Annotated in this window: 60 protein-coding genes and 1 other RNA gene (2 of these 61 running past the window's edge); 22 read left to right on the top strand and 39 right to left on the bottom strand. The window is 53.1% G+C overall.

Annotated elements, in window-relative coordinates; translation table 11 throughout:
• From ACQKE4_RS05090 to rsmI, 7 genes are all read right to left on the bottom strand, one after another.
• Window positions 1–188, bottom strand: the 5' portion of a protein-coding gene (locus ACQKE4_RS05090; RefSeq protein ID WP_427387197.1) for a UDP-N-acetylmuramoyl-tripeptide--D-alanyl-D-alanine ligase. 1,171 nt of this gene lie to the left of the window's left edge; the window shows 188 of its 1,359 coding nt (coding positions 1–188); the start codon lies at window positions 186–188; the stop codon falls past the left edge of the window.
• A complete protein-coding gene (locus ACQKE4_RS05095; RefSeq protein WP_427387198.1) occupies window positions 188–1,681 on the bottom strand; it encodes a UDP-N-acetylmuramoyl-L-alanyl-D-glutamate--2,6-diaminopimelate ligase in 1,494 nt (497 codons plus the stop codon). The genes ACQKE4_RS05090 and ACQKE4_RS05095 overlap by 1 nt, the downstream gene beginning before the upstream one ends.
• An 18-nt stretch (window positions 1,682–1,699) precedes the next feature.
• Window positions 1,700–3,406, bottom strand: a complete 1,707-nt coding sequence (locus ACQKE4_RS05100; protein WP_427387199.1) for a peptidoglycan D,D-transpeptidase FtsI family protein — start codon at window positions 3,404–3,406, stop codon at window positions 1,700–1,702.
• A complete protein-coding gene (ftsL, locus tag ACQKE4_RS05105) occupies window positions 3,403–3,738 on the bottom strand; it encodes a cell division protein FtsL (RefSeq protein ID WP_427387200.1) in 336 nt (111 codons plus the stop codon). The genes ACQKE4_RS05100 and ftsL overlap by 4 nt, the downstream gene beginning before the upstream one ends.
• A gap of 14 nt (window positions 3,739–3,752) precedes the next feature.
• Window positions 3,753–4,709 carry a 16S rRNA (cytosine(1402)-N(4))-methyltransferase RsmH gene (gene rsmH, locus ACQKE4_RS05110; protein WP_427387201.1) on the bottom strand — a complete coding sequence of 319 codons (957 nt, stop codon included), beginning with the start codon at window positions 4,707–4,709 and terminating at the stop codon, window positions 3,753–3,755.
• Window positions 4,710–4,779: 70 nt separating this feature from the next.
• Window positions 4,780–5,150: RNase P RNA component class A (gene rnpB, locus ACQKE4_RS05115), an RNA gene on the bottom strand.
• Between the two features lie 32 nt (window positions 5,151–5,182).
• Window positions 5,183–6,040, bottom strand: a complete 858-nt coding sequence (gene rsmI, locus ACQKE4_RS05120; protein ID WP_427387202.1) for a 16S rRNA (cytidine(1402)-2'-O)-methyltransferase — start codon at window positions 6,038–6,040, stop codon at window positions 5,183–5,185.
• A gap of 115 nt (window positions 6,041–6,155) precedes the next feature.
• Between rsmI and ACQKE4_RS05125 the strand changes: the two genes are divergently transcribed.
• The 4 genes from ACQKE4_RS05125 to ACQKE4_RS05140 are packed head-to-tail and all read left to right on the top strand — an operon-like array spanning window position 6,156 to window position 9,263.
• Complete coding sequence (locus ACQKE4_RS05125; RefSeq protein ID WP_427387203.1) at window positions 6,156–7,661, top strand: penicillin-binding protein activator; 1,506 nt, start codon at window positions 6,156–6,158, stop codon at window positions 7,659–7,661.
• On the top strand, window positions 7,651–8,022 hold the full coding sequence (locus ACQKE4_RS05130; protein ID WP_427387204.1) for a YraN family protein: 372 nt from the start codon (window positions 7,651–7,653) through the stop codon (window positions 8,020–8,022). Before ACQKE4_RS05125 ends, ACQKE4_RS05130 begins: the two co-directional genes overlap by 11 nt.
• A 23-nt stretch (window positions 8,023–8,045) precedes the next feature.
• Entirely contained in the window at window positions 8,046–8,636 is a 591-nt protein-coding gene (locus ACQKE4_RS05135) for a phosphoheptose isomerase (RefSeq protein WP_290837370.1), read from the top strand.
• Between the two features lie 54 nt (window positions 8,637–8,690).
• Window positions 8,691–9,263: a BON domain-containing protein gene (locus ACQKE4_RS05140; protein ID WP_427387205.1), complete on the top strand. Its 573-nt coding sequence runs from the start codon at window positions 8,691–8,693 to the stop codon at window positions 9,261–9,263.
• Window positions 9,264–9,352: 89 nt separating this feature from the next.
• Here the strand turns inward: ACQKE4_RS05140 and ACQKE4_RS05145 are convergent, their stop codons facing one another.
• The 8 genes from ACQKE4_RS05145 to zapE form a co-directional block, all read right to left on the bottom strand.
• Window positions 9,353–9,898, bottom strand: a complete 546-nt coding sequence (locus ACQKE4_RS05145; RefSeq protein ID WP_427387206.1) for a ClpXP protease specificity-enhancing factor — start codon at window positions 9,896–9,898, stop codon at window positions 9,353–9,355.
• 64 nt (window positions 9,899–9,962) lie between these two features.
• The gene (sspA, locus tag ACQKE4_RS05150) at window positions 9,963–10,589 is read right to left on the bottom strand and encodes a stringent starvation protein SspA (RefSeq protein ID WP_096280716.1); all 627 of its coding nucleotides are present in this window, start codon (window positions 10,587–10,589) and stop codon (window positions 9,963–9,965) included.
• 149 nt (window positions 10,590–10,738) lie between these two features.
• Window positions 10,739–11,506 (bottom strand): cytochrome c1, encoded by a 768-nt coding sequence (locus ACQKE4_RS05155; protein ID WP_427387207.1) that lies wholly within the window; start codon window positions 11,504–11,506, stop codon window positions 10,739–10,741.
• Entirely contained in the window at window positions 11,506–12,765 is a 1,260-nt protein-coding gene (locus tag ACQKE4_RS05160; protein ID WP_427387208.1) for a cytochrome b, read from the bottom strand. The genes ACQKE4_RS05155 and ACQKE4_RS05160 overlap by 1 nt, the downstream gene beginning before the upstream one ends.
• Window positions 12,765–13,364 (bottom strand): ubiquinol-cytochrome c reductase iron-sulfur subunit, encoded by a 600-nt coding sequence (petA, locus tag ACQKE4_RS05165; protein WP_427387209.1) that lies wholly within the window; start codon window positions 13,362–13,364, stop codon window positions 12,765–12,767. Before petA ends, ACQKE4_RS05160 begins: the two co-directional genes overlap by 1 nt.
• Before the next feature lie 209 nt (window positions 13,365–13,573).
• The gene (rpsI, locus tag ACQKE4_RS05170; RefSeq protein WP_290837382.1) at window positions 13,574–13,963 is read right to left on the bottom strand and encodes a 30S ribosomal protein S9; all 390 of its coding nucleotides are present in this window, start codon (window positions 13,961–13,963) and stop codon (window positions 13,574–13,576) included.
• A gap of 13 nt (window positions 13,964–13,976) precedes the next feature.
• Window positions 13,977–14,405, bottom strand: a complete 429-nt coding sequence (gene rplM / locus ACQKE4_RS05175) for a 50S ribosomal protein L13 (RefSeq protein WP_008958668.1) — start codon at window positions 14,403–14,405, stop codon at window positions 13,977–13,979.
• 188 nt (window positions 14,406–14,593) lie between these two features.
• Window positions 14,594–15,778 carry a cell division protein ZapE gene (gene zapE, locus ACQKE4_RS05180; protein ID WP_427387210.1) on the bottom strand — a complete coding sequence of 395 codons (1,185 nt, stop codon included), beginning with the start codon at window positions 15,776–15,778 and terminating at the stop codon, window positions 14,594–14,596.
• 204 nt (window positions 15,779–15,982) lie between these two features.
• On the opposite strand from zapE, the gene ACQKE4_RS05185 reads away from it, so the two are divergent.
• The gene (locus ACQKE4_RS05185; RefSeq protein ID WP_427387211.1) at window positions 15,983–16,441 is read left to right on the top strand and encodes a YhcB family protein; all 459 of its coding nucleotides are present in this window, start codon (window positions 15,983–15,985) and stop codon (window positions 16,439–16,441) included.
• Window positions 16,442–16,585: 144 nt separating this feature from the next.
• Here ACQKE4_RS05185 and ACQKE4_RS05190 read toward each other — a convergent pair whose 3' ends face one another.
• Window positions 16,586–17,347, bottom strand: coding sequence for a Nif3-like dinuclear metal center hexameric protein (locus ACQKE4_RS05190; protein WP_427387212.1), 762 nt, complete (start codon window positions 17,345–17,347; stop codon window positions 16,586–16,588).
• A gap of 131 nt (window positions 17,348–17,478) precedes the next feature.
• On the opposite strand from ACQKE4_RS05190, the gene ACQKE4_RS05195 reads away from it, so the two are divergent.
• The gene (locus ACQKE4_RS05195; RefSeq protein WP_427387213.1) at window positions 17,479–18,735 is read left to right on the top strand and encodes a Do family serine endopeptidase; all 1,257 of its coding nucleotides are present in this window, start codon (window positions 17,479–17,481) and stop codon (window positions 18,733–18,735) included.
• Window positions 18,736–18,790: 55 nt separating this feature from the next.
• Here the strand turns inward: ACQKE4_RS05195 and hisD are convergent, their stop codons facing one another.
• The 9 genes from hisD to ACQKE4_RS05240 form a co-directional block, all read right to left on the bottom strand.
• On the bottom strand, window positions 18,791–20,134 hold the full coding sequence (gene hisD, locus ACQKE4_RS05200) for a histidinol dehydrogenase (protein ID WP_427387214.1): 1,344 nt from the start codon (window positions 20,132–20,134) through the stop codon (window positions 18,791–18,793).
• A 13-nt stretch (window positions 20,135–20,147) separates the two neighbouring features.
• Window positions 20,148–20,801 carry an ATP phosphoribosyltransferase gene (hisG, locus tag ACQKE4_RS05205; RefSeq protein ID WP_427387215.1) on the bottom strand — a complete coding sequence of 218 codons (654 nt, stop codon included), beginning with the start codon at window positions 20,799–20,801 and terminating at the stop codon, window positions 20,148–20,150.
• Between the two features lie 45 nt (window positions 20,802–20,846).
• The gene (murA, locus tag ACQKE4_RS05210) at window positions 20,847–22,109 is read right to left on the bottom strand and encodes a UDP-N-acetylglucosamine 1-carboxyvinyltransferase (protein ID WP_427387216.1); all 1,263 of its coding nucleotides are present in this window, start codon (window positions 22,107–22,109) and stop codon (window positions 20,847–20,849) included.
• A gap of 10 nt (window positions 22,110–22,119) precedes the next feature.
• The gene (locus ACQKE4_RS05215) at window positions 22,120–22,371 is read right to left on the bottom strand and encodes a BolA family protein (protein WP_427387217.1); all 252 of its coding nucleotides are present in this window, start codon (window positions 22,369–22,371) and stop codon (window positions 22,120–22,122) included.
• Window positions 22,372–22,479: 108 nt separating this feature from the next.
• Complete coding sequence (locus ACQKE4_RS05220; RefSeq protein ID WP_427387218.1) at window positions 22,480–22,818, bottom strand: STAS domain-containing protein; 339 nt, start codon at window positions 22,816–22,818, stop codon at window positions 22,480–22,482.
• The gene (locus ACQKE4_RS05225) at window positions 22,815–23,417 is read right to left on the bottom strand and encodes an MlaC/ttg2D family ABC transporter substrate-binding protein (protein ID WP_427387290.1); all 603 of its coding nucleotides are present in this window, start codon (window positions 23,415–23,417) and stop codon (window positions 22,815–22,817) included. Before ACQKE4_RS05225 ends, ACQKE4_RS05220 begins: the two co-directional genes overlap by 4 nt.
• A 95-nt stretch (window positions 23,418–23,512) precedes the next feature.
• Complete coding sequence (mlaD, locus tag ACQKE4_RS05230; protein ID WP_427387219.1) at window positions 23,513–23,977, bottom strand: outer membrane lipid asymmetry maintenance protein MlaD; 465 nt, start codon at window positions 23,975–23,977, stop codon at window positions 23,513–23,515.
• Between the two features lie 16 nt (window positions 23,978–23,993).
• Window positions 23,994–24,794, bottom strand: a complete 801-nt coding sequence (gene mlaE, locus ACQKE4_RS05235) for a lipid asymmetry maintenance ABC transporter permease subunit MlaE (protein ID WP_427387220.1) — start codon at window positions 24,792–24,794, stop codon at window positions 23,994–23,996.
• A gap of 35 nt (window positions 24,795–24,829) precedes the next feature.
• Window positions 24,830–25,651, bottom strand: a complete 822-nt coding sequence (locus tag ACQKE4_RS05240; protein ID WP_427387221.1) for an ATP-binding cassette domain-containing protein — start codon at window positions 25,649–25,651, stop codon at window positions 24,830–24,832.
• Between the two features lie 275 nt (window positions 25,652–25,926).
• Here ACQKE4_RS05240 and ACQKE4_RS05245 point away from each other — a divergent pair, with 275 nt between their 5' ends.
• From ACQKE4_RS05245 to ACQKE4_RS05290, 10 genes are all read left to right on the top strand, one after another.
• Entirely contained in the window at window positions 25,927–26,913 is a 987-nt protein-coding gene (locus ACQKE4_RS05245; protein ID WP_427387222.1) for a KpsF/GutQ family sugar-phosphate isomerase, read from the top strand.
• A gap of 42 nt (window positions 26,914–26,955) precedes the next feature.
• Window positions 26,956–27,498, top strand: coding sequence for a KdsC family phosphatase (locus ACQKE4_RS05250; RefSeq protein WP_427387223.1), 543 nt, complete (start codon window positions 26,956–26,958; stop codon window positions 27,496–27,498).
• Window positions 27,499–28,068 (top strand): LPS export ABC transporter periplasmic protein LptC, encoded by a 570-nt coding sequence (gene lptC, locus ACQKE4_RS05255; RefSeq protein ID WP_427387224.1) that lies wholly within the window; start codon window positions 27,499–27,501, stop codon window positions 28,066–28,068. It abuts the gene before it with no gap.
• Between the two features lie 11 nt (window positions 28,069–28,079).
• Entirely contained in the window at window positions 28,080–28,583 is a 504-nt protein-coding gene (gene lptA / locus ACQKE4_RS05260) for a lipopolysaccharide transport periplasmic protein LptA (protein ID WP_427387225.1), read from the top strand.
• Between the two features lie 11 nt (window positions 28,584–28,594).
• Window positions 28,595–29,344, top strand: a complete 750-nt coding sequence (lptB, locus tag ACQKE4_RS05265) for an LPS export ABC transporter ATP-binding protein (RefSeq protein WP_427387226.1) — start codon at window positions 28,595–28,597, stop codon at window positions 29,342–29,344.
• A 123-nt stretch (window positions 29,345–29,467) separates the two neighbouring features.
• The gene (locus tag ACQKE4_RS05270; RefSeq protein ID WP_427387227.1) at window positions 29,468–30,883 is read left to right on the top strand and encodes an RNA polymerase factor sigma-54; all 1,416 of its coding nucleotides are present in this window, start codon (window positions 29,468–29,470) and stop codon (window positions 30,881–30,883) included.
• A 97-nt stretch (window positions 30,884–30,980) separates the two neighbouring features.
• Entirely contained in the window at window positions 30,981–31,289 is a 309-nt protein-coding gene (gene hpf, locus ACQKE4_RS05275; RefSeq protein ID WP_071692811.1) for a ribosome hibernation-promoting factor, HPF/YfiA family, read from the top strand.
• Between the two features lie 4 nt (window positions 31,290–31,293).
• Entirely contained in the window at window positions 31,294–31,764 is a 471-nt protein-coding gene (ptsN, locus tag ACQKE4_RS05280) for a PTS IIA-like nitrogen regulatory protein PtsN (protein ID WP_427387228.1), read from the top strand.
• A gap of 86 nt (window positions 31,765–31,850) precedes the next feature.
• Window positions 31,851–32,783, top strand: coding sequence for an RNase adapter RapZ (gene rapZ / locus ACQKE4_RS05285; protein WP_427387229.1), 933 nt, complete (start codon window positions 31,851–31,853; stop codon window positions 32,781–32,783).
• 45 nt (window positions 32,784–32,828) lie between these two features.
• A complete protein-coding gene (locus ACQKE4_RS05290; RefSeq protein WP_290834232.1) occupies window positions 32,829–33,098 on the top strand; it encodes an HPr family phosphocarrier protein in 270 nt (89 codons plus the stop codon).
• Window positions 33,099–33,114: 16 nt separating this feature from the next.
• Here ACQKE4_RS05290 and pmbA read toward each other — a convergent pair whose 3' ends face one another.
• Entirely contained in the window at window positions 33,115–34,455 is a 1,341-nt protein-coding gene (gene pmbA / locus ACQKE4_RS05295) for a metalloprotease PmbA (protein ID WP_427387230.1), read from the bottom strand.
• 123 nt (window positions 34,456–34,578) lie between these two features.
• Here pmbA and yjgA point away from each other — a divergent pair, with 123 nt between their 5' ends.
• Entirely contained in the window at window positions 34,579–35,100 is a 522-nt protein-coding gene (yjgA, locus tag ACQKE4_RS05300) for a ribosome biogenesis factor YjgA (RefSeq protein WP_290834228.1), read from the top strand.
• A gap of 24 nt (window positions 35,101–35,124) precedes the next feature.
• Here the strand turns inward: yjgA and tldD are convergent, their stop codons facing one another.
• The 7 genes from tldD to ACQKE4_RS05335 form a co-directional block, all read right to left on the bottom strand.
• The gene (tldD, locus tag ACQKE4_RS05305; RefSeq protein ID WP_427387231.1) at window positions 35,125–36,576 is read right to left on the bottom strand and encodes a metalloprotease TldD; all 1,452 of its coding nucleotides are present in this window, start codon (window positions 36,574–36,576) and stop codon (window positions 35,125–35,127) included.
• Window positions 36,573–40,427, bottom strand: coding sequence for a YhdP family protein (locus tag ACQKE4_RS05310; RefSeq protein ID WP_427387232.1), 3,855 nt, complete (start codon window positions 40,425–40,427; stop codon window positions 36,573–36,575). Before ACQKE4_RS05310 ends, tldD begins: the two co-directional genes overlap by 4 nt.
• 3 nt (window positions 40,428–40,430) lie before the next feature.
• The gene (rng, locus tag ACQKE4_RS05315; RefSeq protein ID WP_427387233.1) at window positions 40,431–41,894 is read right to left on the bottom strand and encodes a ribonuclease G; all 1,464 of its coding nucleotides are present in this window, start codon (window positions 41,892–41,894) and stop codon (window positions 40,431–40,433) included.
• A 71-nt stretch (window positions 41,895–41,965) separates the two neighbouring features.
• Window positions 41,966–42,553 carry a Maf family protein gene (locus tag ACQKE4_RS05320; RefSeq protein ID WP_427387234.1) on the bottom strand — a complete coding sequence of 196 codons (588 nt, stop codon included), beginning with the start codon at window positions 42,551–42,553 and terminating at the stop codon, window positions 41,966–41,968.
• Window positions 42,550–43,038 (bottom strand): rod shape-determining protein MreD, encoded by a 489-nt coding sequence (gene mreD / locus ACQKE4_RS05325; RefSeq protein ID WP_427387235.1) that lies wholly within the window; start codon window positions 43,036–43,038, stop codon window positions 42,550–42,552. The genes ACQKE4_RS05320 and mreD overlap by 4 nt, the downstream gene beginning before the upstream one ends.
• Window positions 43,038–44,006: a rod shape-determining protein MreC gene (gene mreC / locus ACQKE4_RS05330; protein WP_427387236.1), complete on the bottom strand. Its 969-nt coding sequence runs from the start codon at window positions 44,004–44,006 to the stop codon at window positions 43,038–43,040. The genes mreD and mreC overlap by 1 nt, the downstream gene beginning before the upstream one ends.
• A 24-nt stretch (window positions 44,007–44,030) precedes the next feature.
• Window positions 44,031–45,068, bottom strand: coding sequence for a rod shape-determining protein (locus ACQKE4_RS05335; protein WP_146874007.1), 1,038 nt, complete (start codon window positions 45,066–45,068; stop codon window positions 44,031–44,033).
• 228 nt (window positions 45,069–45,296) lie between these two features.
• On the opposite strand from ACQKE4_RS05335, the gene gatC reads away from it, so the two are divergent.
• The 3 genes from gatC to gatB all read left to right on the top strand — a co-directional run bounded on the left by gatC (window position 45,297) and on the right by gatB (window position 48,596).
• Entirely contained in the window at window positions 45,297–45,584 is a 288-nt protein-coding gene (gene gatC / locus ACQKE4_RS05340) for an Asp-tRNA(Asn)/Glu-tRNA(Gln) amidotransferase subunit GatC (protein ID WP_427387237.1), read from the top strand.
• A gap of 97 nt (window positions 45,585–45,681) precedes the next feature.
• Window positions 45,682–47,142 carry an Asp-tRNA(Asn)/Glu-tRNA(Gln) amidotransferase subunit GatA gene (gene gatA, locus ACQKE4_RS05345; protein WP_427387238.1) on the top strand — a complete coding sequence of 487 codons (1,461 nt, stop codon included), beginning with the start codon at window positions 45,682–45,684 and terminating at the stop codon, window positions 47,140–47,142.
• Entirely contained in the window at window positions 47,142–48,596 is a 1,455-nt protein-coding gene (gatB, locus tag ACQKE4_RS05350; protein WP_427387239.1) for an Asp-tRNA(Asn)/Glu-tRNA(Gln) amidotransferase subunit GatB, read from the top strand. The genes gatA and gatB overlap by 1 nt, the downstream gene beginning before the upstream one ends.
• A 47-nt stretch (window positions 48,597–48,643) precedes the next feature.
• Here gatB and sixA read toward each other — a convergent pair whose 3' ends face one another.
• From sixA to ACQKE4_RS05370, 4 genes are all read right to left on the bottom strand, one after another.
• Entirely contained in the window at window positions 48,644–49,126 is a 483-nt protein-coding gene (gene sixA, locus ACQKE4_RS05355) for a phosphohistidine phosphatase SixA (RefSeq protein ID WP_427387240.1), read from the bottom strand.
• Complete coding sequence (locus ACQKE4_RS05360) at window positions 49,119–50,210, bottom strand: NAD(P)H-dependent glycerol-3-phosphate dehydrogenase (protein WP_427387241.1); 1,092 nt, start codon at window positions 50,208–50,210, stop codon at window positions 49,119–49,121. Before ACQKE4_RS05360 ends, sixA begins: the two co-directional genes overlap by 8 nt.
• Before the next feature lie 103 nt (window positions 50,211–50,313).
• On the bottom strand, window positions 50,314–52,248 hold the full coding sequence (htpG, locus tag ACQKE4_RS05365) for a molecular chaperone HtpG (RefSeq protein WP_427387242.1): 1,935 nt from the start codon (window positions 52,246–52,248) through the stop codon (window positions 50,314–50,316).
• Window positions 52,249–52,367: 119 nt separating this feature from the next.
• Window positions 52,368–52,700, bottom strand: a complete 333-nt coding sequence (locus ACQKE4_RS05370) for a YkvA family protein (RefSeq protein ID WP_427387243.1) — start codon at window positions 52,698–52,700, stop codon at window positions 52,368–52,370.
• A 162-nt stretch (window positions 52,701–52,862) separates the two neighbouring features.
• Between ACQKE4_RS05370 and ACQKE4_RS05375 the strand changes: the two genes are divergently transcribed.
• Complete coding sequence (locus tag ACQKE4_RS05375) at window positions 52,863–54,857, top strand: transglycosylase SLT domain-containing protein (protein WP_427387244.1); 1,995 nt, start codon at window positions 52,863–52,865, stop codon at window positions 54,855–54,857.
• 38 nt (window positions 54,858–54,895) lie between these two features.
• Here the strand turns inward: ACQKE4_RS05375 and ACQKE4_RS05380 are convergent, their stop codons facing one another.
• A complete protein-coding gene (locus ACQKE4_RS05380; RefSeq protein WP_427387245.1) occupies window positions 54,896–55,552 on the bottom strand; it encodes a LysE family translocator in 657 nt (218 codons plus the stop codon).
• Between the two features lie 135 nt (window positions 55,553–55,687).
• On the opposite strand from ACQKE4_RS05380, the gene ACQKE4_RS05385 reads away from it, so the two are divergent.
• Complete coding sequence (locus ACQKE4_RS05385; RefSeq protein ID WP_007114660.1) at window positions 55,688–55,891, top strand: cold-shock protein; 204 nt, start codon at window positions 55,688–55,690, stop codon at window positions 55,889–55,891.
• Window positions 55,892–55,988: 97 nt separating this feature from the next.
• Here ACQKE4_RS05385 and ACQKE4_RS05390 read toward each other — a convergent pair whose 3' ends face one another.
• Window positions 55,989–56,469, bottom strand: partial view of a hypothetical protein gene (locus ACQKE4_RS05390; RefSeq protein WP_427387246.1) — the 3' portion only. It continues 227 nt past the right edge of the window; the window shows 481 of its 708 coding nt (coding positions 228–708); its start codon lies off the right edge, out of view; the stop codon is at window positions 55,989–55,991.

The raw sequence follows: 56,469 nt of genomic DNA on the forward strand, positions 1-56,469 counted from the left end.
GCACCCTGAGCTAGGGCGCTTTCAATAAAATCGTGGCCGTCAAAGCGCGGCCCTTTTAAGGCGATGAATAAGCATCCTGGCACTATTTTTCGAGTATCGGTCACTACTTCGGTTATCGGTAACTCGGCACTTTCGAGCGGCACTTCAATACCCAGGGCGGTTGCCACCTGACTTAATGTCCACTCCATCAATGGGCGCTCCGAATAGCAAACGCGCGCTGAATCTCATCACTATCGGCGTAGGGGTGGCGCACGCCGTTGATTTCCTGATAAGCCTCATGGCCTTTCCCGGCAACCAAAACCACATCCTGATCGGAGGCTTGGCTAATAGCAGATGCTATGGCCTCGCGGCGACTGCCTATTTCGATGGGCTGTGCTGCATTCGAAAAGCCAGCCAATATCTGCTGACGTATCTGCCCAGCAGGCTCATGGCGCGGGTTATCATCCGTTACCACGATATAATCGGCTAACCGTTCAGCCGCTTTAGCCATCTCGGCTCGCTTACCCGTGTCGCGCTCACCTCCACAGCCAAACACGCACCATAGCTTGCCAGCATCGCCTAGATGCGCTCGTAACGCCTGCAAAGCACTGTGTAACGCATCCGGCGTGTGGGCATAATCCACCACTACGCTTGGAGTATCCACATCGCGGTAGAGCTCCATACGCCCCGATACGGGCGTTAACGAAGAAGCCGCTTCAAACAGAGCATCAAGCGGTTCGCCTAACCCATAGAGCACGGCCATCGCCAACAGCACATTGTCTAAGTTAAAGCGCCCCATGAGGCTCAAAGAGAGCATTTTCTCACCGTCTGGGGTGGCAATCATCGCTTGCTGCCCATGCTCAAATGCCTGCCAATCCATTACCCGCAATGTCACTGCTTCATCCTGACCAGTAGCTAGGACACGCACGGTAGAACCGCAGCCTGCCAGCATTAGCCGTGCCAGTGGATCGTCGCCGTTGACCACTGCCAAACTAAGCGCCGATCGACGAAACAGCTTTGCTTTTGCAGCAGCATAAGCGGCCATACTGCCGTGGTAGTCCAGGTGGTCGCGGGTAAGGTTGGTAAATACCCCCACCGTAACGTTAACGGCTTCCAGCCGGTGCTGGTCTAACGCATGGGATGACGCCTCTAACGCGACGCGCTTAATGCCCTGCTGCGCAAGCTTCCCTAAGGTTGCTTGCAGGGCCAGCGGACCTGGCGTCGTTAAACCAGTATCTACAAGCCTACCAGGGCGCCCCACACCCAAGGTTCCGATCACGCCCGCCGGGGTTCCCAGAGCCTCACTTAGGGCGGCAAGATAATGTGTTACCGAGCTTTTTCCGTTAGTACCTGTAACAGCGATAACCTCAAGATCACGCGGCACCTTAAACAAAGCGTGCCCCAACTCACCCAAGCGCATCGAAAGATGCGGTAGTTGAAGCACCCGCCCCTCCAACTGAACCTCGCCGTGCCCACCCTGAGCCAATACAAGTGCAACACCCGCCTCAAGCGCTTGCGCAATATAGTCACGACCATCACGCTGAGTACCAGGCACGGCCACGAAGACGTCGCCTGCTGCTAACTCACGGGAATCTGTTTTAATACGAACATGTTCCGGCAGTTTGGGCAGGTCATCGGGTAGTGGTGTTTTTGGCCATACTTGCGCGAGCGCCGCTAACACATCGCTTGGACTCAGCGTCATGAAGTCTCCTTAAAAAAGCTACTCCGCCTCGTGATCTGGCGGTACATCTAATAAGCGCAAGGCATTCCCTGTCACACTGGAAAAAACCGGTGCGGCAACAGCACCGCCGTAGAACTCCCCCGCCTTGGGGTGATCAATCATTACGACGGTAACAATACGCGGATCAGAAATAGGCGCAATACCGGCAAACACGCTGCGGTACGCATCGGTGGTATAGCCTTGCAGCCCGGTTTTGCGCACCGTGCCCGTTTTACCGCCCACGCGATAACCCTCAACCCGCGCACGACGCCCACCGGTGTAGGCCGCCACCGACGTTTCTAAGACATTCAGCAAATCATTAGCCACGGTAGGAGAGATGGCGGGTATCCCTATGGGCGGTTCAGAAAGGCGCAGCAGTGATGGCTGCAAGCGCTCGCCGTTGTTGGCTATCGCAGTATAAGCACTCGCTATCTGAACCGCCGACGCTGACAAACCGTAGCCATAAGAGAGGGCTGCTCGTTCACTACGCGACCAGCGCACAGGCGCAGGCAAGCTGCCCGTCGACTCACCCGGAAAACCGGTGCCTGGCGCCTGACCAAGCCCCAGTTGATTATATTTTTCCCAAATCGCGGTATCGGTCAGTTGTAGCGCCAAGCGTGACATACCGATATTTGAAGATTTCTCCAAAATACCGGCTAAATCCAACTGGCCATAGTCACGGAAGTCGCGAATGGTAAACTGGTCTAATCGCATCCAGCCTGGTGAGGTATTGACCACCACATTGCGATCAACAACGCCACTTTCCAGAATGGCGGCCATCGCCAGCGGTTTCATAACCGACCCAGGCTCAAACACATCAACCAGCGCCTGGTTACGCAACCCGCGTGGGTCAAGCCCCGCGCGATTATTAGGGTTATAGGAAGGCAAGTTGGCCATCGCCAACACTTCTCCAGTGCGTGCGCCCATCATTACCAGCACGCCACCATCTGCTTCATGCTCCGCCACTGCAGCCCGCAACTCACGGTACGCCATATATTGAATGCGCTGGTCGATAGCCAGGGTTAACTCGCCCCCAGGCTGGGCATCTCTGATCACACCGAGCTCACGCACCAAACGACCACGACGGTCATTTATAACGCGACGCTGACCCGGGTGCCCCGCTAAATAAGGCTGATAGGAGAGCTCTAACCCCTCCTGACCAATATCGTCCACATTGGTTACCCCCAACAGTTGGGCGGCAACTTCTCCGGCGGGATAATAACGTTTATATTCACGCTGAGGATAAACCCCCGGCGTTCGTAAATTAAGAATCTGCTGCGCTGCGGCGGGCGTCATTTGGCGCCGCAGATACATAAATTCACGCTCACTAAAGCGTGCTACTCGTGACTCGAAATCATCCAGGGTCATCCCCAGCGCCTGGGCAAGAACAATGCGCTGAATGGCATCGTCTGGTAACTCTTGAGGATTTGCCCACAGAGTGACGACGGGCGTTGAAATCGCCAAAGGCTCGCCATTTCGGTCGGTGATCATGCCTCGGTGGGCTGGAATCGCCTCATGGCGCAGGGTGCGGGCATCACCCTGGCTTTGTAGAAAGGGGCGGTCAATGACCTGTAAAAGCGTGATGCGGCCTATTAAAATAGCCGACGCCAAACCAATGGCGAGCAAAATAAAGAAAAACCGACCACCGCCTAAAGGTGGTGCAATCGGCTGCTGACGAGAGGTACCTCCTCGACGCTCACTCCTCATGGCCGAATCACCTCAACGTCATTAACATCGGGGATACGCATCCCCAGTCGCTCTGTGGCAATTTGTTCAATACGGGCCGGTGTCGCCCAGGCTCCCTCTTCCAGCAGTAGCTGCCCCCACTCGGTTTGAAGCTGGTTCTCCTCTTGCTCCAATTGCTGTAGCTGAGCAAACTGAACCCGCGTCATATGAGTAGTGACAACCACTCCCAATCCAGAGGCCATACACAGCAAAAAGATTAAGCTAATCACAATCGGCCAGGGGCGAAGGCGGAGCTTAAACGGCCATTCGGTGCGTAGCGTGGTTGCCCACTGCTCAATCCGATCCATGCTCATGATGTCATCCGTGATCACATACGTTTGCGGGCAGCTCGCATAACGGCGCTACGCGCACGAGGGTTAGCATCAACTTCCTCATCGCTTGGCCGCACCCCTTTACTTATCGCTTCTAAGCGCCGATTCAGTTGATCATCACGAATGGGCACGCCGCGGGGCAGATCGGTATCACCACGCACATGGTGACGAATAAAGCGCTTCACGCGCCGATCCTCTAGCGAATGAAAGCTGATGACCACTAAGTGGCCACCAGGGGCTAACGCCTCAAGCGCCGCTTCAAGCGCGTTATCAAGCTGATCAAGCTCGCCGTTGATAAAAATACGCAGGCCCTGAAACGCCTTCGTTGCCGGGTGACGGCCCTTTTCCCAGGCGGGATGGGCAACTTTCAGCGCTTCAGCCAAATCCACCGTATGGGTGAATGGTTTTTCAACCCGACGGGACACCACGGCACGGGCTAGACGCTTGGCGTAGCGCTCTTCGCCGTAAGTTTTAAACACATAAGCGATATCTGTTTCACTCGCTCGGGCTAAAAACTCAGCAGCGCTCTGGCCCTGGGTAGGATCCATACGCATATCCAGAGGCCCGTTACGCATAAAGCTGAAGCCCCGCTCAGGATCATCCAATTGAGGCGATGACACACCGATATCCAACAGCACGCCCGAAAGCTTTCCATAAAGCCCTTGTTCTTGGGCAAATTCTGCCAGATGGGCAAACTCACGCTGAGTAATATGAAAACGAGAATCAACTATTTCAGCGGCGGCGGCAATCGCCTGGGGATCGCGATCCATAGCGAGCAGTCGGCCTGACGCATCAAGACGATCTAATATCAAGCGTGAGTGACCGCCTCTCCCGAATGTGCCATCCAGATAGACACCTTCAGCGTCATGGATCAAAGCATCAACTGCACCTTCCAGGAGTACGCTGGTATGGCGAAAGCGGTTAGCAACCTGTTCAGCGTCAGCAGAAGACATTTTTTTCTCACACAAGAGTATAAAAAGACAACGTTATGAAGGGCGTACATGCTCGCCCTAAATGTGGAAATGGGGGAGTCGGCCGATAAGCCGGGTTCTGTCGTGGACAGCCATTCCTCTAGGCGCTGCGTTACCACAGCGCTCAAGCAACCTACCCGGACCCAGCGCGGGCCACGCCATTGGGTCCCTATTTGGTCTTGCTCCGAGTGGGGTTTACCATGCCACGCACTGTTACCAGGCGCGCGGTGCGCTCTTACCGCACCCTTTCACCCTTACCGGCCCCAGAGGTTTATTTCAGGGGCTTAGGCGGTCTACTCTCTGCTGCACTTTCCGTCGGCTCGCGCCGCCCAGGCGTTACCTGGCACTCTGCCCTATGGAGCCCGGACTTTCCTCCCCCAACACCTTTTAAAGGGTATTAGCGGCGACTGTCTGGCCAACTCCGGCGGCAAGCATACCAGTGCCCTCGATTTGCCTCAATGGTCGCCTTTCATTGCTTGCAAACGAGCGTACCAAGCCTGCTTACGCCCACCGAGCATTCGCGAGGCAATAGCGGCTCCCTGCTTCACGCCAACCCCTTCTGCCAATAGGGCCTCTAGCAATGCATCCGCTGAAATATCCTGATGCTCGCTCTGTGTAACAGGCGCGGCTCCAGCAACGATAACCACGAATTCACCGCGGGCTTGATTAGGATCAGCGGCTAACTGTTCAAGTAAGGATGCTGGTGTGCCGTGTAAAAAAGTTTCGAACGTTTTGGTTAGCTCACGGGCCAAAACGACATCCCGCCCAAGCATTTGCTCTTGTAACGCTTCAAGAGTATGCAGAATACGGTGTGGGGACTCATAAAACACCAGCGTCTCTTCGCGGGTTTTCCATGCCTCTAATGCCTGGCGGCGAGCACCAGGTTTAGCGGGTAAAAATCCACAAAATACAAATCGATCTGTTGGCAATCCTGCTCCTGACAGCGCGGTAATCAACGCGCAAGGGCCAGGAATGGGTATTATATTGCGGTTTCGTGCCCGCAGCTCACGCACCAAAACAAATCCAGGATCGCTAATTAACGGTGTTCCTGCATCGCTGATCAAGGCAATATCTTCTCCTGCAGCGAGATAACCATCCAGCGTATCCACTCGGCGAGCTTCATTGTGGTCATGCAGCGAAATCATGGGCTTATTAAGCCCTAAATGTGCCAACAGGCGTCCGCTATGACGCGTATCTTCAGCCGCGATGCGGGTTACTTGCCCTAATACCCGAGCGGCACGCGAGGATAAGTCGTCCAAATTCCCAATTGGCGTGGCAACCACGTACAATGTGCCCGGATTATCGTCTGTCATTTATGACTCTCAATTCGTTGAAGGCTTGCCCTGCCAGTACGCTATGCTTGTGCAGAGACCTATTTCAATCGCTGGCAAGCAGCGACAGCGCAAATGGAAACTTAAGGAAGGATACATGAAACAGTCATTACGTGGCTTTCTCGCCGCCGCTCTAGTGGCACTTCTGGTTGCAGGCTGTGCGATGCAACCACCAGGGGTTGTCGACCGAGCGCCCGATGAAGACCCAGGCCGGCTATTAAGCCAGGCTGAACAACAGGCGCCCGAGCAAGCCGCCAAAACACGTCTGGAAGCGGCCAACATTATGGCCCGCCAGGGTGAGCGCGATAACGCCTTTGAAACAGCTGATGCCATTGACGAAAGTCTATTATCAGAAGCGGATCGCGTGCGTTGGGCACTACTTTTCTCCGAACTTGCCCGCGCCTTAAATGAGCCTCGCGCTGTATTACGTGCCACCCAAGTACTGGATGACGAGCTACCGATGCAGGCCAACCAGCAAGAAACGCTGGAGGAGCGGCAACGTTGGGCGCGTGAAGCGCTTGACCAAACCGGTGGCGTAAGCGTTGCGCTGCCTGAGCTTGAAGGGCAAGACATTCGTCGCATTGTTGTTGCGCTACCTGAGTCAGGTCCGCTTAGCAGCGTTGCCAATGCCATTGCTACTGCCATGCGCCAACATCACGATACTAAAGGTGACAACGTCGAGTTAAGCTTCCTGGACGCATCACGCTACACGCTAGACGAGCTCTATGACCGCGCTCAGCAAATGAACGCTCAGCTAATTATTGGACCCCTCGATAAAGATCATGTTACCCAACTAGAAGAACGCGACAGCGTGCCATTGCCTACGCTTGCGCTTAACTACGGCAACAATGACAGCAACCAAGCCCAGCGCCTGTTCCAGTACGGCCTGTCAGCGGAAGATGAAGCACGCCAAGCCGCACGACGCGCATGGCAGGACGGCCACCGCCAAATGTCAATGATGGTACCGGACAATGGCTGGGGTCGTAGGGCTGGGGAAGCGTTCTGGAATGAGTGGCAGAGCCAGGGCGGCGAAATCACCAATGCCGTGCGTTACAATCCAGAAAGCTCAGTTTCTAATGCCGTTCAAACGGCGCTTAACGTTAGCGGCGAGCGCGCTCGCTTAGGCAATATCGACGCCCTCTTCCTGCTTGCTTTGCCAGAGTACGCGCGCCAAGTACCGCCAACGATGGACTACTACTACGCGCCTAATTTGCCGATCTATGCCACATCGCATCTTCATGAAGGTCGCCTGCAGGCACGCCTAGACCAAGACCTGAACGATGTTATGTTTATGGATATTCCATGGCAGATCCCGGATGCTGCGGTAGGTGGTGAAGAAGCGCTGCCTTTTGCGTCTAGTTACCGTAGCTTACGGGATGAGTCCGATGCCTCCATGTTCCGCCTAATGGCCATGGGCGTAGACGCTTATGAGTTGGCCATTCGCCTTTCCAACCTTGCCGACCTTGAAGGCCTCAGTGGCAGCACAGGAATGCTATACCTAAGAGAGGATGGACGCATCTATCGTGAGCTTCCGTGGGCAAGATTCCAGAACGGCACGCCATCACCCATTTTAAGCCCCGGCTTGGGCAATAGTGGCGAATAACGCCCAAACTGCCCGCGCCCGCGGTGCCGCCATTGAGCAAATTGCTGCTCAATGGCTGTGCCAGCAGGGGCTCACCCTCGTGACACAGAATCATCATGTAAAAGGGGGTGAGCTTGACTTGGTGATGCGAGATGGCGATATTCTCGTCTTTGTCGAAGTCAAGCACCGCACCACGACGCGCTATGGGCATCCACTGGAAACCATTACCTACCAGAAGCAACAGCGCTTGGTACGCGCAGCACGGCTTTATCTTGCCCGCTGCAACACATCATCACCCTGTCGCTTTGACGTTCTGGCGATTATTGGCAAGACGCCTGATCTCGATTTCCACTGGGCGAAAGCGGCTTTTGACGCCTTTTGACTCAATTTTATCAGGAAGCCCTTATGGACTTTCAAGCTCGTATACTTGGTCATTTTAACGACAGTATTGATACTAAAACTTATGCTAGCGAAGTACTGCCGCCGTTTATCGAAGTGGCTAGCCAAATGATGGTGCAATGCCTTGTTAGCGAAGGAAAAATCCTTGCTTGCGGCAATGGCGGCAGTGCAGGCGATAGTCAGCACTTCTCTTCTGAATTGCTTAATCGCTTCGAACGCGAACGGCCAAGCCTCCCCGCATTGGCATTAACTACCGATACATCAACCCTCACTTCCATTGCGAACGACTACAGTTATAACGAGGTTTTTTCCAAGCAAATTCGCGCTTTGGGTCAACCGGGCGATGTGCTGCTAGCTATTTCTACTAGCGGCAATTCCGGCAATATTGTTCAGGCTATCCAAGCGGCTCATGATCGTGATATGACAGTGGTTGCTCTTACCGGCCGCGACGGCGGGGATATGGCGTCTCTACTGGGCCAGGATGACTGTGAAATTCGCGTCCCGGCCACATCGACGGCACGCATTCAGGAAGTCCACTTACTGGTTATTCATTGCTTGTGCGATCTTATTGATGAACAGTTGTTTGGCAGCACTTAAGCTTTGCCGCCTAACTCACACCCTTCCAATGATTAACACCATGGAGTTATAACGATGACCCAGCGCTTCTCTTCTTATGGCTTAATAGTCGCAACCCTTTGCGCGGCGCTACTGCTAGGCGGGTGTGCGAATAATTCGGCATCTAACCAGTCTAACTACGCTCAACGCAGTGACGACGTGCAAGCCGTCGATACGACCATTGAGCGCGAAGTTGAACGTGCACTGGATCGTGCCGATGCCCGTCTTGGCGACGCACGCATTCGAGCAAACAGCTTCAATGGCGTTGTATTGTTGGTAGGACAAGTACCCAGCGAAGAGCTTCGCGAACGGGCGGGAGAAGTGGCCAGCAACTTACGTGGCGTGAATGAAGTACATAACGAGCTGACCGTTGCTGCCCGACTCCCAGCTAGCCAGCGACTCACCGACACTTGGCTAACGACCAATGTTGTCAGTCACTTGGCAACAAATGACTCCATTGACTCCTCAAAAATAAAAGTCACCACTGAAAATGCCAGCGTTTACCTAATGGGCATTGTCACTCGTGCAGAGTCTGATCGCATCGTAAATGCAGCCTCTGCTGTTGGTGGTGTTCAGCGCATCGTTAAGGTGTTTGAGTACCTAGATTAAGTAGGCGAATTAAACACTGTATAACACTCAATAAAAAACCTCGCCCAAAAATGAGCGAGGTTTTTTATTTAACAGCAGCGTGATAGCCGTTACTTAACTACTCGCAATGTCGGCTTTTTCTTTGGCTTAGTGTCTTTTTTCGAGGAAGACGATGCGTCATCTGAATCATCGCTCTTCGCAGGAACGGGTTCCGTGATGGAAAGCTCCGGCTTAGCCGAGGACTTATTTTTAGCTAAAGACTTATGTTTAGCTAAAGACTCTGTCTGATCAGAGCCATGCTCTTCATCCTCAATATCACCAAACGATTCCGAGGCATCACTCAGATCAGGCTCATGACCAAACACCATTCCAGCGCCGTTCTCCTTGGCATAGATAGCAATCAATGCCGGCGTGGGAATCATTACCTGCATAGGCTGGCCGCCAAAGCGCGCATTGAAACTTATCGCCTGGTTCTCCATGAAAAGATCGCGCACGGCAGTAGGCGCCGCGTTCAGTACAATCTGGCCATTTTGAACAAACTGGCGAGGCACCTCTACACCTGGCAGAGTTGCATCGACCACAAAATAAGGGGTTAGCTCATTGTCTAGTAGCCACTCATAGAGGGCTCGGGCGAGATAGGGGCGACTCGATTTCATCTAGACTCCCTCCTCCTAACAAGTAAGGCCCCCTGCCTTAATAAGGCAAAGGGGCCGAATGAATTCAAGCGCGCATCTCTTTTTCACGCTCACTCAAAGATGCCTTAAATGCTTCACGCTCAAATACACGTGACATATAACTTAATAACGGCTTAACCTGCTTTTCAGGCAGCTCAATATTAAGGTCAGGCAAACGCCACAGCACGGGCGCTAAGCAGCAGTCCACCAGCGTAAACTCTTCGCTCATGAAGTAAGGCATATCTTCAAAAATTGGCGATATACCAATCAGACTTTCACGCAACTCTTTCCGCGCTTTATCTGCCTCTTTCTTTCCACCGCTGCGAATCTGATCAACCATCGGGCACCACTCACGCTCAATGCGGTGCATCCATAAGCGGCTTTGCGCACGCGCCACTGGATAAACAGGCAACAGCGGAGGATGCGGGAAACGCTCATCCAAGTACTCCATCATGACCTTGGATTCGTACAGCACCAAGTCACGATCTAACAGTGTTGGCACACTGTTGTACGGGTTGAGGTCTGCCAGCTCTTCAGGTGGTTTCTCGTCGAGAACATCAACGATATCGACAGCAACCCCCTTTTCGGCCAGCACAATGCGCACACGATGACTGAAATGATCATCACTACCTGAGTAAAAGATCATCGACGACCGCTTGGCCACAACACCCATGAAAGCATCCTCGCATCAAAACAATCTAGAATAATAACACGCCAGCCCTATCTTAGGGGAAGCCAGCTAGCGTTGCTTTATTGTCATACCGACAAACAAAAGGCGCACGGCTTACACCGTGCGCCCCACTGATCATCAGTTATTGCTAATTAGTGGATATCTCGCCAGTACTCACGCTTGAGCAGGTAAGCAATCACACCGAAAATAAAGATAAAGATCAGCACTTTAGGCGCCAATGCTTGAGCCTGAAGCTTAGAGGGTTCACCAACATAGACCAAGAAATTGGTTAAATCATAAACCGCTTCCTCAAACTCAGCTGGTTCCAGCTCTCCAGGCTGTGTTACTTGCAGGACGTCACAAGACTGATACATGCCTGAAAGAGAGTCAGGCTCTTGGCCTTCGACCGGACGATCGGTCTCAGAGCACACAAGCTCTTGGACGCCTTGCAATGGCTCAAGCACGTTAGGCATGGCCACCAAATCGAACACCGTGTTGTTCACACCGGTAGGCCGAGTGGGGTCTCGGTAGAAACCGAGCAGATAGGAGTAGATCCAATCTCCGCCACGCAAACGTGAATGCAGCGTTAGGTCCGGCGGCGGCGCGCCGAACCATGCCTCTGCATCACCACTGTCCATGGAAATATGCATTTGGTCGTTGAAGGCCAAATCTGAAGAGAAAATCAGATTCTCTTCCATCAGATCCTGAGGGATACCCAGGTCCTCCGCGGCACGCGCGAAACGCTGATGCTCCAAAGAATGGCAGCCCATACAGTAGTTGACATATAACTTCATGCCATTCTGCAACGAAGCCTGGTCATGCAAGTCAGGATCCATCGAGTGAGGCACGCTTGCTGCCGGTGCCGCCATCGCCGTTACGGGCACTATCGCGAAAAGTAGTGCTAATAGATGCTTTTTCATTAGCCAGTCACCCTTTCCGGAACAGGTTTAGTCTTCTCCAGCTTGGTGTAGAACGGCATCAAGACGAAGAAGGCGAAATAAATGACAGTGCACACCTGCGCCAGAATGGTTCGTCCTGCCGTTGATGGCAGTACACCTAAAATACCGAGAATGACGAAGCTGATAGCAAACAGTGCGAGCATGACTCTCGACATCCAGCCTTTGTAACGCATTGAGCGCACAGGGCTGCGGTCAAGCCAGGGCAAGACGAACAACACTCCAATGGCAGCACCCATAAACACAACGCCCAAGAACTTAGCGTCTAAGCCAAAGATCGAGAAGGTAATCGCGCGCAGAATGGCGTAGAAAGGCGTCATGTACCAAACAGGCGCAATATGATCAGGCGTTTGCAGCGGGTTAGCAGGCTCAAAGTTAGGCCGCTCGATGAAGTAACCACCACCTTCAGGGAAGTAGAATACTACAACGCAGAAAACGAATAGGAACACTGCCACACCAACAAGGTCTTTAACCGTGTAATAGGGATGGAAAGGAATACCGTCTAGCGGCTTACCTGTCTCATCTTTCTTCTCTTTAATATCAATGCCGTCAGGGTTGTTGGAACCTACTTCATGGAGAGCAATGATATGCAGCACGACAAGCGCCAAGATAACGATTGGCAAGGCGACGACATGCAATGCGAAGAAACGGTTAAGGGTAATACCGGAAATCAGGTAGTCACCGCGCACCCATTGCGCCAGATCTGGACCGATACCGGGAATAGCCGAGAACAATGAGATAATAACCTGCGCGCCCCAGTAGGACATTTGTCCCCATGGCAGCAAGTAGCCCATAAAGGCTTCCGCCATCAGTACCAAATAAATGGTCATGCCAAAAACCCACACTAATTCGCGAGGGGCTTTGTAAGAACCATATAAAAGGCCACGGAACATATGCAGATAAACAACAAGGAAAAAGGCAGAGGCACCGGTGGTGTGCATGTAGCGAATCAGCCAGCCCCACTCCACGTCGCGCATAATATACTCGACGGAATTAAAAGCACCTTCAGCAGAAGGATTGAAACTCATGGTTAACCAAACCCCGGTCAAGATTTGGTTGACGAGTGCCAGGAGCGCTAATGAGCCAAAAAAGTACCAAAAGTTAAAGTTCTTCGGTGCATAGTATTTGGAGAGATGCTCTTGCCACATTTGCGTTGCGGGAAAACGGTCGTCCACCCAGCGCATGACGCCCTTTTCCGCCTTGGCTTTATTCGGATTACCCATTAGGCAGACTCCTCATCTTCGCCGATGATAATGATGTCATCATTTTCAAAGCGGTAGGGTGGCACCTCAAGATTAGTCGGCGCGGGTACGTTACTAAATACGCGGCCAGCCAAATCAAAGCGCGAACCATGGCAAGGACAGAAGAAACCACCCGGCCAGTTATCAACGCCTACGCCCTCTGCGTCAGGCTCAGGCCGGAAAAGCGGCGAACAACCTAAGTGCGTACAGATACCAATTAATACACCGATTTCTGGTCTAATCGACCGCAAACCACCGGTAATATATCCCGGCTGCTGCGGAACCTCAGAATCTGGGTCGGCCAGCATTCCATCATCCAGCGACTCAGTGCGCTCGATCATTTCGGGTGTGCGATTGATAATCCATATAGGACGACCACGCCATTCGACGGTCATACGCTGTCCTGGTTCAAGCCTTGATATATCTGCTTGAACGGGAGCACCCGCCGCTCTTGCCCTGGCACTAGGCTGCCAAGAAGCCACAAAGGGAACCGCAACCCCGACAGCACCTACCGCACCCACAACGGAGGTAGCGCCTACGAGGAAACGGCGTCGGCCTTTGTTTACGCCGTTATCTGCCATTTCAGGTTTCTCCCATCAGCTTACCCGTTCCGCCGCAAAGGCGTCTTGCGGCGACGAATATTAAATACGCTCTATGGTAAAAAAACAAAGCGCTATACACAAGAACAACTACCCGTGACCATAGTGGTACGAGCAATATAATTTTTTGATATTCCAATAAAAAACGCCCAGGTCGGTGACCTGGGCGCCTTGCCACATAGCGTAAGTACTTAACGCTTAGAGAATTGCGGGCGACGACGTGCTTTACGCAGGCCGACTTTCTTACGCTCGACTTGACGGGCGTCACGCGTTACGTAGCCAGCGGCACGCAGCGTAGGACGCAGATCTTCATTGTAGTTCATCAGGGCACGTGTAATGCCGTGACGAATCGCGCCTGCCTGTGAAGAGTTACCACCACCGGCAACAGTGACAAAAATGTCGAACTGGCTCAGCGTTTCAGTCAACTCAAGCGGCTGACGAACAACCATACGACCCGTTACACGACCGAAATAAAGGTCTAGGTCTTGGCTGTTGACAGTGATTTTGCCAGAGCCCGGCTTCATAAACACGCGAGCGGTGGAAGTCTTGCGGCGCCCGGTACCGTAATACTGCTGTGTCATGGCGAAGATTTCCTCAGATGTCTAGTTCAAGCGGCTGTTGGGCAGCGTGCGGATGCTCGGCACCAGCGTACACTTTTAACTTAGTGTACATGGCGCGACCCAAAGGACCTTTCGGCAACATGCCTTTTACGGCTGACTCAATGATGCGCTCGGGCGCATGATCAAGCATCTTGTCGAATGTCATAGAGCGCAGACCGCCCGGGTAACCAGTGTGGCGGTAATAGGTTTTAGCCTTCGCCTTGTTGCCGGTCACATGGACTTTCTCTGCGTTGATCACGACGATATAGTCGCCGGTATCAACGTGAGGGGTAAATTCGGGCTTATGCTTGCCGCGCAGGCGACGAGCAATCTCGGTGGCCAGGCGACCGAGCGTTTTGTCCTTAGCGTCGACAACATACCAGTCGCGCTGGACGGACTGCGGCTTAGCACTGAACGTCTTCATGGATAAAATCACCAGATTAAATGTATTGGGTGACTCACACCGTTACACGGCGAAGCACCATCCCTATTCTTTTTGGTTGCCTGCATTCACAGGCAACATGTGTAGCGAGGCGGCATTCTACAGCAAGGATAGCGGCAAGTTAAGCGACATCGTGACTTTTTTACTAAACAGTTAGGCACAGGTTATGTTTAAGGCTTGTGAGGTAAGCCGAGATACTCACGTGACTGCATCTCTTGCAAGCGCGAAAGCGTTCGCTGGAACTCAAACGTTAGCTTTCCATCCCGGTAAAGCTCCTCAATCGGCCCCTCGGCCGACATCAGTAACTTCACGCCTCGATCATAAAACTCATCGACCATATTAATAAAGCGCCGCGCTTGATCATCTTTTTTGGCATCCATATAGGTGACATTGGACACCACCACCGTATGAAACTCCCGAGCCAACTCAATATAGTCATTTTGGCTGCGCGGCCCATCGCAAAGTTCTAGAAACTCAAACCACGCAACATCTTCATGCAAGCGGCGTGTTTTAAGCACACGATGATTAACCTCAAGCGGTGCATCCACCTCCCCTTCATGACCTGCAATTTCTCGAAAACTACGCGCAAGCTCCTGCTCGGCCTCTTCATCCAAAGGGGAGTGAAAAATAGCGGCGCGCTCTAAAGCACGTAATCGATAATCCACCCCCGAATCAACATTAACCACCTCGCAGTGACGGTTAACGAGCTCTATGGCTGGCAAAAAGCGCGCTCGCTGCAGCCCATCTTTATACAAGTCATCAGGCACGATGTTTGACGTTGCCACCAACACTACCCCGCGCTCAAACAACGCTTCCAACAGGTTGGCGAGAATCATCGCATCGGTAATATCTTTAACAAAAAACTCATCGAAGCAGATCACTCTGGCCTCAGTGGCAAACTTCCCAGCGATCAACGTCAGCGGATTTTTCTCTCCTTTATAATGCGTCAGCTCATTATGAACCCGCTGCATAAAACGGTGAAAGTGGGTGCGCACTTTATCAGGAAACGGCAATGCTTCATAAAAGGTATCCACTAGATAGGTTTTGCCGCGCCCCACGCCACCCCAAAAGTAGAGCCCTTTAACCCGAGGCAGAACAGGCTTACTAGCGGATGAGGCTTTTTTACCCATCAAGCCTGCCACCTTTGCCTTAAACCCCTTATGGGCCACCAACGCTTTAGGCATGGTTGTCGGCGCAGCCACAAGTTCATCGTATAGGCGCTGAAGATGGCACACAGCCTCTTCCTGGGCCGGATCATATTGAAAATCATCGCGCTCTAAATCAGCACGGTAGCGCTCCATAGGCGTTGCAGGGCGCGTGATAGATTGCGCCTCACCCGCAGATTTTGATGACATGCACTTGCCTCCTACAGCAGGTAATGCAGGACCCAGCATGAGCACTGGCAACCCTAAGAAGGGTGTGATTATACCTATAGAGGCATGTTAACGCATGAGTGGATTGACCCAACCGGCAGACTGACGCCTATAATGGCAGCCTGTTTCATTCATAAGCTGCTGACGAATGCAGCCGCTGTTATATAAGGCGCCAGGGAGAACACTGTGGACCCAAGCTCATCATTAACCTTTGCTATTATTGGTCTTGTCGTCGGCTTTATTGCTGGCATGGGCTGTTACCGTCTATTCAGCAAAAGCCAACGGCAAGCAGCAGCCATGCGGCAAAAACTACTCGAACGCGAACACCAAATTGCTGAAATGAAGAGCAGCGTAGGCAGCCATTTAAGTGGCATTTACCAACGACTCGGCAACATACGCGATGAAGCCAACCAGTTAGAGCAACAGCTCAAAGAAGACGCGGCGGAATGGAATATTCGTGATGCTGCCATTCAGCCCAGCCTTGACTTTAGCGGCTCTCACTCTGCCAAAACGTCGCCTTCCACTGATCAGACGTCCGCCCCCGCCATCCCGCGTGATTACGCAGACGGCAAAGGTGGCACACTATCTGAAGACTTTGGCTTGAAGGGCAGTCAGGCAGCCACGCCCCAACCACCGCGCTACTGATCAAACCATTCCGATCAAAAAGCTATAGTGGTCATAAAGCATGCTGCGAGCGCTTTTCAAACGTCGCAGCATTATTGCCCCTTAAAACTCCCTACTAACATATGAGCCATACAGGCATATGAGCCATACAGGGCTTTTAAGTGATTAAGCGGGATTATCGATATCAACAAAACGGTGTTCCACGCCGTACTCATCTGCCAACCACTCCCCCATCGCCTGAATGCCATAGCGTTCAGTAGCATGATGACCGGCGGCAATATAATGAATGCCCATTTCTCGAGCTAGATGGGTAGTCCGCTCCGAAATCTCCCCCGACACAAACACTTGTGCACCCGCTTCAAAAGCGTCCGTTATCATGTCTTGCGCGCCTCCTGTGCACCAGGCGATACGCTCGATTTCTCCCACGCCAGGTGCCTCAATCACCAATGGCTCTCGCCGCAGCGTTTGAGCAATTTGCTCTGCTAGCACCTGAAGCGTTTGCGGCTGAGTTAAACGCCCTGCCCATAGCAACCCTTCGCCTAGCTCACCATCGATACAGCCCTCCACCTTCCAACCCAAAAGCCTAGCCAGCTCTGCGTTATTACCCATTTCTGCGTGCGCATCCAGCGGCAAGTGATAGGCCAGTAAGTTAATATCATGGTCAAGCAACGTTTTAATTCGTTTTTGTTTCATACCGGTGATTGCAACCGGCTCGTTTTTCCAAAAATAACCATGATGAACTAACACCATGTCCGCCTGCCATGTAACCGCTTCGTCGAGCAGTGCCTGGCATGCCGTCACACCAGTCATCACACGCTGAACCTGGTCACACCCGGCTACCTGTAAGCCATTAATGGTGAAATCCTTAAATTGCCCCGCACGCAACTGATGGTCACAGGCTGCCACTAATTGATCTCGCTGAATCATGCCGACTCCTTTAAAGATTTAACTGCACCCGTGAGGAACTTGCTAAGAAAGTGTTACCATTAAAACGATTGTAAAACTCGTCTTCATTTATCGCGAATGGCGAGCCCAACACCCGCTAAGGAATTTTTTGCATGCGACGCTACGTGCTGCCTTATCTCTGGCCTGTCATCACTGGCGTGCTACTCGCTATTTTGGTCTTACTCTTACTTCCTGAGCAATTACCTAACCCGTTTAGAGAGCCACCTACACAGGCGACTTCACCGACCGTCGCGACCCCGCCTATTGCGCTGAACCCAGTGCCTAACCGCCCCGCCCCAGAGGTACATCAAGCAGCACCGCTGTCGCGCAACCAAGGGCCCGCCAGCTACTCGCATGCAGTTGAGCAAGCGGCACCCGCGGTGGTCAACATCTACTCTTCACGCATTGTTGAGCGTGATCAGCACCCATTGATGTCTGATCCCTTTTTCCAGCAGTTTTTCGATGACCAAGGTAGTGACGCCACTACTCATCATCGCATGCTATCCAGCCTCGGTTCTGGTGTTATTGTCAGCGATGACGGTTATGTGCTGACCAATCATCACGTCATCAATGGCGCAGACGAGATCCAAGTTGCCTTACGCGATGGCCGCGAGACGCTGGCTGAAGTTATCGGCACTGACCCTGAGAGCGACCTGGCAGTATTACGCATTGATCTTGACGATCTTCCGGTCATCGAACTGACCGACTCCGCCGATGTAGCGGTAGGTGATGTTGCGCTAGCCATTGGCAACCCTTTCGGGGTCGGGCAAACCGTTACCATGGGCATTATTAGTGCCACGGGTCGCAATCATTTAGGGCTTAATGCCTACGAAGATTTTATCCAAACAGATGCCGCCATTAATCCAGGCAACTCAGGCGGTGCCCTGGTTAACCCAGAGGGCGCACTGGTCGGAATCAACACGGCGATCTTCTCACGCTCAGGTGGGTCACAGGGTATTGGCTTCGCCATCCCCGCCAACCTTGCTCACAGCATACTTGATGAGCTTGTTACCCAAGGCCGTGTCATCCGTGGCTGGTTAGGCATTGAGGCTCAGGCACTATCACGGGAGCTAGCCGCCTCCTTCGGGCTACAAACGCCTCAAGGGGTTATCATTGCAGGTGTTGTTAGCGATGGCCCTGCAGCAAAAGCAGGCTTAGAGCCTGGCGATGTACTTCTCGCGGTGGATGGTCAGCCTATATTGGATGCTCGCGCCACCATGAGCGAGATCGCCTCCATTCCGCCCGGCACATCACTTCCGCTCACCATTGTACGCAGTGGCGAGCGAATGAATATGACGTTAGAGGTAGGAGAGCGCCCTCTTCCTGCGGTTACCAATGATGAAGAGCTCCCTCGTCCACGCGGCTCGTAACGTTTTTCAGCCGCGCGGACAAATAGAGCTTAAAACAAAGGCGGCGCACCAAGCATTAATCGAGAATACGGTACTCGGCGGAACGGGCATGAGCAGTGAGCGATTCGCCTCGTGCCAATACGGAGGCAATTTTTCCCAACTCAGAAGCTCCCTCTGCAGAGCAGTGAATAATCGATGAGCGCTTCTGGAAATCATACACGCCCAATGGCGAAGAGAAGCGCGCCGTTCCAGAGGTAGGAAGCACGTGATTGGGCCCGGCACAGTAATCACCTAACGCTTCAGCGGTGTAGCGGCCCATAAAGATTGCCCCAGCGTGACGAATATCGTCCAGCCAAGTTTCCGGTGCTGATACCGAAAGCTCCAGGTGTTCAGGAGCAATACGGTTAATCAACACAATGGCCTCTTGGGCATCCTGACAGTGGATCAACGCCCCCCGTCGCCGCAACGACTCACGCACTATCGCTTCGCGCTCTAAGCTAGGCAGCAGCCGCTCAATCGCCGCTTCGACCGCATCAAGATGCTCCGCATCCCAGCTTACCAATATCGCCTGGGCATCTTCATCGTGCTCAGCCTGGGAAAATAGATCCATTGCCAACCATTCAGGATCCGTTTGACCGTCCGACACCACCATAATTTCCGAGGGGCCGGCAATCATGTCGATACCCACTTGGCCAAAGACGGCCCGCTTGGCAGTGGCCACATAAATGTTGCCTGGCCCGACAATCTTGTCGACCCTAGGGACACTTTCAGTGCCGTAAGCGAGTGCTGCTATGGCCTGGGCACCACCAATGGTGAAGACATAATCGACCCCTGCCAAGTGGGCGGCCGCCAGCACCAGCTCATTCAACACGCCGTCCGGGGTAGGCACTACCATAACTATTTCCCGCACACCTGCTACATGCGCGGGAATCGCATTCATCAATACCGACGATGGGTAAGCTGCCTTGCCGCCAGGAACATAAATACCGGCACGATCAAGCGGCGTTACTTTTTGCCCTAGTACGGTGCCATCAGCCTCTTCATACTGCCAAGAGTTCGGCTTCTGGCGCTCATGATAACGTTTGATCCGCTCCGCGGCGCTAGAGAGCGCCTCACGCTGTTCGGCAGGTAAGTTATCAAAGGCGTGTTTCAACTGCGCGGGCATGAGCTGTAGTTCGTCCATGCCCGACACCGACAATCGATCAAAGCGATTAGTGGCTTCGATGACTGCCGCGTCGCCGCGCTGCTTGACGCTAGCAAGAATCTCCTCGACCCGCGTCTGCACCGCCTTATCAGACACTCCCTCCCAGTCCAGAAGTGTGTCCAGCCGATGATTAAAATCGGCATTGCTAGTCGATAGGCGTGCAATCGTATCAGAGTACTGATGGCTGACGGCGGTACTGCTTGTAGGGTTGCTCATAGATTACCTCGTATCACTCGGCAAACTGTGCCTGACGCTTTTTCACCGCGCTTTCCAGACGAGCCAATAAAGGCTTAATACGATCATGTTTCATGGTCATCGCCGCTTTATTAACTACTAATCGCGTGCTGATATGGGCAATTAGCTCACGCGGCTCCATACCGTTTGCACGCAAGGTATTGCCCGTATCAACAATATCAACAATTTCATCGGCCAGGTTCATCAATGGCGCTAGCTCCATTGCCCCGTAGAGCTTGATCACCTCAGCCTGAATGCCCTGTTCGGCGTAATAGCGGCGCGCCACATTGACAAACTTAGTGGCCACACGGCGTCTGGCGAGTGCTGGCAACTGGCCGGTGACCCCTGCGGTCATCAATTTGCAGCAGGCGATCTCCAGGTCCAGCGGCTCATAAAGCCCTTCGGCACCGTGTTCAAGCAGTACGTCTTTTCCCGCCACCCCTAAATCGGCAGCACCTAGTTGAACGTACGTGGGCACATCAGTGGCGCGGATGATGACGAATTTAACGTCCGGTAAGTTGGTATCGAACAATAGCTTGCGGCTTTTAGCCAAATCTTCGATAGGCGTAATACCTGCGTCGGCAAGTAGCGGCAGTGTTTCATCGAGAATACGGCCCTTCGAGAGGGCCAAAATCAGTTGCTTACTCATCGTTTAGCCCGTCGTTATTAGCATGCAAAAACTTAGTCGCATGGCTTAGCCGGGAATACGGCGAATACGCGCACCCAGCAGCTGCATTTTTTCTTCAATACACTCGTAGCCACGATCAATGTGATAAATCCTATCTACCAGTGTCTCGCCTTCAGCCATCATCGCTGCTATCACCAGGGAAGCGGAGGCGCGTAGGTCGGTCGCCATTACCGGTGCACCGGAAAGCGTCTCCACCCCTTCAATCAAGGCGGTGTTACCTTCCAGTACAATATTGGCGCCCATGCGGTTGAGTTCTTGAACGTGCATAAAGCGGTTTTCAAAAATGGTCTCAACCACCCGGGAATGCCCCACCGCCACGGCGTTCATAGCGACAAACTGAGCCTGCATATCGGTTGGGAATGCCGGATAAGGTGCAGTGCGAATATTCACCGCTTTGGGACGCTTGCCCCGCATGTCCAAGGCAATCCAATCATCGCCAGTGGTGATTTCGGCGCCAGCTTCTTCAAGCTTAGCGATCACCGCATCCAAAATATCTGCACGGGTACGGGTAACTTTCACACGGCCACCGGTCATTGCTGCGGCTACCAGAAAAGTACCCGTTTCGATCCGATCAGGCATGACATTGTGTTCGCAGCCATGCAATTTCTCGACACCTTCGATGGTAATGGTGTCGGTGCCGTGACCGGTTATCTTTGCGCCCATTTTGATCAGGCACTCAGCCAAGTCGACAATTTCAGGTTCGCGTGCCGCATTTTCCAGGATGGTTTTGCCATCGGCCAATGTCGCCGCCATCAGCAGGTTTTCGGTGCCGGTTACCGTGACGGTATCGAAATAGATGGTCGCTCCTTTCAGACGACCATCAACACGGGCACGAATATAACCCGCCTCAACGCGAATCTCCGCCCCCATAGCTTCCAGGCCACGAATATGCAGATCTACCGGGCGTGAGCCAATGGCACAGCCGCCAGGCAGTGATACATCTGCTTTGCCAAAATGGGCAAGCAGAGGCCCCAATACTAGGATCGAAGCACGCATCTTCTTCACTAGTTCATAAGGCGCGTGGCAATGAGTCACCTGGGAGCCATCTAACTGAATCGTCAGCTTCTCTCCCATTACTGGCTCAACGCCCATACGACCAAGCAACTCCAAGGTCGTGGTAATGTCTTGCAGGTGTGGCAAATTACCAATCACCACGGGGCCATCCGACAGCAGGCTGGCACAAAGAATGGGCAGCGCTGCATTTTTAGCACCACTTACCCACACTTCACCGTCTACCGAGCCGTTGCCGGTAATAATTAATTTATCCATGGGGCGGCCGTTATTGAACGTTTTCCGACGCAGTTTGCCACTGCGTCGGGGTAAACGTTTTGATGCTAATAGCGTGGAGAGCGCCAGATGCGATTTCATCGCTTAACGCGGAGTAGACCAATTGCTGACGCTTAACCGGAGAGAGACCTTCAAAGGCATCGCCAACCGCAATCACCTGAAAATTACAGCCTTCACCCTGGATATGGAACTGACATCCATCGATGCGGGATTCAAGCAGTGCTTTTACTTCGTTGGGTTGCATGGCGCAGAGAACTCCTTTTGAGTCGTCATTATCAATAAATGTAAATAGGTCGCCATAATAAAGAAAAGCAGCGCACTTGGCGATCATGCCAAGCTATTAAACCCTCAGCTAAACCACCAATGCAGACGCGGGATGGTCAATTAAGTTATCTAGCTCAGCCAACGACGCAAGCCGCCGAAGGGGTGCTGAAAAGTGAATAGCTTGAACATCAATGTCACGCGTTTGGCAGGCACGCAGCCATTCAAACAGCACGCTAATGGCAACACTGCTGGCTTTGTTTACCTGATTGAAATCAAATATGACCGATGTATGCTCCGTGGCCTGAAGCCATTTAACGCCAATGGCGGCCAAATCGGCCGCCAGCGTTACATTTACATCACCAACTACGAATAAGACAGCGTCTTCAACATTCAAGCTAACGCTGGGGTGTGTAAACAGCGCTGTCACGCATCGCCTCCCTGCTCTAGCTCTTCAACACCTACTTCAGGCGACCAGCCATTAATCACTGCATCATAATCGCGATTATTGTCACGCATGGCTTGATCAAACTGATTGCGGAACGTTAACCCCAGATTAATACCGTTAACGATGACATTAACAACACGCCATTCCCCATCAGAAAGCCTCAAGCTATAGCTAACGGGATAGACCTGCCCATTATTGGCGACAACTTCCATCGCTACACTAGCCTGGTCATCATGGCGCTGTGCTTGCTGAGCATCTAGTACGCGTAGCTCATCATAATCAAACGTCACTAACCCTCGCGTATAGGTATCAATAAGGGTTTGACGGAACACATCCGCAAAACGGCTGCGCTGCTCAGGCGTGGCATTGCGGAAATAGCTGCCCATGACACTGGCACCGATGTAACGAAAATCTGCCACTTGATCAAGATTGCTGTCGACCAATGCTTCAAGTTCGCTAAGATTATTAGCATAATAATCTTCACGACCCTCAAGGTCGGCCATTAGTGACTCAACGTTTTCACGAATCAAGGCCTCGGGGGTTTGCGACTGCGCTTGGGCCTGGATAGGCACCCAAAGCATGACCACTGCAGCTGCTGCAAAAAACCGACGACCAAACACGCTACTAATTCCTTTCATCACCTTTATCTCCTAACGCTTTATCGTATGGACAGCGTTTAATTGCTTGCCATATTGGACACAAATTGCTGAATAAGTTCTTCTAGCACCAGCGCTGACTGCGTATCACGGATAGTGTCGCCCGCTGCCAACATCTCAGGATCACCGCCCACGCTGAGCCCGATGTACTGCTCACCTAACAACCCTGCGGTAAGAATAGAGGCCGTGGAGTCTCTGGAAAGCTGTCCTTCTAGTTCACTGTTCAAGCTCAATACCACCCGCGCATCGTACCACTCTGCATCTAGCTCGATGGCTTCCACCCGACCAACGGTGACACCGGCCATGGTGACCCGAGCGCGAGGTTTTAAACCGCCAATATTGGCAAAATTAGCCTCCAGCTGAAACGACTGCGAAGGCGCGGAGAGTGTCAGCCCACTAACGCGCAAGCCGAGGAAAACAACCCCCAAGATGCCAGCAATCATAAACAAGCCAACACCGAACTCCATGGTTTTACTGCGTCTCATGAAACTGCTCCACCCATCAAAGGCCGCCGAACATAACGGCAGTCAGTACAAAATCAAGCCCCAGAACTGCAAGCGACGAATACACTACTGTGCGCGTTGTAGCGCGGGAGATACCTTCAGACGTTGGCACTAGGTCATAGCCCTGGAATACTGCGATCCATGTGACTACCACGGCGAACACCACGCTTTTAATCATGCCGTTGCCGACATCGTTGATAAAATCCACGTTTGCCTGCATGTTGCTCCAGTAGGAGCCTTCAAATACGCCTAGCCACTCAACGCCAACTAAATAACCGCCCCATATACCGACCACGCTAAAACCCACGGTCAAAATAGGCAGCGCTACAAAACCAGCCCAAAGCCTTGGAGCCACGACGCGACGCAGTGGATCAACACCAATCATTTCCATACTGGTAAGCTGCTCGGTGGCCTTCATCAAGCCAATCTCAGCGGTCAGTGCAGAGCCCGCACGCCCGGCAAACAGCAACGCCGCCACCACCGGTGCAAGTTCGCGCAAAAGCGAAAGCGCCACCATTTGACCAAGCGCCTGCTCGGCGCCAAAGTCCACCAGTATGGTGTACCCCTGAAGCGCCAGCACCATGCCAATAAACAGCCCTGACACGAGCACAATGGCCAACGACAGCACGCCGACAAAATGCATCTGCTGTAGCCACAGTCGCCAACCCTCTCGGGATGGGAAGCCAATCGCGGACTGAGCCAGAAAGACACCGGCGCGCCCTAGCGCTTCCATTAAATCGCATCCACGACGCCCCAATCGGGTAATACGTGCGATGCCGCTTGAAAATTTTGACTGCATTTACCCTGCCCTGTATTTACCCTGCTTTAGTCCATTTAGCCTGACGTTGACACTCTGGCATCACCTAAAATGTCGCGATAAAATGCCTCTGCGGGGTAGTGAAATGGTACCGGACCGTCTGGCTCACCATGAATAAACTGACTTACCCGCGGATCCTGATTGATATCCAGTGTCTGCGGCGTACCGTGAGCCACCACCTGACCATCAGCGATTAGATAGAGGTAGTCTGCAATACTCAATGTTTCCTTAATATCGTGTGAAACCACCACCGACGTCAGCTGCAGCGCTTGATTAAGGCGTTTAATCAGTTGAACCAATACCCCCATCGAGATAGGGTCCTGACCGACAAACGGCTCATCATATAAAATCAGTTCAGGGTCGAGGGCCATAGCGCGCGCTAAAGCCACCCGGCGAGCCATGCCCCCCGACAGCTCGGCGGGGGTTAATTCACGCGCACCGCGTAGACCCACGGCCTGAAGTTTTAGCAATACTAAATCGCGCACCATGGTGTCGGGCAGATCTGTGTGCACGCGCAGCGGAAACGCAACATTTTCGAAGACATCTAAGTCGGAGAAAAGCGCACCACTCTGAAACAGCATCCCCATTCGCTTACGCAACGTAAATAGCGCTTTTCGGGAGAGGCGGTGCACATCTTGCCCATCGATTAAAATTCGCCCTCTATCAGGCACTAACTGTCCGCCAATCAACTTGAGGAGCGTGGTTTTACCCGTACCGCTAGGCCCCATGATCGCCGTCACTTTTCCCCGCGGTATTGTCATATTCACGCCGCGGAAAATATCGTGATCTCCACGTGAAAAATAGAGGTCTTCGATTTCAATAAAAGGAGCATCTGTCATAGATCAGTTGACTCTTAGCGGGTGCAGCCGGGGCTCATTATATTACCCTATTTACTATCGCCGCAGTTAAAAAACAGCGTTTCTAAAACATTATCGAACAACGTACTATAACTCTACTAGACACCCCAGAGCGAACGGGTGTTCCTGCTAATATAAAAAACATTTAGCCCGCAACCTTTATTAAGGCAATGGCTAACTAGTGCCTATAAGCACGATCAAGATGTTATTCTTGCGCCCGGATCCTTTTATATTTTCAATCGTCAAGAGATATCCCTATGCGCCAGCCTCTCGCTCCACCCAGCTTATTACGCGAAAGCGCACTGCGTACGCTGCAAATTGAGCAGGCTGCTATTGGTGGCCTTCAGGAAAAGCTGGACGAAAGTTTTGACCGTGCCTGCGAGCTGATACTCGCTTGCCAAGGGCGCGTAGTGGTCACCGGCATGGGCAAGTCAGGCCATATAGCAGGCAAACTTGCCGCAACGCTTGCCAGCACAGGTACGCCGGCTTTTTTTGTCCACCCAGGAGAAGCAAGCCACGGCGATCTCGGCATGATTACCCGCACAGATGTCGTGCTTGCCCTTTCAAACTCTGGCGAAACGGCGGAAGTTACCGCGCTTTTACCGCTCTTAAAGCGCTTGGGTATCCCACTGGTCAGCATGACGGGGCGCCCCAACTCCACGCTGGCTAAACATGCCAATGCCCACTTAAACAGCGGCGTTGAGCGCGAAGCTTGCCCTTTGGATCTTGCGCCGACTAGCTCCACTACCGCAGCCCTTGCATTAGGCGACGCGCTGGCAGTGGCGCTCCTGGAAGCGCGGGGCTTTACTGCTGAGGACTTTGCGCTCTCCCACCCTGGTGGCAGTCTAGGTAAGCGGCTGCTGCTTCGGGTAAGGGATCTAATGCACGATGGCGCCCGGCTACCGCAAATAGCGCTAGGCAGCCCGCTGCGCGATGCTTTGTTAGAAATCACTCGCCAAGGCCTGGGCTTCACCTGCGTTGTGGATAGTGACGGCCGCTTAGCGGGGGTCTACACCGATGGCGACCTGCGGCGCACCTTAGATCATTTTCACAACCTGCGTGATGTTCTCGTCGACGATGTCATGACGCGCCCTGGCAAACGCATTGGTCCCGACATCCTAGCGGCAGAAGCAGTACGCATTATGGAAGAGAGCCGCATTACAGCATTAGCAGTGGTGGATGAACAACAGCGACCTATTGGCGCTCTACATATGCACGACCTACTCGCCAGCGGCGTTATTTAACCCACAACCACACGTTTTAGTGACTTGCTTAACGGAGACTATATGAGCCTACCTGCATCCCTACTTGATCGGCTCCGCCGCGTACGCTTATTGGCGGTGGATGTTGATGGCGTACTGACGGATGGTCGACTTTACTTTCAAGCTGACGGTATCGAAATCAAAGCTTTCCATACCCAGGATGGACATGGCCTAAAACTGCTAAAACGGGTGGGAATTCATGTTGCCCTGATTACAGGCCGTGATTCGCCAATGGTAAGCCAACGCGCTGCAGCACTCGGCATCGACCACGTCTATCAAGGCTGTGAAAATAAGCTCACCACGTTGCGTATCCTTTGCCAGCGTCTGGATTTAGAACTGGAGCAAGTGGCCTATTGCGGTGATGACCTCCCTGACCTCTCCGCCATCAAGCGTTGCGGTATTGGCATTACCGTTCCTAACGCGCCGGACTATATGCACACCCATGCCGACTGGATCACCGAGCGGCTAGGGGGACACGGCGCCGTGCGCGAAATCTGTGACACGCTGCTTGATGCTCAAGGCCATTGGGGGGCGGTGTTAGATACCTATTTGCATGGTCGCACATAAATGCTTAAACGAATTAAGACTCGCGTATGGCTAACGGGGCTTGTTATCGCCTTAGGAGCACTGCTGGTTTGGCTTGAACCGGGCGGGCCTCAACGAGTAGCTATCGACCCTGATGCACAGGCACAAGAACCTGGCCATGTGCTCGAAAATGCAGAAATTACCCTTTTCGGGGAAAATGGCAATACCTTACAGTCACTGCAAACACCGCACCTTATCCATACTCCCCAAAGCGGTGAAACTTGGTCAGAAGAGCCTAGAGCAATTTTGTATGACAGCGAAAATCGCCAATGGCTAGCCAACGCCGATGTCGGCACACTCAACGCCAACACTCATGCCCTTGTGCTATCCGGCTCAGCTCGACTGATTGCCCCTGACGAAGGCTGGCAACTTGATACAGAGTTATTGCACTATGATGGGCTAAATCAGCATGCTTGGAGTGAAACACCCGTTTTGCTGCAGCAGCCCCCACAGCAGATGAGCGCTTCACGTATGGATGCATGGCTTAACGATAGCCAGGTCCGCTTAACTGACAATGTGCGCGGCACGCACCCCCCTGCCACACAACGTTAACAGGAGTCGCCATGAAAACACTTATCTGCACCGCTCTTATTGCGCTCGCGGTACCGCTATCTGCGGGGGCCCAGTCCAGCCCTACCCAGCAGCAGGCACCGGTGGAAGTAGAAGCCGATCGCTTAGACCTGGATCAACGTGCTGGTACTGCCGTTTACACCGGCGATGTCGATATTCGACAAGGTGAAATGCAGCTACGAGGTGATCGTGTGGAAATCCAACGCAACGACGCAGGTGAGCTCTCACTTGCCACATCTACCGGCGAACGTGCCTACCTGCGCCATCAAACTGAAGGACAGGAAGGCCCTACTGAAGGCTGGGCCCGGCGCATCATTTACCATGTTGCAGAGCGCCGCGTAGAGTTAATTGATCAAGCTGAATTGACCCAAGAGGATGATCGATTTACCGGTGGACGGTTGGAGTACTTTATTGACCGTGAAGTGATTCAAGCACGCTCAGACGTTGACGGCAGCGAGCCGCAGCGCATCCGAATGACCCTTCAGCCAGCACAATAGGGAGTCAGCTTGTGGCAACTGCTGAAACTGCGCCGATAAAAACCCTCTATGCCCAACACTTAGCTAAAAGCTATAAGCGTCGTCAGGTGGTTAAAGATATCAATCTGGAGATATCTCAAGGTAGCGTCGTCGGTTTACTGGGGCCCAACGGCGCAGGCAAAACCACCTCGTTTTATATGATTGTCGGCTTGGTAAAAGCGGATGCGGGCAAGGTCGGCATTGATGATCTGGATTTGACCCGGGCACCCATGCATGAGCGGGCAATGGCAGGTATTGGCTACCTTCCCCAAGAAGCGTCAATTTTTCGCAAACTATCGGTTAGCGATAATATTATGGCGATTCTGGAGACCCGCAAAGAGCTTGACAGTGCAGGGCGCGAAGCGCGCTTGGAAGCTTTGCTAGAAGACTTTCATATCACCCATATTCGCAACAATTTAGGCATGAGCCTATCTGGCGGCGAGCGGCGACGTGTCGAAATTGCCCGTTCACTAGCCACGGAGCCTGCCTTTATTTTGCTTGACGAACCTTTTGCTGGGGTTGACCCCATCTCAGTTGGCGATATTAAAACCATTATTCGTGCGCTAAAGCAGCGACATATCGGCGTGCTGATCACTGATCACAACGTACGTGAAACCCTCGATATTTGCGATATCGCCTATATCGTAGGCGACGGCCAGATCATTGCCAGTGGCTCTCCCGAGTCAATTCTCACCAACCAGAAGGTGCGAGACGTTTATTTGGGTGCTGATTTTCGCCTCTAAGCTGTTTTTCACCTCTAATCAGTGCTCTACGATAATTTTTATACCAATGGCATGCTTATTGCACTTGCACACAGCCACCACTCGCACTAGGGTGAACCTTTCCGATTAACGAGTGGTTCTCAGATGGTCATGAAAGCTTCTCTTCAGTTGCGTATCGGCACACAGCTGACCATGACGCCTCAGTTGCAGCAGGCGATTGCCTTATTGCAACTATCAACGCTCGACCTTCGTCAAGAAATTCAGCAGGCGCTAGACGCGAACCCTATGCTGGAGCAAGAAGATGAGTTCAGCGAACAAGCTGTCAGCGAGCCTAAAGAGGAAGAGTGGTCAGAGAGTATCCCTACCGAACTTTCGGTAGACAGCGATTGGTCGGATACTTACCAAGACATGGGCAGCATGAGCGGTAGCAGCGGCGAGGGCCCTGACTTTGAGCGCCAGGCCGCAGGGCAAAGTCTCCACGGCCACCTGCTGTGGCAACTCGCCATGACCGATTTTAGTCCCCGTGAGCATTTAGTTGCGGAAAGCCTGATCGATGCGCTAGACGCCAATGGTTATTTAACCCAACCGCTTAACGACATTCGTGAAGGACTGCGCGCCCAAGGTATCGATGGCCTCAGCCAGCGCGAAATCGAGACCATACTGCTTAAACTGCAGCAGTTTGAACCTACCGGCATCTTTGCCCGCGACCTGCGCGAATGCTTAATGTTGCAGTTGGCTGCACTGCCCGATGACACACCGCTACTCGTCCCTGCCCGCCGCCTTGTCCGCCAATTTCTTGAAGCACTTGGTAAGGACGATATGCGCTTATTAAAGCGCCGCCTGGGGCTAAATGATGAGCAGCTGGGCGATGTCATCCTATTGATCCGCAGTCTCGACCCACGCCCAGGAAGCGCTTATGGCGTCACTGACGATAGCTACATCACTCCCGACTTAGTGGTGCGTCACGACAACGAAGGCTGGCATCTGGAGCTCAACCCAGAAGCCTTGCCACGACTGCGTATTCAGCCTGACTATGCAAGCTTGATTAAGCGCGCAGATAAAAGTCAGGACAATCAGTTCTTAAAAGAGCATTTACAAGAAGCGCGCTGGTTAATTAAGAGTCTTTCCAGTCGTAACGATACGCTGCTACGCGTGGGCCGCGAGATTATCACCCGCCAAATTGGCTTTTTAGAACACGGCGAAGAGGCTATGAAGCCGCTGATATTGGCAGATATTGCGGAAGCGGTAGAAATGCACGAATCGACCATATCTAGGGTGACTACCCAGAAATACATCCATACGCCCCGCGGCGTGTTCGAACTCAAATACTTTTTCTCCAGCCAAGTGAGCGGTCAAGATGGCGATAGCCACTCCAGCACCGCCATTCGAGCACGACTAAAAAAGCTGATAAACGAAGAGCCGCCTGGCAAACCCCTCTCTGATAGCCGTTTAGTGACGCTTTTAGACGAGGGTGGCATTCAGGTTGCACGCCGAACGGTAGCCAAATATCGCGAAGCCATGGGCATCCCCTCCTCTAGCGAACGCCGTCGTTTACGCTAAGGCTGTATCAATAGTAAGTAAACTCTCTACAAGGGCTTTGCAACGCGGCAAAAAGGGTTACAATCGAAGTACAGTCCGATGGATAAGGAGTACGTCAATGCAAGTTAATATCACTGGTCATCACGTAGATCTGACTGACGCCTTGCGTGACTATGTCAATGAAAAACTTGAACGTGTCGAGCGTCATTACGACAATATAACCACGGTGCAAGTCACCTTATCTGTAGAAAAAGAGCGACAGCAAGCCGCTTGTACACTGCACGCAGCAGGTGCAGATCTACATGCAGAAGCTCTCGACAGTGATATGTATGCCGCGATTGATGCTTTAGCGGATAAAATTGATCGTCAACTCGTTAAACACAAGGAAAAAGCACAAGCTCGCGCCCAAGGCGCAGGTGTGCGTTAATTCAATGACGTTGGAAACCATACTCCCCCCGGAACGCGTTCTATACGATGTGCCCGGGGGCAGCAAAAAAAGGGTGCTGGAGTTTTTCAGCACCTTTATTGCCCAAAACACGCCCAGCCTAGATAGCCAAGAAGTGTTTAGCCGATTAATCGGTAGAGAACGCTTAGGCAGTACAGGTATAGGTAACGGTGTGGCTATCCCTCATGCGCGTAGCCCTCACTGCTCAACGCCAATCGCTGGTTTCTTGAAGCTGTCGGAGCCAATCGATTTTGATGCTATCGACGGAGATCCAGTTGATTTAGTGTTTGTGTTGCTCGTACCAGAAGAGGCAGATGACACGCACCTGTCCTTGTTAGGTCAAGTGGCCACTATCATGAATGACGCGGATACCCGCCAGCAACTGCGCAAAGCAGGCAGCCAGCGCGAGTTACTCGATCTTATTACCGCTAAAATTCGTGAACAGTCAGCCCCCTAACAATGGTCTCAGGCACTCTGCTTATCTAACTCTGCTTGTCTAGTAGCTACCATCAACTCAGCCTGCTCAAAGCAAAGAGAGTCTAAATGCAACTGGTGATCATTAGCGGCCGCTCGGGGTCTGGTAAATCCATCGCCTTACAAGCGCTGGAAGACCTTGGCTACTACGCCATTGATAACCTTCCCGCCATGCTGCTGGGTTCATTGGTGGATGAATTACGCGACCAAGGCGAACGCACGCATTTGGCGGTCAGCATTGATGCCCGCAACTTGCCTGGCGCACTAGAGCGCCTTCCCGCCCAATTGAACGAGCTACGCCAGCGTCAAATAGATTTTCAAGTCATTTATTTGACCACTGATGCTCGCATTCTTCTTGAACGCTACTCAGCGACGCGGCGCAGGCATCCGTTGACCCGCGATAGCGAGATGACGCTGGAAGAGGCAATTAATAAAGAAGAGGAAACGCTACACGACATTCGCGATTTGGCCGACCTGCTGATCGACACCTCACGATTGTCGGTACACGATTTACGTCGCCGCATTACCGATCAGGTCGCGCATCAGCGGCGCGATCAGCTTACCCTAACATTTGAATCATTTGGTTATAAGCGCGGCGTCCCCATGGATGCAGATTTGGTCTTCGATGTGCGCTGCCTGCCGAACCCTTATTGGGATCCAACGCTGCGTCAATTTACCGGCCGCGACGCTAACATTGTGGCTTTTTTAAGCAGTTATCCCATTGTCGATGATATGAGCAATGATATTCAGGCTTGGCTTGAGCGTTGGCTACCCGCCTACCAGAATAGCCAACGCAGCTATATGACCATAGCTATTGGGTGCACTGGCGGACAGCATCGCTCGGTGTATATGGTCGAACAGTTAGCGAAAAGGCTGGCACCCCGAATGGGCGAGGTGCAACTGCGTCATCGCGAGTTAGGCTTGCAGTACACGCTGAGCGATCAGTCAGCGCTCCCGTTAACCAATCTCCCCCACATCGACAAACGGCAAGAGACTTCTTAAGCGTTTCTACCCATTAATGACACCACTCGGCGAAAAGGAACCAGGGTGCCAGAAAGAATACTCACACTTACCAATCAGCGCGGACTACATGCCCGCGCGGCCACCAAACTGGTCAAATGCGGTCAACAATTCACGGCTAAAATACGTGTTTATAAACAGCAACAGGTCGCTGACGCCGCCAATATCATGTCGCTACTAATGCTCGCCGCCCCCTGCGGCACTGAGCTGAGAGTCAACGCTGAAGGCGACGATGCAGAACAAGCGCTTGAAGCAATTCAAGCGCTGTTCGAAGCGCGATTTGAAGAAGATCAGTAGGCTACGCTTTTACTTATTAGTCACCAGCAACGGTCATCGCATCAACTAACCAACTACCCGTGTGAACACTTCCGCGGGTATCAGTGTCATCGCCTATCCCCACCAATCCTGAAAACATTCGCTCGAGATTGCTAGCGATAGTGAACTCTTCAATCGGGTACTGAACCTTACCGTTTTCCACCCAAAAGCCGGCTGCTCCACGTGAGTAATCACCGGTAACACCGTTGACCCCCTGCCCCATTAACTCCGTTACCCAAATACCTCGCCCCATCTCTTTCAGTAAGTGATCACGGGGCTGTAATGGCGCCGTCAGGCGAACATTGCGGGCTCCACCGGCATTCCCCGTGGTTTGCATATTTAATCGCCGCGCGCTGTAAGAAGACAGCATGTAGCTTGCAATACGGCCTTGATTGATAAAACGGTTATTGCGGGTTTGCACGCCTTCGCCATCAAACGGCGTACTCGCCATAGCGCCGATTTCCATCGGGCGCTCCTCTAAGCTAAACCAATCAGGAAATAGCGGCGTTCCCAATCGATCGCAGAGAAACGACGCCTGCCGATATAACGCCCCACCGGCTAGACCGCCAAGTAAATGCCCTATCAAGCCACCGGCTAACGAGGGGTCAAACAGCACTGGAAACGTACCCGTAGGGGGACGCTTGGCCCCAAGCCGACGCAGGGTGCGTGCAGCCGCCTCTTGACCCACCTCGGCAGGATCACGCAAGCTGCGGGGATCTCGCCCAGAAGTATAGTCATAGTCGCGCTGCATGCCGCCCGCATCCTGAGCAATCAGCATGCAGGAGAGAGAATGACTGCTACCTTTTTGAGTGCCCAAAAAACCATGGCTATTGGCATAGACACGAACCCCTTCACCGCTGGAGAGCGAAGCGCCATCGGACTGAGTAATCCCTTCAACCTCACGCCCAGCCTGTTCGCAGGCAAGCGCTAGCTCAATCGCCTCATCGGTTGTTAACGCCCAGGGGTAGTGCACTTTTAGGTCGGGCAGTTCGGTGGCCATTAGCGAAGCATCCGCCAGCCCAGCAGCCGGGTCTTCCCCGGTGTATCGGGCGATAGCAAACGCTTTCTCAACGGCCGCCTGAATGGAGGCACTGCTAGCATCGGTAGATGATGCACTGCCCTTACGCTGACCTACATATAATGTTACGGCAATGCCTTGATCACGCGACAATTCAACCGTCTCTACTTCACCTAAGCGCACGCTGACCCCAACGCCCTGGTCAACGCTTGCACCTACTTCAGCCGCATCCGCGCCTAAGCGTTTTGCCAACGCTAACGCCTCTTCAGCCCGCGCGGTCAATAATGACTGCTGCGCCGCTGCATCAAATTCCTGTGCCATATAACCTCCTTTATCAACCGAATGTCTCTCAACCAACGTCTTTCAAGAGAATGTCTTCGGCTAATCAATGTTGTACTCGCAGCTGGTATAATGCTGCAACGAATCTAGTCAGTGAGTCACATTATGCGAAAGCAACGTCCCGATCCTGTTGAAACAGAAGACCAGGAAGAACGCCCTAGCAAGTCGCAACTCAAACGCGAAATGCATGCCTTACAGGCACTTGGGGAAACTTTAATTGCTATGCGGCCAGCCGAGCGCGCCCGCTTTCCTCTCTCGGACGATATGCTGCGTGCTATCGAGGAAACATCGCGCATACGCTCCCATGAAGGCCGCCGTCGGCACATGCAGTACGTCGGCAAATTAATTCGTAAAGAAGACCTCACGGCCATTCAAGGCGTCTTCGACTCTATTGATCAAGAACAGGAGCAACGCGACCACGCTTTTCACCGCCTCGAAAAATGGCGGGAACGCTTAATTGATGAGGGCGATGATGCTGTTGATCTTTTCATGGCAGAGTACCCCGATGCCGACCGCCAAACGCTACGACAACTAATTCGCAACGCTCAGCGTGAGCGCGAACAGGGCAAACCGCCTACCAGCTCACGCAAGCTGTTCAAACACCTGCGCGAGACCTTAGCCCTTTAAAAAAAGCCCCTTTAAAAAAGCGCTTTAAGACTGCGTACCACCGACGGTCAGCTCATCCAATTTCAAGGTGGGCTGACCAACACCGACCGGTACGCCCTGCCCCTCTTTCCCACACACGCCAATCCCTGTATCAAGTGCCATGTCGTGACCAATCATTGAGACGCGTTGCATCGCTTCTGGCCCGTTACCAATCAGCGTGGCTCCTTTTACGGGTGCCGTCACCTTGCCGTCTTCAATCAGGTAGGCTTCGCTAGCGGAGAATACGAACTTCCCAGAGGTAATATCGACTTGGCCGCCGCCAAAGCTCACCGCATAAATGCCACGCTTAACGCTTTTAATAATGTCGCTGGGCTCATCCTGGCCCGCCAGCATGACGGTATTGGTCATACGTGGCATCGGTAAATGCGCAAAGGACTCGCGGCGAGCGTTACCCGTTGGCGCCATGCCCATCAAGCGGGCGTTGAGCTTGTCCTGCATATAGCCGGTCAAAATACCGTCTTCGATAAGCGGTGTATATTGACCCGGCGTACCTTCATCATCGACGCTCATCGAACCACGAGAATCTGATATTGTTGCGTCATCTACAATAGTGACGCCTTTAGCGGCGACGCGTTTACCCATCTGACCAGCAAAAGCAGAACTACCTTTGCGGTTAAAATCACCTTCCAAGCCATGACCAACTGCCTCATGGAGCAAAATACCCGGCCACCCGGACGCCAACACTACAGGCATTTGTCCGGCAGGCGCATCAATAGCTTCCAGATTGACAAGGGCTTGGCGAACAGCCTCTTTAGCGTAGTGCTCCGCTACCTGATCATCACGCAGCTTAGCCATTGAATAGCGGCCACCACCACCGGCACTGCCACGTTCACGGCGGCCATTTTTGACCGCAATAACGCTGACATTAAAGCGCACTAGCGGACGAATATCCGCCGCCAATGTTCCGTCGCTTGCCCTTACCAACACGACTTCATAAGTGCCTGAAAGAGAGGCACTGACTTGGCTGATACTGGGATCCGCTGCACGCGCTACACGATCAGCTTGCTTTAGCATGGCCACCTTATCTTCAGCACTAAGCCCCGCCAAAGGATCAATACCCGCGTAGCGTGACGCAGCTGACACTTGGTGTACCGCCTGTCCTGGAAGCCGTTTACCACTGCGCACAATGCCCGCTGCCGTACGGCCTGTATCCATTAGTGCATCGGCTGTAATTTGGTTGGAGTAGGCAAAGCCGGTTTTTTCGCCCGCCATAGAGCGCACACCGACGCCACCGTCAATGTTATAGCTGGCCTCTTTGACCTCACCATCTTCCAATACCCAACCTTCTTGCCAAGTACGCTGAAAGTATAAATCGGCATAATCAATACCCGCGCCCATGGCATAGCCCAGGCCGGTTTCCAGCGCATCTAAGTCTAGTCCGCCGGGCGTTAACAGGATGGCAGCAGCGGTATCTACATCATTTTTATATGCGGTCATTGAGGGCCTTCTAAAGTAACCTGCGGCGAGGCCCAGGGGCCTCGCACGCGATAATGGAGTGTCGTGGCTCGATCTAAGGCGTCGCCAAATAACTGGTCAGCGAGAAACAGCGCGCCGCCTACAATGGGCGCGCCAACGGCAATCGCCGCGATGGGCAAGCTTTGGGTCACTGGCAGTATGACGCCAAGCCGCTGGTCAAGTTCACGATTAACAAGGTCTACATCACCCGTAAGTTTAAGAGTGGCGGCAGGAGCGTCAATTTGCAACGGCCCACGCAGCGTCAAAAGCCCACCCGCCACATCGGCAGTTCCCTGCACGCGGTCAAATGCCGTGCCCTCACCGGTGACATCGGAAAAATCTAACCGCAAGCGGCGTAAAATATTGTCGAAATTGAGCAAACCAATTAAACGTACCGGTGCAGACTCAAGCGTTACAAACCGTCCATCGCGAATATCGGTTCGGATATAACCATCGGATTGACTCAAGTCCAACTGCCAGGGCGCACCCGGCCAATCAAGTGACGCGACCACATCGGTGCTCCGGCTGCGCATCACCACCGGCTGATCAAGACGCTCTAGCGCAGTCCCAACGTCACCACCCTGAATAGAGATATCGGCACGAGTGTGGCTAGAAAGTGAACTACCCTCCCAGTGTAGCTCGCCGCGGGCGGAAAGTTGCCCCATCGTCAAACCTACCGGGGTGAGTGAAAAACGCTCTCCATCGGTTTTCCAATAGGCCGTTAAGGGGCCAAAACGGCGTGCTCCCATGGCGATTTCAGCTAACCGCAGTCGTCCATCTGGCACGTCAGCCAACCAGTCAGGAATAGCCACAGGTGAATCTCGCTGGGTTTCCACCTCTTCCCACCAGGAGCCAGGGGCTGGGGAACCTGCGTCGTGCTCAACATTCGCCAACGCTAGCAAGCGATCAAGCGCAATCGACTCAACCACTATATCCAAGGGATGCGACGAAGCATCATTGTAAATTAAGTGCCCAGTAACAATATTGCCGCTTACATCTAGATCAGCGCGGCTATTATTGACGCTCCCCGCTGCGCTGATATTACCTAAACACTCGCTCTGATAGACCACACATGGCGTTGCCAGTGAGACAACAATGGGCATTTGACTGTTACCACTGCCCAGCGAAGAGCCTGCTCCTGTAAAGAGTGGCGCCAACGCTTCCTGCCAAGCTAACGGGTCGATGCGCGGCACATCGGCGGCAATACTAAAGCCAGCCTGAGAGGGCCATTCAGGGGGAGATGCTGCCTCACTGCCTAAGTGTAATGTCCCAGCGATCGCACCATTACGCTGCTGTGCACGTGCAAAAGCAACATCGGCCAAACGACTTTCAACACGCCCAGCGTCTATATCGGCGGTGACTATCCAGGGCCATGGTTGCTGGGCCGATTTTGCAAATGGCTCCGGCAAATGGCTGGTGATACCGATTAAACGACTCTCCAAGCGGACGGTTGGGGTGGGTAACAGGCTAACCAACCCTTGCCACTGCAACTGACCTTCCAGCGGCAAGCGCCCCTGGCTATCGTCTAAATCGGCGAGATCAAACAGCGCGGCTGAAGCGACACTGCCCTGCAACTGTACGCGGTTACGGCGGGTATCAATATCAGCGTTTATCTCCCCACCCAATAGTTGACCAGTGGCGTTACCCATTAGCCCTTGATTCTCACCGTCTTGCAGCCAAGTGAGATCACCCTCAACTGCCTGAGCTCGCAATTCCAACGGCTGGTAGACAATTTCTGAAAAGCGCGGCTGAGCATTAATTTCCAACTGTAACGCTTCCGGTATTTCCAATGGTAACGATAACGCAATATCGCCATTAACCTCTCCTGTCACGCTTAGATCATCGAGTTGGGAAAGATCTATGTCCGGCATTGCCTGTAAAAAAGCCGTCAGCGCTTGTCCATCGGCATGCAACTGCCCTGAAAGATCAAGCACCTCATCTTCCATTTTCACCTCACCCTGAGAAGCAGTAACGCCATGGCTTTGGGCATGGTCTATTTCGGCATCAAGTACCTTGTTCTGCCATTTCAAACGGCCCTCTACATCTTCCAGGCGTGGCCAGCCGGGAGCGATTGGCATATGGCCCTGATTAATGGCAAGCGCCAATGTGGCGGTAAAATCTGCCCCCGTACTTGACTCCCCGATTGGCTGACTAAGCCTTAAAGAGCCCTCACTAACATAGCCGCCTATGTCATTGAGCAGATAAGTGCTTAACCCCTCTTCCATTACCCCCAATGGTAACCACTGGGCTAAGGGCCGCTCTATGGCATCTACATCGCTAAAATCGATATCCAATCCAAAGTGGCCGCGCTGTTGGCCAGTGACCAAACCAAAACCACCCGTTACCTGTGCGCCATCCCAATCCACCTTTAACCGCTTTCCGCTTACCATGGCCCTGGGGCCGTCATACACCCACTCTACTTCCCCCTCGGCATGGCGTAGCTGCATTGGGGCGGAAAACACATCGGGAAAATAGAGGGTGCTATCGCCGTTACTGCTAAACAGCACCCGGCCACGCAGATTGCGCGCCTGCACCCAGGCATCTAAAGGACCGCCGCCTGGCGCCTTCTGCCACGGTGACACTTCTACGCCAGTGATCGCCGCATCTACGTCCCATTGGCCGTCGCGTTGGCCTACATGCAGCCCTTGCACCTGACCGCGCGGAGAGAGAGTTTGTAATACGCGAGTTACCGACTCAGGTAGAAATACATAATCACGCCAAGCCGTAAGCGAGGCTAATTCAAACGCGCTCGTGCGAACTTCCCATCGCCCAGGCTGATGGGAAGCAGACCAATGACGAGGTAAGGCCGGGCCATCACTTCCACCTACCGGCTGTGCCCACTCTACGCTTTGGGCATCGCCACTTAACCAGGCCTCGCCACCATCGCCATCGCGTTGCCACAGCCCGTTAGCTTCAATATCTCGTAGCACAGCGTATTGAACATCGTGACGCAACGTTAACTGCGGCACATCCACGGAAATACGTGCCTCTTCTAGACGCCCACCTCCCCAGCGCCCCCAAAGCCGCGCACGCCCCCCAGCCTGCTCTAAATACGCCACATGGTCAGGGCGGAACATGTCAGCGAGCACAACTAATTGATCAAGCTGTATATCCAACTGCAACGCGGCAGAAAAGTCGCTAAAGCCAAGACGGCCAGGCTGCATCTCAAGCTTTATTTCAGCCGCTGGTAGAGGTATCTCCCGCGCCTGTTGTATCGACTCAGCAATATTAATAGCACCTTGCAGCCGGGTGCGCCGCTCATCGCCCGTTAGTAATAGCGTTTGAGCATGCAGCATGACCGTGTCCTCACTGCCATGCAGCACCATGCGGGTATCGTGCACCCACAGACGTTGGCGCAATATTAAGCCCACCCAGTCATCAAGGGTAGCGAGATCAACGTCAGGTTCAGGAGCGATCAGAGACGGTAATTCAGCGGGTTCAGGCCACTGCCATGCCCCACCAATGCCTTCATAAAGATGAAATTCAGTACCGCTAATCCGAGCATCGTTAAAGATAGGCGCCAGATTGGCAAGCGTCGCCCAGAAGTCTAACCGCAGCCCAGCATGGTCTAACGAAAACAGCGCCTGGCCATCGGGCGTTTCAGCCTTTAAGCCATCAAGACGCAGCAGAAGGTCATTACGGGCAAGGGCGAGCGATAAGCGCTCAATAGTGACAGGCACACCAATACGCGCTTCTAACAGCGCTTCTATTCGGGGGGTAAGTGCGTCCGTTTGGCTAATCGCTAGGCGCAGCAGTAGCAGTACCACGGCGATACTGCCCAATAGCCAAGCCATTACAACTAAACTCCAACGCATTAGCGAACGAGTCAACATGGCTTACATCAATACTATATCGTATTGCTCTTGGGAGTAGTGCTGCTCAACCTGAAAACGTATCGTTTTATTGATAAACGCTTCAAGGTCTGCCACCGCCGCTGATTCTTCATCCAACAAACGATCTACTACTGGCTGTGAGGCAAGCACCATGTAGGTTTCAGCGCTGTAAGCACGCTCCTCACGCAAAATTTCTCGAAAAATTTCATAGCAAACCGTTTCGGGTGTTTTTAGCGTTCCACGGCCGCTGCAAGTAGGGCACGCTTCGCACAGCGTTTGCTCTAGGCTTTCACGGGTACGCTTGCGGGTTAACTGCACCAAGCCAAGTTCGGTAACACCCGTGCATTTGGTTTTGGCATGATCGCGCTCTAAGGCCTTCTCTAAAACCCGCAATACCTGGCGTTGGTGCTCAACATCAATCATATCGATAAAGTCGATAATGATAATGCCACCCAGGTTGCGCAGCCTAAGCTGACGAGCAATCGCGGTGGCCGCTTCCAAATTGGTTTTGAAGATAGTCTCTTCAAGGTTGCGGTGACCCACATACCCACCGGTATTGACATCGATGGTGGTCATGGCTTCGGTGGGATCAATCACCAAGTAACCGCCTGATTTCAGTTGCACCTTACGCCCTAGCGCTTTTTGAATTTCATCCTCGACGCTATACAGGTCAAAAATGGGCCGTTCGCCAGGATAATACTCGATCCGGTCAACGGCATCGGGCATAAACTCTTCTGCAAACTCAACCAACTTGACAAAGTTTTCTCGCGAGTCGATGCGCACTTTTTCAATGTCGTCACGCATCACATCCCGCAGCGTACGCATAAATAGCGGTAAATCATCATAAATAACGCTTTGCGGAGTAGCGGTCACTTTACGCTCGCTGACTTTCCGCCACAGCCGCAGCAAAAAGTACATATCCCCTTTAATCTCTTCGTCGCCAACGCCTTCAGCCGCCGTACGTACGATAAAGCCACCGGTCACGTCTAACGCTTGCTCGGCGACGCTCTCATCAAGTAATGTTTTTAATCGCTCGCGCTCTCGCTCATCCTCAATGCGCTGAGAGACACCATGATGCGGTGAATCCGGCATATAGACTAAATAGCGAGAAGGTATCGACAAATGGGTGGTTAAGCGCGCCCCTTTACTACCGATGGGGTCTTTAGTGGCTTGCACCACTAACGCCTGCCCTTCATGAAGTAACTGCCCAATGGTTTGCTGTGCGTCAAGCGGGGTGCCTGAGGGCATTACTTCATGGGCATGAATAAACGCCGCGCGCTCTAAGCCAATATCAACAAAGGCAGCCTGCATACCAGGCAGCACACGCACCACCTTGCCTTTGTAGATATTGCCCACAATACCGCGTCGGCGTGAACGCTCGATCAGTGCCTCTTGCAGAACACCATTTTCCACCAGCGCAACGCGGGTTTCCATTGGCGTTAAATTGATGAGAACTTCACCGCTCATGCAAAATTCCTTGTTGGTTGACGTATTCCTTACCAGCGACACAGGCAGCAAAGCCTTCAAGGCAAGGGAGATTAAGCACGCTCCCAGATAGGAACTCCCTGTCTACGCAGTAATTGCGCTGTTTCAAACAGTGGTAATCCCACCACTGCCGAATGGCTACCCTGAATCTCTTTTACAAATATGGACGCTAGTCCTTGTATTGCGTAACCACCCGCTTTGTCAGCAGGCTCGCCGGTACGCCAATAGTCAGCGATTTCATTTTCATCAATCTTGCGCATGATCACTTGCGTTGCCACACAGCAGGAAAGGATGCCTTCTGGTCCAGTGACCGCTACTGCTGTCAGCACCTGATGGCTCCTATCTGAAAGCAGGCGCAACATGTCGGCCCCCTGCATAGCATTGTGTGGCTTACCCAGGATACGCCCATCTACCACCACAGCGGTATCCGAGCCTAACGTCGGCAAGTCAGTGAGCGAAGCGGCCGCCTGAGCCTTCGCAATCGCCAAGCGTAGCACATAAGCATCAGGCAACTCCCCACTCAGCGGAGTCTCATCAATGTTGCAGGGTTTGACCGTGACTGGCACACCGATAGAGGCCAGTAGCGCCCGACGACGCGGCGAAGCAGATGCCAAACATAGTACAGGAGATGAAGCGGTCATGAGGCAGCCATCCGTCGCTCTAACGCCTGAAACATAGTGGATAACCACGGCCACAGCAGAGCGCTAACCAGAGAAGGAATCAAAAACGCCAAATGAATCGAAAAATCGCCCACGATAGTACGTAACCATTGCGCAACTAATTGCACTAAGCCTAACAATACAAGCACTAATGCTGATTGCTGAACCAGTGAATATGCCCGAAAGCGGGGATACACCAGCGCACATAAAAACGCTAACAACGCATAAATTAACGCATGCTGGCCTAATGCAGTGCCTTCAATGAGATCCATTAAAATGCCCAGCACAAAACCGTGAAAAACGCCGACTCTATCAGGTGTACGCATACACCAGTAAATCAACATTAATCCTAGCCATTCAGGACGATATACCTGCCAACCATCGGCTAGGGGCATAACTTGCAAACACAGCGCCAGGACCAGGCTAAGCCAAACAACCAACAGTGGGACAATCGGTGCGCGCGCCATCAGGGCACCTCTGGGGATGATGCATTTTGATCGAGCAATGGTTGATCTGGCATTACTTGATCTGAAAGACGAAGCGAAGAGCGTAATGCATCCGCCGAGATATCCAGCGTATCGTCCCACGCATGTTCTGCTACTTCTTCCTGCGGTGGCGGAAAAAGCAATAAGAAGTGACGTGAGCGCTGCAATTGCGCCATGGGCTCTGCGGTTACGCGAGCAAAAGGCTGACCAGGGTCGTGGTAGACCTCAGTGACGCGCGCCACGGGATAGCCCGGTGGAAAGCGCCCTGCCAATCCAGACGTGGTAAGCAAATCACCTTCACGGATATCCGCCGTATCAGGCACGTGCATCACATTAACGCTGCTATAGCGCCCAGCACCTTGCACAATAAAACGCAGCCCATTGCGATTAAGCTGAACCGGCAAAGCATGGCTCGCATCGGCTAACAACAATACGCGGCTAGAGTAGGCTGAAACGGCGGTAATCTGCCCCACTAAACCTGAAGCATCAATCACCGGTTGCCCCACGTAGGCACCATTGCGATGCCCACGGTTAACCACCATCTGATGGCTAAATGGATCGTTATCCAGTGATAAAAGTTCGGCCGTGATGTAAGGAATATTACGCCGCTCGGCAGCTTTAAGCAGGTCACGCAGTTCGCTGTTTTCCGCCGTCAGATTCGCCATCCGCTGACCACGGTGGGAAAGCGTAAGAATCTGCTCACGTAAACGACGATTTTCATCCACTAATGCCTGTTGATCAGACAGTGCGAGCGCCCCCCAATTCAATAAGTCGCTAGGCACACTAACGACCCACTGAATAGGGGCAACGACCATCGACATTTGCGCACGCACTTGTTCCATGCGCGTGAAACGCTGGTCGACAAACATCAATGCACTGGCAGCCAATACGCAAAAGAAAAGCCGGTAGCCCGGCAGTGGCCCGTGCGAAAACAGCGGTTTAATAGGCAATCCCCCCGCAATTAACCGCTGCGATTAGTCGCTCGACAGCAACTCAAAGGTGTGCTGATCAATCATTTCCAGCGCTTTACCACCCCCGCGTGCAACGCAGGTCAATGGATCTTCGGCAACAATGACCGGCAGGCCTGTCTCTTCAGCAATCAGTTTATCCAGATCGCGTAACAAAGCACCACCACCGGTAAGCACAAGACCACGCTCTGCAATATCAGAGGCCAATTCTGGCGGCGACTGCTCAAGCGCACTTTTAACCGCGGCCACGATGGAACCCAGTGTCTCCTGTAAAGCCTCAAGAGTTTCGTGGGAATTAAGCGTAAAGCTACGAGGAATGCCTTCTGCCAAATTGCGGCCGCGCACATCAATTTCACGCAGCTCGCCACCGGGATAGGCACAACCGATCTCTTCTTTGATGCGCTCGGCCGTCGCTTCGCCAATCAAGCTGCCGTAGTGGCGGCGCACGTAAGCGGTAATTGCTTCATCAAAGCGGTCACCACCCACGCGAATCGACTCAGAATAGACCACGCCATTCAGCGAGATAATCGCGATCTCAGTGGTACCACCACCAATATCCACTACCATCGACCCCTGGGCTTCCTCAACAGGAAGACCCGCGCCAATAGCGGCCGCCATGGGTTCTTCAATCAAGAACACCTCGCGGGCACCGGCACCTTCTGCTGACTCACGAATGGCACGCCGCTCAACTTGCGTAGACATGCAAGGGACGCATACCAGCACACGCGGACTGGGAGTCAAAAAGGTGCTTTGGTGAACCTTACGGATAAAGTGCTGAAGCATCTGCTCAGTCACCGTAAAGTCGGCGATGACGCCATCCTTCATCGGGCGGATGGCTGTAATATTGCCAGGCGTACGGCCCAGCATTCGCTTGGCATCGGTACCAACTGCCGCGACGCTGCGCATATTGCCAGACTGGCGGATAGCAACCACGGACGGCTCATCAAGCACGATGCCACGACCGCGTACATAAATCAGTGTGTTGGCCGTACCCAAATCGATCGATAGATCGCTGGAAAACAGCCCCCTCAAACGTTTAAACATGGATGTTGTTACCTAGTGCAGACCGGGAACCCTGTGCGGATGCAAACGGTATCACCGCAACCCCCTGGCAGCAAGCACGAGTCGTGCTAACACTGCCCGTTAAGGCCAATATGTGGTACCTTTTGCGGCTATTTTCCACGTCTGCGACACAAGACGTTTTTTTGATGTCGGTATGTATACCGCTTAATGTGGAATATGTTCCATCACATTTGCGAGGAAATCTCGATCATGGCGATTGAAGACTCTCATGTGCGCCGGGCTGCCCACTTGGCCCGGCTCGCCATCAGCGATGACCAAGCCAGCGGCTTTGTAGACGATTTAAGCCGCATACTTGAAATGGTTGATCAGCTACAATCCATTGATACTGAAGGCGTTATTCCGCTATCTCATCCACTGGATGCAACCCAGCGACTACGTGCCGACGAAGTTACAGAAACCAATCAGCGCGACATTTTCCAGCGCTGTGCCCCGGCAGTGGAAAACGGCTTGTATCTCGTTCCCCGGGTTGTTGAGTAACGTTGCTAAATTAATGTCGCGGAATAAAAGCGACGCCAGAACACCCAAGCTACCACTTTTATTTCTTTTTTTCTCCCCTGAACGGAGCTTCCGGGTCATGTATGAGAAAACCTTAACGCAACTCGCTGCCGCCTTGAAAAGCGGCGAGTTTTCAAGCCGCGAGCTAACTGCTCACTATTTACAGCGCATTGAAAAGGCTGATGGCAAGCTGAATAGCTTTATCAGCGTGACAGCCGAGCAGGCGCTTAAACAGGCTGAAGTAGCCGACACTGCCCGCGCAGAAGGTAAGGCTGGGCCGCTTGCAGGTATACCGCTGGCGCTAAAAGACATTTTCTGTACGCGCGATGTCAAAACCAGCTGCGGTTCGAAAATGCTGGATAACTTTATCGCGCCCTACAATGCCACCGTGGTGGAAAAGCTTAACGCGGCAGGCACCATCAGCCTGGGCAAAACAAATATGGACGAGTTCGCCATGGGCTCCTCCAATGAAAATAGTTATTACGGACCGGTCAAAAACCCCTGGGATCTTAAGGCAGTGCCCGGCGGTAGTTCAGGCGGCAGTGCCGCAGCAGTAGCGGCAGGCCTAGTCCCTGCAGCAATGGGCACTGATACCGGTGGCTCTATTCGCCAACCGGCCGCCTTCTGCGGTATCACCGGTTTAAAACCCACCTACGGTCGCGTCTCCCGTTTTGGCATTATTGCTTACGCTTCGAGCCTAGACCAAGCAGGCCCGATGGCGCGCAGCGCCGAAGATTGCGCGCACTTGCTAGGCCTCATTGCAGGTCATGATGGACGTGACTCCACCAGCGTTGCCCGCGGCGTGCCGGACTATGTGGAAAGTCTGAATGCTCCATTGTCAGGGCTTAAAATCGGCCTTCCCAAGGAGTATTTTGGTGACGGTTTAGACCCGCAAGTCGAAAAAGCGGTCCGTGAAGCGGTGAAAATCTACGAGTCACTGGGCGCCACGGTGCGGGAAGTCAGCTTACCGCATACCCACTACGCGATTCCGGCCTACTACGTTATTGCTCCGGCAGAGGCCTCTTCGAACCTATCTCGCTACGACGGCGTGCGTTTTGGTCACCGCTGCGACAACCCCAGCGACCTTATCGATCTTTACACCCGCTCCCGCGCAGAGGGCTTCGGCGAAGAGGTGAAGCGACGCATCCTAATCGGCACGCACACGCTGTCAGAAGGCTTCTTTGACGCCTACTACACCAAGGCGCAGCAGGTTCGCCGCTTGATCCGTCAGGACTTCCTGGACGCCTTTGAAGATGTGGATGTCTTAATGGGCCCCGCATCGCCCACGCCAGCATTTGACCTGGGGGCTAAAAAAGACCCGGTCTCTATGTACCTTCAGGATATCTACACCATTGCGGTTAATCTGGCGGGCATTCCCGGCATCAGTGTTCCTGCTGGCTTAGTCGGTGGCCGCCCGGTGGGTCTACAGATTCTTGGCACCCACTTTGCCGAAGCCCAGCTGCTAAACGTCGCTCATCAATTCCAGCAAGCAACTGATTGGCACTTACAACGTCCTGCCTTTGCCGAGGAGTACGCCTAATGCAATGGGAAACCGTGATTGGGCTTGAAGTCCACGTTCAGCTTGCAACACGCTCAAAAATCTTCTCCGGTGCCTCAACCGCATTTGGCGCTGAGCCTAACACTCAAGCCTGCGCGGTAGATTTAGGCCTGCCCGGCGTATTACCGGTGCTCAATGAGCAGGCCGTGGCCATGGCCGTTCAGTTTGGGTTGGCGGTGCATGCAGACATCGCTGAAGTGTCGGTATTTGACCGTAAAAACTACTTCTACCCTGACCTGCCTAAAGGCTATCAGACCAGCCAGATGTATCACCCCATTGTCGGCCCTGGCGATGTAGAAATCACCTTAGAGGATGGCAGCACTAAACGTATCCGTATTCACCATGCCCATCTAGAAGAGGATGCTGGTAAGTCGCTCCACGAAGACTTCCATGGCATGACTGGTATCGATTTAAACCGTGCGGGAACACCGCTGCTGGAAATCGTTTCCGAGCCGGATATGCGCAACGCCAAGGAAGCCGCCGCGTACCTTAAGGCGATTCACTCGATCGTGACCTACCTGGGCATTTCCGACGGCAACATGGCGGAAGGCTCGATGCGCTGCGACGTTAACGTTTCTGTACGACCTAAAGGTCAAGAAGCGTTTGGCACCCGCGCCGAGATTAAGAACGTTAACTCTTTTCGCTTTGTCGAACGCGCCATTGCGTTTGAAGTGGAGCGTCAGATTGAGCTGATTGAAGATGGCGGCAGTGTGGTACAAGAAACACGCCTGTTCGACCCAGACCGTGATGAAACCCGCAGCATGCGCACCAAGGAAGAGGCTAATGACTACCGCTACTTCCCCTGCCCTGATCTGTTGCCGGTAGTACTGGATCAGGCCTACCTTGACCATCTGCGTGGTCAGTTGCCCGAACTACCTGCCGACAAGCGTGCGCGTTTTCAAAACGAGCTGGGGCTGTCTGCCTATGATGCCAACGTCATTTCGGCCAGCCGAGATATGGCTGAGTTTTTTGAGTCGGTACACAGCGTGTGTGGCGATGCCAAACAGTCAGCAAACTGGGTGCAAGGTGAGCTTTCAGGGGCGCTTAACCGTGAAAACCTGAGCATTGCTAACAGCCCGATTTCAGCGCGCCAGCTAGGTGAGCTCATTAGTCGCGTGCTAGACGATACAATTAACGGTAAAGCCGCTAAAGAGGTTTTCCAGGCGTTATGGAATGGTCAGGGCGAGTCCGCCGATGAGGTGATTGACGCTAAAGGTCTTAAGCAGGTAACCGATACTGGTGCCATTGAAGCGATGATTGACCAAGTGATTGCCGATAGCCCCGCTCAGGTTGCTCAATATCGCGACTCAGAGCCGGATAAACGCGGCAAAATGATTGGTTATTTTGTCGGTCAAGTAATGAAGGCTTCCCGCGGCACCGCCAATCCACAGCAGGTAAACGGCTTGCTTAAAGAGAAGCTTGACGCGCTGCTTTAAAAAGCACTAGCGGCTGCCCCGGCAGCCGCTTTTTTTGGCCTTTATGGCTATCGAAGCTGGCTAGGCTGAGTAAACCGCTTCAACTGCGCACAGCCAGCCGCCCATACGTCGGCTTCAAACTCAGCAATGGCGGCGGTTGGAAAACCAATCCCCTGGGCGGGGCTGCCCTCTACTAACAGGCCGGCAAGATCTCCTACCAACGGCATATGGCTGACCAGCATAATGGGCGCACCTAACGGCTGGTGAAGCAGCCAGTCACTTACCGCCAAGGGAGCGTCCTCAGGGGTAATAAAATCCAGCGTTTCAAGCGGCGCGCCCAATACATCACACAAAGCTTGTGCTGTTTGCTGGGCCCGGGCGTAAGGGCTTGCATACATTCGCGGCATACAAAGCTCCCCCTCGGCTACGCGCCTGGCTAGCCAACGGGCCATTTTTTCAGCCTCAGCCTCCCCCCGGGGTGTTAACCGCCGCGCATGGTCGGGATACCCCGGCGCTGCTTCTCCGTGACGCATTATCAGCACATCATGCATCCCAGCCTCCTGTAGTGTGAGCGCGATGAGCTTGCTGCACATCTTCACGGGGCAGAATAAACTCTACGTCGCTGCTCTGCTCGCCCATCATCAGCGTGCGGGCCATCTCCTGGGCAGGCACGCCGCCGAATAGTACATGCTCCAGCCCTTCTGCGAGAGGCATGTAAACCCCCATCTCGCGCGCTTTAGCACATACCAGCTTTACCGTATTAACGCCTTCTGCGACCTGTCCAAGCGCTTCAACCGCCTCTTCAAGGGAGCGCCCTTCCCCCATGGCGTAACCGACCCGATAATTACGCGACAGATTAGACGAGCAGGTAACAATCAAATCGCCCACGCCCGCCAAGCCCAAAAAGGTCATCGGATTAGCCCCCTGAGCGACAGCAAACCGACTCATTTCGGCCAGAGCGCGGGTCATCAGCATGCTACGAGTGTTTTCTCCCATGCCCAGTGCCGCTGCCATGCCGGCGGCAATGGCATAAATATTTTTGAGCGCACCGGCAAGCTCGACACCATGGCGGTCATCGCTGGCATACACACGAAAATAGCGGCAGCCCAAGGCTTTCTGCACCCGGGTGCGTGTTAAGGGGTCAGCGCTGGCAATGACCGTGGCGGTTAGCTGCTTATCAGCAATTTCAGAAGCAAGGTTGGGGCCGGCAATCACCCCAATATGGTTAAAGCCCGTCTCTTGCTCAAGCACCTGGCTCATTAGCAAAAAACTATCCTGCTCAATACCTTTGGTCGTGCTAACCAGTATCTGTTCAGGCGTGAGCCACGCCTTCGCCGCTTGTACTACACTGCGAAAAGCTTTCGAGGGAATCGCAATCAGCACTAACTCCGCATCTGCCAGCACGTCCTGAAGATCAGTTGAAGCCTGCACAGCAGGATTCATTGCGTAGTGAGGTAGATAGCGCCCATTGCAGTGTTCGTGATTAATTTGCGCAGCTAGCGTTTCGTCACGCATCCATTGACGAACACGGGCGCCATTATCGGCGGCAATACTCGCTAGCGCCGTACCAAAACTGCCGCCTCCCAGCACCGCTACATTGGTTGGCACTGCACCGTTGATTTGCTGCTCAGCCATGATGATGTCCTAGTCAGTCTTACAGAACGTATAACCTTACTGTATCAAAACAGACGGCCCGCTGGGGTAACCAAGCGGGCCGTCATTAACGTAGCAAGTGTTATTAAGCAGTCAGTACGCTATTGAGGCGCTTCACATAGGCGGCAGGATCATCCAAGTGCCCACCTTCGGCGATAATGGCTTGATCAAGCAGAATGTAGGAGAGCTGAGTGAAGAGATCGCCCTCAGCACCTTCCAAGCGCGCCACCAACGCATGATCTGGGTTCAGCTCAAGGATCGGCTTCACCTCAGGCAGTGGCTGGCCTGCGGCCTCCATAATACGACGCATCTGATAGCCCATTTCATGTTCTGGCAATACGACACAGGCTGGCGAGTCGGTCAGGCGATGCGTTACCTTAACGTCTTGTACGCCATCTCCCAGCGCTTCTTTAACGCGCTTGACCAAATCCTCTTTGGCTTTTGCGGTCTCTTCCTGGGCTTTTTTCTCGTCGGCATCTTCTACATCGCCTAAGTCCAACTCACCCTTCGCCACATCGGCAAAGGTTTTGCCGTCGTACTCAGTCAGATGGCTCATTAGCCAGTCATCAATGCGATCGGAGAGCAGCAGCACTTCGATGCCCTTTTTGCGGAAGATCTCCAGGTGCGGGCTGTTCTTAGCAGCGTTAAAGCTGTCGGCCACCACGTAGTAAATCTTCTGCTGGCCCTCTTTCATGCGCTCAACGTAGTCTGCCAGAGAGTGCTCTTGGGCAGAGGTATCGGTGTGGGTTGAGGCAAAACGCAGCAGGCCAGCGATTTTTTCGCGGTTGGACGGATCTTCACCCGGACCTTCTTTCAGCACGCTGCCAAAGGTCTTCCAAAAGGTTTGATACTGCTCTTTATCTTTGGTGAGCTTCTTCAGCATATCCAAACCGCGCTTGGTGAGCGCCGCTTTAATTTTATCGACATTCGGATCTTGCTGAAGCAATTCGCGGGAGACATTGAGCGAAAGCTCACGTGTGTCCAGCACGCCTTTGATAAAGCGCAGATAAAGCGGCAGGAACTGTTCTGCGTCATCCATAATAAACACACGCTGAACATAAAGCTTAACGCCACGAGCACCGTCGCGCTCAAACATATCGAACGGGGCGCGACCCGGTACATAAAGCAAGCTGGTGTATTCGAGCTTGCCTTCAACCTTGTTATGGCTCCAGGTTAACGGGTCAGAAAAATCGTGGGCAACGTGCTTATAAAACGCTTTGTATTCATCTTCGGAAACATCGCTCTTCGGGCGCGACCACAGGGCCGTCGCTTCGTTAACGGTTTCCCAGGTAGTTACTTCGCTACCCTCAATGCTGTTGCCTTCATCGTCAGTGGCCGTTTCGGTTTTCGGCATGCGTACGGGCACTTCGATATGATCCGAATACTTACGCACCAGGCTCTGCAGACGATAGTCGTCGGCAAACTCTTTGGCGTCTTCTTTCAGGTGCAGAGTAATTTCGGTACCGTGCTGCGCTTGCTCGATATCGGCAACGGTAAACTCGCCCTCACCTTTCGAGCGCCACTCAACACCTTCGGAAGCCTCAGTGCCTGCTTTGCGTGTACGCACCGCAATTTCATCAGCCACAATAAAGCCAGAGTAAAAGCCAACGCCGAACTGACCAATGAGCTTGGCATCCTTCTGCTGCTCACCGGAAAGTTGCTTAAGAAACTCTGCGGTGCCTGAACGGGCGATAGTCCCTAGGTTGGCGATAACATCTGCGCGGTTCATGCCAATACCGTTATCACGTAGCGTGATGGTATTGGCCTCCCGGTTATGCTCAATTTCAATACGCAGTTCGCTATCACCTTCATATAGCGCATCGTTATCAAGCGCCGCATAGCGTAGCTTGTCGCAGGCATCGGCCGCGTTCGAGATAAGTTCGCGTAAGAAAATCTCCCTGTTAGAGTACAGAGAGTGAATCATCAGGTTCAAAAGCTGCTTCACTTCCGTTTGGAAGCCAAGGGTTTCTTCGTGGTTGGCTGATTTGTCAGCGGTTGTTTCGTGGGGAGCAGTAGTCATGCGCTTAACCCTTATTGATCACGTTGAGTCATGTGCCCCTGCATGATGCATGCAGGGGCATAAAATGGTTTCGTGAGCTTGATATGGGGTTAAGCAGCTTTTTTTCAAGCAGGTAGGCGTTAAGAAGGAACCATATCGGGGTCAGCAAACTTCCAGGCACGATACTCATCAAGGCGCTGATCAATACGATTGAGCAGCCAGCCAACAATCAGCACATCATCAATAATGCCAATGAGCAGCAAAAAGTCTGGAATTAAATCAAAGGGCATCACCAAGTAGCCCAGCGCAAGTGCCATCATACCGAAGGCTGACCAGGGGATAGGCCTAAAATCGCCCCGAAGCACGTCGCGAGTCATCGGCACGAAGAGTTTAAGGGCACGCACGATACGTTTTGTCGCCCAAACACGGGATTTGAGTCGACGTAAGAACCACCAAGTGGATAATGGGGCCATCGCAATTGAATCCTCCGTGTGTCTACGTTGTCAGATCAGAGTTCATCCTATTAGTTCACTATAGCGTCTATTCAACGATAGCCTGGTTTTAATACGCAAATTTGAACCGCTCAGGTCAAGCAGAGTTAACAAACAGAGTTAAATCGATAGAGAGAGAGTACTATGTTGGTTTCGCCATTTCGCTATACCGCTCGTGCATTATCTAAAGCTGTAGTGTGTAAAACTGTACTGGGCAAGGCCGTGCTAAGTACCGTTCTATTGTCAGGCTTACCCACACTTGGGTGGGCCGCGTCTGACAGTGAGTTACGTGATGCCCTCGCTGCTGCTCGAGAGCAGCAGTGGCACCGCATCGACGAACGCACCATTGAGACCCATCCGCTGCGCGGCTACGTGGAATACCACCGTTTAAGAGGACAATTGCCCAATGTCTCCCCAGACAGAGTGCATCAGTTCATTGACCAATACGCTGACACGCCGCTGGCGGGATGGATTCGTGGACAAGCGATTGCAAACTACGGCCATGCCGGTCGCTATAGCGACCTCCTCTCCGTCGCGGATGGCGAGCCAGCAGGCACCGCGCGCCAGTGTTACTACTATGCAGCGCTGCTCGACAGTCAGCCTCAGCAGGCGAGCGCGGCAGGGCTTGAACTATGGCGGGTAGGCAGTTCACAACCTGATGCCTGCAACCCTCTTTTCGAGCGTTTACGGGCCAACGGCACCATTGATGCTACGGCTATTTGGGAGCGTAAGATGCTTGCTTGGCAAGCAGGAGAAACTCAGCTTTCCAATTATTTAGGTGGGCTGTTAAGTGGCCAGTGGCAAACGGCGTTAGAAACGGCGGATAGCGTTACTAGCCGCAGCCGGGCCATTACCCAGGCCCCCTCCTGCCTAGGCCCTGAGTGCGCCGCTACCGCTAGTTTTTATCAGGCTGCTATGCAACGCTTCACCCGTGAAGATACCCCCGGCGCCTTTGCCGCTTGGCAGGAGCTCGCACCACGTTTGAATTTACTGCCCAGCGACCGTCAGGTGATTGAAGAAGAGCTAGCCTTTTATGCGCTGGTACGCAATGTGCCTGGCACGCTCAGCTGGGTCGATAGCGTGCTTCCAACACTGGAGAGTGAGCGAGTATTGGAATTGCGTGTGCGCCAAGCGCTAGCCAGTCGCGACTGGAACGAGGTCTTGCACTGGATTGCTGAGATGCCAGTAACCCAACAGGAAAATAGTCGCTGGCAATATTGGTTAGGACGCGCCAATGCCCAACTTGGCAACCATGCAGCCGCCGAAGCGCGTTATCATCAGGCTGCTGCAGATCGCAGCTTTTACGGTTTTGCCGCAGCAGAAAAACTGGGACAGCCTTATCAGTTGAATCTAGAACGCAATCATTTTGATGAAGCTTCGCGTCAACGTATCGCGCAATTACCCGCAGTGCAACGCACCGAGGCTTTATTACGCATCGGCGAAGATGGGCTTGCCAACAGTGAATGGTTGCATGCCGTGCAGAGCGGTTCTCCCCAGCAGGCCCGAGCGCTGGCTGACTATGCGGCCCAACAGCAGTGGCATGCACGCTTAGTGCAGACCACCATTGCTGCCGAGATGTGGGATGCGTTGGATTGGCGCTTTCCCCAGGCCTACCACGATAGCTTTATGCACTGGGGGCGCTTAACGGGCGTAGATCCGTTCCTATTGATGGCCATTACCCGGCGCGAAAGCGCTTATAACCCCAACGCTCTGTCACCTGCTGGCGCACGCGGCTTAATGCAATTAATGCCGGGCACTGCCAGCCAAGTCAGCCGCGAACTAGGTATTAGCGATCCTGGACCTTACGGGGTTTTAGATCCAGAACTTAATATCCGCTTGGGCAGCACTTACTTACGTGACAAATTGCAGCGCTACCAGGGCAATCGCCTGGCCGCTGCAGCGGCATATAACGCAGGCCCTGGCCGCGTTGATCAATGGCTGGGCAATAACGTAGAAGCGTTTGACCTTTTTGTGGAAAGTATCCCTTTCCGCGAAACCCGTGACTACGTACAGGCGGTGCTTAGTTACCGAGTGATTTATGAGAGTCTCGCCAACGGTGGCAATAGCGAAGGTGTTTCACTGCTTAGCGATAATGAACAGCAGGTGCGCTATGACCGGGCATTACTGGCTCGCCGCTAAACAGCCACCTACTTTTCATACTGACGTCAGTGCCCGGTTTATACCGGGCGTTGTGTTAGTGCCAGCCGAATACCAAACACCACCAACACTGCACCCGTAGCGGCGTTTAGCGTTTGTGCAAAGCGCGCACTGGCTAACCACTTACCTGCACTGCTGACCGTCAGCACTACGCTGATTTGCCAAATATTAGCGATCACAAAATGTACCCCCGCCAACCACAATGACTTCAGCAATGCGGGGTCAGTGGGGGCAATAAACTGCGGTAAAAACGCCATATAGAAGACTACCGTTTTAGGGTTCAGTACATTAGACAAAAACCCCTCCTTGACCGGTTGCCAACGAGAAACCGCAGGTGTGTTTTTGAGTATCCCATTGACCGGTAGAGGCTGCCCACGCCGTGCTGCCAACAAGCTGCTAATACCCAGCCAGATTAAATAACCCGCCCCCACTAGCTTTAACATATGAAATGCCCAGGCCGACTGAAGCAAGATAAGCGAGATTCCCAACGCCGAAATCGTGGCATGTACAAACAGCCCACAGCAGATAGCAATACTGGTGGTAACCCCGTCACCAATCCCCCCACGCGCGGTATTACGAATCACCAACAGCGTATCGACGCCGGGACTAATTGATAGCAGCGTGATGGCCACCAAAAATGGAATAAATTGTGCATCAATAAAGCCTAACTGCATCATGGGTCTTTACTCGCAACAAAATAAAAAATCTTAGGAATGACGCTGGACGACAGCGAAGTTTACATCTAGAGTGATTGTAGCGGGTGGACAATAGAGTTGCCCGTTTGATTACTAAGCATGTTAAGGAAATAGAAAATGGCAACTGGCACAGTTAAGTGGTTCAACGATACTAAAGGCTTCGGCTTCATCTCTCCTGATGACGGCGGAGACGATCTGTTCGCCCACTTCTCCGAAATTCAAGCTGAAGGCTTCAAGACCCTGCAAGATGGTCAAAAAGTCAGCTTTGAAGTGACTCAGGGTAAAAAAGGCCTTCAGGCTTCCAACATCCGCCCAGCTTAATTGCTAAGGGATGGACAAAGGCCCGCTAACGCGGGCCTTTTTTATTGGTCACTTTCTGAACGAGGCTGCTGAGCTTCTCGATCTACGTTAGCCCTATCTACTCTGGCACCAGACCGTTAACGCTCTCCTCGTTTTCAATCTCCTGATACTGTTCATCAAGACGCTTCTGCGCCTCTTCAAAACGCCGCTCCGTATCTTCAATCAATGCATCCACATCGGTGGCTTCAAGATCATCCTCTAAACGCGTACGCTCTTCTGGCAGACTGCTCTCCGACTCCCAACTAGATGAAAAGTCTTCATCATCCATGGGCTCCAGAGCGGGCGCTTGCTGCTCCACTTCCTGAAACTGCTCTTCAAGACGTCGTTGTGCCTCTTCAAAGCGACGCTCTGTCTCTGCAATCATTTCATCTACATCAGAACGGGTCGCCTCGCCCGGCATCGCGCTCTCTTCATTGAGCACATCATCAGGATCAGCTGCCAAGGTATCTTCATCAGCTTGCACCTCTTCCCCGCCATCTGCAGCAGTGTCACCGTTTTGCGCAGCGCTATCTTCACGCAGCGCTTCTGCTCGCTCAAGC

The sequence above is a fragment of the Halomonas sp. NPDC076908 genome, assembly GCF_050269715.1.
Lineage (GTDB): Bacteria > Pseudomonadota > Gammaproteobacteria > Pseudomonadales > Halomonadaceae > Vreelandella.

Coding starts and splice junctions, on each gene's coding strand:
- ACQKE4_RS05095 (WP_427387198.1), bottom strand. CDS start 1,681: ATGACGCTGAGTCCAAGCGATGTGTTAGCGGCGCTCGCGCAAGTATGG.
- ACQKE4_RS05100 (WP_427387199.1), bottom strand. CDS start 3,406: ATGAGGAGTGAGCGTCGAGGAGGTACCTCTCGTCAGCAGCCGATTGCA.
- ftsL (WP_427387200.1), bottom strand. CDS start 3,738: ATGAGCATGGATCGGATTGAGCAGTGGGCAACCACGCTACGCACCGAA.
- rsmH (WP_427387201.1), bottom strand. CDS start 4,709: ATGTCTTCTGCTGACGCTGAACAGGTTGCTAACCGCTTTCGCCATACC.
- rsmI (WP_427387202.1), bottom strand. CDS start 6,040: ATGACAGACGATAATCCGGGCACATTGTACGTGGTTGCCACGCCAATT.
- ACQKE4_RS05125 (WP_427387203.1), top strand. CDS start 6,156: ATGAAACAGTCATTACGTGGCTTTCTCGCCGCCGCTCTAGTGGCACTT.
- ACQKE4_RS05135 (WP_290837370.1), top strand. CDS start 8,046: ATGGACTTTCAAGCTCGTATACTTGGTCATTTTAACGACAGTATTGAT.
- ACQKE4_RS05140 (WP_427387205.1), top strand. CDS start 8,691: ATGACCCAGCGCTTCTCTTCTTATGGCTTAATAGTCGCAACCCTTTGC.
- ACQKE4_RS05145 (WP_427387206.1), bottom strand. CDS start 9,898: ATGAAATCGAGTCGCCCCTATCTCGCCCGAGCCCTCTATGAGTGGCTA.
- sspA (WP_096280716.1), bottom strand. CDS start 10,589: ATGGGTGTTGTGGCCAAGCGGTCGTCGATGATCTTTTACTCAGGTAGT.
- ACQKE4_RS05155 (WP_427387207.1), bottom strand. CDS start 11,506: ATGAAAAAGCATCTATTAGCACTACTTTTCGCGATAGTGCCCGTAACG.
- ACQKE4_RS05160 (WP_427387208.1), bottom strand. CDS start 12,765: ATGGGTAATCCGAATAAAGCCAAGGCGGAAAAGGGCGTCATGCGCTGG.
- petA (WP_427387209.1), bottom strand. CDS start 13,364: ATGGCAGATAACGGCGTAAACAAAGGCCGACGCCGTTTCCTCGTAGGC.
- rpsI (WP_290837382.1), bottom strand. CDS start 13,963: ATGACACAGCAGTATTACGGTACCGGGCGCCGCAAGACTTCCACCGCT.
- rplM (WP_008958668.1), bottom strand. CDS start 14,405: ATGAAGACGTTCAGTGCTAAGCCGCAGTCCGTCCAGCGCGACTGGTAT.
- zapE (WP_427387210.1), bottom strand. CDS start 15,778: ATGTCATCAAAATCTGCGGGTGAGGCGCAATCTATCACGCGCCCTGCA.
- ACQKE4_RS05190 (WP_427387212.1), bottom strand. CDS start 17,347: ATGATTCAGCGAGATCAATTAGTGGCAGCCTGTGACCATCAGTTGCGT.
- ACQKE4_RS05195 (WP_427387213.1), top strand. CDS start 17,479: ATGCGACGCTACGTGCTGCCTTATCTCTGGCCTGTCATCACTGGCGTG.
- hisD (WP_427387214.1), bottom strand. CDS start 20,134: ATGAGCAACCCTACAAGCAGTACCGCCGTCAGCCATCAGTACTCTGAT.
- hisG (WP_427387215.1), bottom strand. CDS start 20,801: ATGAGTAAGCAACTGATTTTGGCCCTCTCGAAGGGCCGTATTCTCGAT.
- murA (WP_427387216.1), bottom strand. CDS start 22,109: ATGGATAAATTAATTATTACCGGCAACGGCTCGGTAGACGGTGAAGTG.
- ACQKE4_RS05215 (WP_427387217.1), bottom strand. CDS start 22,371: ATGCAACCCAACGAAGTAAAAGCACTGCTTGAATCCCGCATCGATGGA.
- ACQKE4_RS05225 (WP_427387290.1), bottom strand. CDS start 23,417: ATGCTTTGGGTGCCTATCCAGGCCCAAGCGCAGTCGCAAACCCCCGAG.
- mlaD (WP_427387219.1), bottom strand. CDS start 23,977: ATGAGACGCAGTAAAACCATGGAGTTCGGTGTTGGCTTGTTTATGATT.
- mlaE (WP_427387220.1), bottom strand. CDS start 24,794: ATGCAGTCAAAATTTTCAAGCGGCATCGCACGTATTACCCGATTGGGG.
- ACQKE4_RS05240 (WP_427387221.1), bottom strand. CDS start 25,651: ATGACAGATGCTCCTTTTATTGAAATCGAAGACCTCTATTTTTCACGT.
- ACQKE4_RS05245 (WP_427387222.1), top strand. CDS start 25,927: ATGCGCCAGCCTCTCGCTCCACCCAGCTTATTACGCGAAAGCGCACTG.
- ACQKE4_RS05250 (WP_427387223.1), top strand. CDS start 26,956: ATGAGCCTACCTGCATCCCTACTTGATCGGCTCCGCCGCGTACGCTTA.
- lptC (WP_427387224.1), top strand. CDS start 27,499: ATGCTTAAACGAATTAAGACTCGCGTATGGCTAACGGGGCTTGTTATC.
- lptA (WP_427387225.1), top strand. CDS start 28,080: ATGAAAACACTTATCTGCACCGCTCTTATTGCGCTCGCGGTACCGCTA.
- ACQKE4_RS05270 (WP_427387227.1), top strand. CDS start 29,468: ATGGTCATGAAAGCTTCTCTTCAGTTGCGTATCGGCACACAGCTGACC.
- hpf (WP_071692811.1), top strand. CDS start 30,981: ATGCAAGTTAATATCACTGGTCATCACGTAGATCTGACTGACGCCTTG.
- ptsN (WP_427387228.1), top strand. CDS start 31,294: ATGACGTTGGAAACCATACTCCCCCCGGAACGCGTTCTATACGATGTG.
- rapZ (WP_427387229.1), top strand. CDS start 31,851: ATGCAACTGGTGATCATTAGCGGCCGCTCGGGGTCTGGTAAATCCATC.
- pmbA (WP_427387230.1), bottom strand. CDS start 34,455: ATGGCACAGGAATTTGATGCAGCGGCGCAGCAGTCATTATTGACCGCG.
- yjgA (WP_290834228.1), top strand. CDS start 34,579: ATGCGAAAGCAACGTCCCGATCCTGTTGAAACAGAAGACCAGGAAGAA.
- tldD (WP_427387231.1), bottom strand. CDS start 36,576: ATGACCGCATATAAAAATGATGTAGATACCGCTGCTGCCATCCTGTTA.
- ACQKE4_RS05310 (WP_427387232.1), bottom strand. CDS start 40,427: ATGTTGACTCGTTCGCTAATGCGTTGGAGTTTAGTTGTAATGGCTTGG.
- rng (WP_427387233.1), bottom strand. CDS start 41,894: ATGAGCGGTGAAGTTCTCATCAATTTAACGCCAATGGAAACCCGCGTT.
- ACQKE4_RS05320 (WP_427387234.1), bottom strand. CDS start 42,553: ATGACCGCTTCATCTCCTGTACTATGTTTGGCATCTGCTTCGCCGCGT.
- mreD (WP_427387235.1), bottom strand. CDS start 43,038: ATGGCGCGCGCACCGATTGTCCCACTGTTGGTTGTTTGGCTTAGCCTG.
- ACQKE4_RS05335 (WP_146874007.1), bottom strand. CDS start 45,068: ATGTTTAAACGTTTGAGGGGGCTGTTTTCCAGCGATCTATCGATCGAT.
- gatC (WP_427387237.1), top strand. CDS start 45,297: ATGGCGATTGAAGACTCTCATGTGCGCCGGGCTGCCCACTTGGCCCGG.
- gatA (WP_427387238.1), top strand. CDS start 45,682: ATGTATGAGAAAACCTTAACGCAACTCGCTGCCGCCTTGAAAAGCGGC.
- gatB (WP_427387239.1), top strand. CDS start 47,142: ATGCAATGGGAAACCGTGATTGGGCTTGAAGTCCACGTTCAGCTTGCA.
- sixA (WP_427387240.1), bottom strand. CDS start 49,126: ATGCATGATGTGCTGATAATGCGTCACGGAGAAGCAGCGCCGGGGTAT.
- ACQKE4_RS05360 (WP_427387241.1), bottom strand. CDS start 50,210: ATGGCTGAGCAGCAAATCAACGGTGCAGTGCCAACCAATGTAGCGGTG.
- htpG (WP_427387242.1), bottom strand. CDS start 52,248: ATGACTACTGCTCCCCACGAAACAACCGCTGACAAATCAGCCAACCAC.
- ACQKE4_RS05370 (WP_427387243.1), bottom strand. CDS start 52,700: ATGGCCCCATTATCCACTTGGTGGTTCTTACGTCGACTCAAATCCCGT.
- ACQKE4_RS05375 (WP_427387244.1), top strand. CDS start 52,863: ATGTTGGTTTCGCCATTTCGCTATACCGCTCGTGCATTATCTAAAGCT.
- ACQKE4_RS05380 (WP_427387245.1), bottom strand. CDS start 55,552: ATGATGCAGTTAGGCTTTATTGATGCACAATTTATTCCATTTTTGGTG.
- ACQKE4_RS05385 (WP_007114660.1), top strand. CDS start 55,688: ATGGCAACTGGCACAGTTAAGTGGTTCAACGATACTAAAGGCTTCGGC.